This is a genomic window from Bartonella sp. HY761 (genome assembly GCF_026743145.1).
Lineage (GTDB): Bacteria > Pseudomonadota > Alphaproteobacteria > Rhizobiales > Rhizobiaceae > HY038.
Genome location: NZ_CP104887.1, coordinates 2920172 through 2977842, shown reverse-complemented (window position 1 = coordinate 2977842; position 57671 = coordinate 2920172). Strand labels below are relative to the sequence as shown.

The following is a 57671-nucleotide window of genomic DNA, read 5'->3' as shown; positions in this document are numbered from 1 at the left end:
ATGCCTTTATTAGATAAGTTCAAGTAAATTAAGCTTCGATTTTAATGCGATATTGAATGAAATCGCTTTTTTGTGCCTTTTGATCATAAAGGGCTTGGGCGGCTTTATTACTTTCTTTGGTTACCCAATAAAGTCGTTCGCCTCCATTATTTTGGGCAACACTATGGATAAAATCAATAAGCTTGCCGCCAATACCCAATTTCCGCGATTTTTCTGCGGTAAACAAATCTTCCATGTAAAAATAGGGTTTGCTTGTCCATGTTGAAGCATGAATGACAAAATGGGCAATACCGCTTAATTCATTATTGATAAAAGCACCAACTGCAAAGATGGGAAAATTATTGTCCATCATGCGTTGCCAAGCAATATCAAACTCGATTGTCTCAGGATCAACATCATAAAAAATTATATATTGGCGAAATAATTCTAACCATGCTTCGTGGTCTGCTTGTTGTAAATAACGAATATTAACGGCATTTTCCATCATTTTCCCCTATCAAAAATTTTAAATATTGCGCTGTTCAATGCGTAAGTTTGAGCCCTGATAAACCCCAACAATGCGCAATTCACTTGAAAAAAACTTTAACTCTTCAAGCGCTAAATGAACAAGGTGGCTTTCTGGGTGGCCTTCAATATCAATGTAAAATTGTGTTGCTTTAAATCGTCCTTCAAGCTGATAGCTTTCAAGCTTAGTAACATTAATACCGCAAGTGGCAAAACCACCCAATGCCTTATAAAGCGCGGCTGGTACGTTACGGACGCGAAAAACAATTGTTGTAACAATATTTTCGTCAGCTTCATCATATTGGGGGCGATGGGCATCGCGGGATAAAACCACAAAGCGTGTAACATTATCGGCTGAATCTTCAACATTTTCTTGCAAAATATCAAGGCCATAAAGTTCTGCCGCTAAAAATGGTGCAAGTGCTGCCATGCTGCGCTCGCCCTTTTCGGCAACCAGTTTGGCGGCACCGGCGGTGTCACCTGCAACCATCGGCTTCCAACCATTTTGCTTGATAATATTGCGGCATTGGCCAAGTGCATGAATATGGCTGTGAACGGTTTTAATTTCTTCACGTTTTACACCGGGTAAAACCATAAGTTGAAAATGGATAGGCAGGTAATATTCACCAATAATATTCAAAGGTGAGCGTGGCAATAAATGATGGATATCAGCAACACGACCAGCCAGCGTATTTTCAATTGGGATCATCGCAAGTTTTGCTTCGCCACTTTCAACGGCGCTAAATGCATCTTCAAAAGTTGCACAAGGCAAAGGCTCCATATTGGGAAACATATTGCGGCAAGCCGTATCGGAATTAGCACCATAATCCCCTTGAAAGGCAATTTTTGCTTTTGGTTGCGCTGGTTGTGTAGCCATTATTTTAAAGCCTTTCCATTTTCTAATTTTATGATTTCTTTGGCGCGTTCAAGGTCTTCTGGTGTATCAACACCAAGGGGAATACTATCAATAATTTCAACATCAATACGCATAAAAGCTTCTAATGCACGCAATTGTTCGAGCTTTTCGCGTTGCTCCAATGGGGAGGGTTTTAGGCTAACGAAGCGCTTTAGCGCTTCACGCCTATAGGCATATAGCCCGATATGATGATAGAGTGGGCCGGCGCCTGTTGGTGCGGTGGCGCGGGTAAAATAAAGGGCGCGCAAGCGTTGCGGTGCAATTTGTGAGCCAACCACTTTGACGACATTGGGGTTGTTTTTTTCCTCTTCACGGGTAATTTCAACGCAAAGGGTGGCTATATCAACATTTTTGTCATCAAGAGGTGCAAAGGCAGCACCAATTTCATCTGGACTAATGGTGGGCAAATCGCCCTGCACATTGATGATCGCATCATATTTGCCATCACTATCGACTTTTTGTAGCGCTTCAAAAATACGGTCAGAACCCGATTCATGGTCTTTGGCTGTCATTACTGCGTCAAAACCATGTTGAAGCACCACCGCTTTAATGGTTTCATCATCGGTTGCGACAACAACTGGGCCAATATTGGCAGCTCTCGCGCGTTCAGCCACATGGACGATCATTGGCTTGCCGCAAATATCGGCAAGTGGCTTGCCGGGTAAACGGGTAGAGGCCAAACGGGCTGGAATAATGATAAGGGCGGATTGGGTCATGAAATATCCTCAAAAACAGCATTGCCACATTAAATAATTGCCGATGGTAGGTTTGCTGCGACTTTATAGACGTTGCAGTCTTATTACAAAAGTTCTATTTTACCAAAGCTATTTTTAAAAGGTTTTTCTTTGTCTCATGTTTCGCATTTCAGTTGCTACCATTAATAATTTTATTCTTATCTGCCTGTTATGGTTTATTGTGCTTATCACACTTTATTATGTTAGTGAGACAATTTATAGCAATCCTGATCCAATAAAAAGTGAAAATAGTCTTGTGCAAGAGCCAAGCGCAAATAATATCGCTGATAAGACAACCACAACAACTAAGACTTTAGAAACCCGCCTTGCAACAGGTGATATAGAACATGGGCGAAAATTATTTGGTGAATGCGGTCTTTGTCACATACCCGCTGAGAATGGCCCAAATCGTCTAGGTCCTAATTTGTGGCAGATTGTCGGTCGTCCAGCAGGTACGGTTAATGGCTTTAATTATTCAAGTGCCATGCGCCAATTGGGGCAAAGCGGTGCAAAATGGAATTATCAAAGCTTGGATGCATTTTTAAGCGCGCCACAACGCACATTAAAAGGCACAATCATGACCTATAAGGGCATGAAAGATGCACAAGATCGCGCTGATCTGTTACTTTATTTGCGCTCTTTAAGTGATAATCCGCAGGACCTACCAAAGGTTGATAAAGCAATTGATAGTGAAGACCAGTAGTTTTGCACTATTTTGTTGGTGTAAAAGTCCATCTTATTCATTTATTAAAGATAATTAATTATGAAGAATTTGCCATAAGTTTGGCAAAAAGCACATGATAATAGCATTTAAACTATAGCTCATAGATGCTCGACAAATGAATTGATAGGCAAAGGTTCAATATGCAAAGAGTAGCGACATTTTTTAAAATCATACTTTTAACTGCTTTAATAATGCCTTTTAATGTCGCGCTTAACGCTTTTGCCGAGCCCGCCAATCACCAACAAGAGTTGGGTGTGCAATCTGATATAACGCAGCAAAGCTCACCTAAAGCTGAACCAATATGGCGAACAAGTTCAAGTCTTGGCGATGCACCCAAATATGATGCTAATTTTAAACATTATGATTATGTCAATCCTGCTGCGAAAAAGGGTGGAACTCTTAATATTATTGTAACTGGAACTTTTGATAATCTAAATGCTTTCATTCCTAATGGTAATGTTGATAGCAATATTATGTTGATTTATGATACTTTGATGGCACGTTCAACGGACCAAAATAGTGTAAACTATCCGCTTATCGCTACGGCCTTACAATATCCTGATGATTATTCTTGGGTGAAATATAAAATAACGGATAAGGCGACATTTCATGATGGTACACCGATTACGCCGGAAGATGTGGCTTGGTCATTTAATACATTAAAAAGTGTGTCGCCCATTTATAGCTCTTATTATAGTGGTGTAAAATTGGCGGAAGTCACCGGAAAAGACGAAGTCACATTTATTTTTGCTGAAGCAGGAAACCGCGAATTGCCTAATATTATCGGCCAATTGCCGATTTTGCCAAAACATTGGTGGGAGGCAAAGGACGCTAATGGTAAACCGCGTGATATTTCTAAGCCTTTGCGTGAAATACCGCTTGGCTCTGGCCCTTACCGTTTGGAAAACTATAACTTTGGCAAATCCTCTCTTTATAAACGGGTGGATAATTATTGGGGTAGGGATTTGCCGGTCAACATTGGCCGCAATAATTTTGATGCGGTTCGCAACACTTATTATTTGAATGAAAACGCCAGTTGGGAAGCCTTTAAAAAAGGCGGTATTGGTGATTATAGGCAAGAAACCCGTATTCAATCTTGGATGCAAAAATATGATTTTACTGCAGTTAAAAACGGTTTGGTTAAACGCGAAAGCTTTGAAATTCATAGCTCTGGTCGCATGCAGGGTTATTTTATAAATTTACGGCGTGAAAAATTTGATGATGTTAGAGTGCGTAAGGCTTTAACTTTAGCCTTTGATTTTGAACATATGAACCGAGCTTTGTTTTTTGATCAATATCAACGCATCACCAGCTATTTTTATGGGCTCGATTTTGTTACCGCGCAAGAGATGCCGCAAGGTAAAGAATTGCAATTATTGGAAAGCGTTAAGTCGGAAGTACCAATAGAAGTATTTGAAAAGCCTTTTACCTTGCCTGTTTATAAGAATTCAACAGAGCTGCGTAAAAATTTAAGCGAAGCCATGAAATTGTTGCAAGATGCTGGTTGGCAGTTGAAAAATAATCAATTGGTTAATGCGCAAGGCGCGCCTTTTAGAATTGAAATTTTGTTAGATAATTCAGCTTTCGAGCGGGTAACTGCCCTTTATATTGCCAATTTAAAGCGCTTGGGTATTGATGCAACAATGCGCACAATTGACACTGCCCAATATCAAAACCGTCTTTATAATTATGATTATGATGTTATTTCTAGCATCATCGGCCAATCAGATTCACCAGGTAATGAGCAGCTTTATTATTTTGGCTCAACCATGGCAAATAAAAATGGCGGTAAAAATTATGTCGGCATTAAAAATCCTGCAGTCGATAAGATGATTAATGCGATTATTTATGCCAAAAATCGTGATGATCTGGTCGCAGCGGCAAGGGCAATGGATCGAATTTTATTATGGAATTACTACGTGGTGCCGCAATGGACATCATCAAAGATTAATATTGCCTATTGGGATAAATTTGACATTCCGCGACCGCAGCCAGAGGCATCGGGGTTTGATATTTATTCTTGGTCAATTGATCCGCAAAAAGAACAAGCATTACAGCAAAAATCGTCAGGTCAATAATCTTATCGGTAATTATGGTTTTAAATCGCAGCATTTATTTTGCACTTTATTTACCATATTTGCTTAGAGTTACGTTTTATCATTATAACAAAATTAGGCGAATTTCGTTTTGTGACTGATTGGTAAAAATCAATTGCATATTGAAGAAAGAAAATGGCAATGAAATCAATGGCGCGGATAGAGCCGCTAGCAATAATGGGGAGATATTAATGGCCGCTTATATCCTACGCCGCTTATTGTTGATTATACCAACCATTATTGGCATTTTAACCATTACTTTTGTTATTTTGCAATTTACCCCTGGTGGGCCAATTGAAACCATTGCTGCACAATTGCAAGGTGGCGGAAATGGTCCATTAGACCGTATCTCTGGCGGTGGCGGTGATATGGGCATTAGCGCTGAAAATGTTGGCGCTCACACAAGTTCCAGCCAGTCAATCTATCGCGGTGCGCAAGGTATGGACCCAGCCTATATCAAAAAGCTTGAAGAAAAATTTGGTTTTGATAAACCAGCTTGGCAACGCTATCTCATTTTATTGCGCGATTATAGCACATTTAATTTCGGTAATTCTTTCATTTCAGACCAACCAATTATCGATATGATTAAAAAGACCTTGCCTGTTTCGGTGACACTTGGTCTTTGGTTAATGCTCATTTCCTATGCAATTTCCATTCCTCTTGGTATTCGCAAAGCGCTTAAAGACGGCTCTGCCTTTGATGTTTGGACAAGTGCGGTTATCATTATCGGCTATTCTATTCCGGGCTTTTTGTTTGGCGTTATGCTGATTGTATTTTTTGCCGGCGGTTCGTTCTTTGACTGGTTTCCACTTCGCGGATTAACCTCCGATAATTTTGATGAATTATCATGGGGTGGCAAGATTCTTGATTATTTATGGCATATCACTTTGCCTGTTGCTGCTATGGCAATTTCGGCTTTTGCTACAACAACATTGCTTACTAAAAACTGCTTTTTGGAAGAAATCCGTAAGCAATATGTGGTAACCGCCCGCGCCAAAGGGCTAAGTGATCGTAAAGTGCTTTATGGGCATGTTTTCCGCAATGCAATGTTGGTCGTTATTGCTGGCTTTCCTGCAGCATTTATTAATTCCTTTTTTACCGGCTCGCTGCTTATTGAAATGCTGTTTTCCTTAGAAGGCATGGGGCTCATGAGTTACACGGCAGTTGTGGATCGTGACTATCCAGTTGTACTTGGCACTTTGTTCATTTTTTCATTGCTTGGCCTCGTTGTCGCGCTTGTGTCAGATCTTGTTTATATGTTGGTTGATCCGCGTATTGATTTTGAAAAGAGGGATGTATAATGGCGAGTAATCCTTCAAATATTATGGCGGGTGAAAATACCGCTAATGGTTTAGCAAGCGAAATTGCGCAGGACGTTCATCGTTCAAGCGAACAAAAACAAAATAAACAAAAACATCGCCGTCCGTTTTTGTCGCCATTAAACCAACGGCGTTGGCGTAATTTTAAGAAAAATCGTCGTGGTTATTGGTCTCTTTGGTTATTCTTATTTTTATGCCTTTGTTCGTTTGGGGCTGCCTTTATTGCCAATGATCGACCGATTATTGCGTCCTATAAGGGTGAATTGCTGTTTCCAGCCTTTGTTGATTACCCTGATGAAAAATTTGGCGGCACTTTGGCTGCTGCCTATTTTCGTGATGGCTATATTCAAAAAGAAATAAATGAGCATGGTTGGGCAATTTGGCCACCTATTCATTATTCTTATGATACACCGAGCGAACAAACCCAAGCTTTATCTCCACCCTTTTGGATGCAAAGTAAGGATGAGCGTTGCAGATTTTATGATGGTGGTGCAGCAAATCCTGAATGTAAATTTGGCAATTGGAATATTCTAGGGACAGACGATCAAACGCGCGATATTTTTGCCCGCGCTCTTTATGGCTTCCGCGTATCGGTGGCCTTTACGGTTATTTTAACCGTATTTTCCACAATTATTGGCGTTGCGGCCGGTGCGGTGCAAGGTTATTTTGGTGGTTGGGTTGATCTTATTTTCCAGCGATTTATTGAGATTTGGTCGTCTATACCAACGCTTTATTTGTTAATTATTCTATCGGCTTTTTTTGCACAGGGCTTTTGGGTATTGCTGGCGATTATGCTGCTGTTCCAATGGGTAACATTAGTCGGCGTGGTGCGGGCCGAATTTTTACGAGCGCGTAATTTTGAATATGTTAATGCCGCACGTGCGCTGGGTGTTTCTAATATCACGATTATGATCCGTCATTTATTGCCAAATGCTATGGTTGCCACCATTACCTTTTTACCATTTTTGTTAACTGCTGGCATTTCAGCCCTTGCTTCACTTGACTTCCTTGGCTTTGGTTTGCCGCCCGGCTCCCCTTCGCTTGGTGAATTAATGCTGCAGGCAAAAAACAATATTAATGCGCCGTGGATTGGTATAACTGGCTTTATTACTCTTGCCGTGCTTTTATCCTTGCTTGCCTTTATTGGTGAAGCGGCGCGTGATGCATTTGACCCAAGAAAGACACTCCAATGACGCCATTGCTATCAGTTCGCGATCTTTCTGTTGCCTTTCGTCAAGATGGTGAAGAAAAACTATCGGTAAAAAATGTGTCCTTTGATATTCTGCCCGGTGAAACTGTTGCACTGGTGGGTGAATCAGGGTCAGGTAAATCAGTCACGGCTTTATCGGTATTAAAATTATTACCCTATCCTATGGCTAGTCATCCATCGGGCGAAATTTTATTTCGCCAAGATGATAGGGACAAGGATTTGATGAAATATAGCGAAAAGCAGCTGCAAAGCGTGCGCGGTAAAGATATTTCGATGATCTTTCAAGAACCAATGACTTCGCTTAATCCGCTTCATCGAGTGGAGCAGCAGATTGGTGAGATTTTACGTATCCACCAAGGTATGAGCACTAATGCTGCGCGTTTGCGTACGGTTGAACTTTTGGAGCAGGTGGGCATTAAAAATGCAGCAATGCGGCTACGCTCTTACCCGCATGAATTATCCGGTGGACAAAGACAACGGGTCATGATTGCTATGGCATTAGCCAATAATCCTCGGCTATTGATTGCTGATGAACCAACCACCGCCCTTGATGTAACTGTGCAAGCGCAAATTTTGGATCTTTTGGCTGATTTGAAAAAACAACATAAAATGTCCATGTTGTTTATCACCCATGATCTTGGCATTGTGCGAAAAATTGCCGACCGTGTTGCGGTCATGACCAAGGGTGAAATTGTTGAGATGGCACCGGTGGATGAAATATTTGCTAATCCCCAACATGAATATACCAAAAAGCTTTTAGCAGCAGAGCCAAAGGGTAGTCCGCCTGCGGTTGATCCAAATGCACCAATTATTATGCGCGGCGAAAATGTGCGGGTGTGGTTCCCGATAAAGACCGGGCTTTTTCGTAGAACAACCGATTATATCAAAGCGGTGAATGGCATTGATATTACCATAAAAGCAGGGCAAACTTTAGGTGTTGTTGGTGAGTCAGGCTCAGGAAAGACGACCTTAGGACTTGCTTTAATCCGCATGATTTCGTCAAAAGGCATTATCAAATTTGATGGTGAGAATATTAATGCTTTAAGCTTTAAGAAAATGCGGCCATTGCGCCGCGATATCCAAATTGTTTTCCAAGATCCTTTTGGCTCATTGTCGCCGCGCATGTCGGTGGGGGAAATTATTGCCGAGGGGCTTTCTATTCATGAGCCAAAGTTGTCCTATGAAGAGCGCGAGGATAGGGTGATTGCCGCGATGGAGGAGGTGCGCCTTGATCCGCAATCGCGCCATCGCTATCCCCATGAATTTTCTGGCGGGCAAAGGCAGCGTATCTCGATAGCGCGTGCCATGGTGTTAAATCCGCGTTTTGTTATGTTGGACGAGCCAACCTCTGCTCTTGATATGAGTGTGCAAGCCGAGGTAGTTGATTTGCTGCGCGAGTTGCAACGAAAACACAATCTTTCTTATCTTTTCATCAGTCATGATTTAAAGGTGGTTAAAGCCCTTGCCAATGAGGTGATGGTGATGCGTGATGGTAGAGTGGTTGAACGGGGGGCCGCAAAAGATATTTTTGCTAATCCGCGTGAAGACTATACCAAAACCCTTATGGCCGCTGCTTTTAATATGAATACGCGATTAAATAACGGGAAAGTTATGCCAAAACTATAAAACACCAAAAATGCGCTTTGGTGTTTAACAAATATTGTTCATAAAATTAACAACCTCTAATCGTAAAATTTATGACAATGCTTTCGCATATCATCTAGCGATATTAGTTGTTACTTAGACCATTAAATTCATACGAAAAGTGCTTTCCCATTTGGATGGGGAGGCTTTCCAACGCCTTAAATTTTAACGCATTGCTGACAAAAAACATATCAGAAGTCATTTTATCAAAATAAAAATACGAGTTTTAACACAGGATTTATGCTTAAATTTGAATATATTGGTCGTGAAAATTAAGAAAACATATGATCTGTTATGCTAAAATAGTTGATATTGATGATGTTATAAACGAAGAGATCACCATCTCTATCGGCGAATTTACTCTTGTCTGCTTTTGTGGCTATATGCCAAAGGCATTTGATAAAAATAAAATTTATCTTTGTGAAATTGACCTTGATTTTTTTGATAATGAAATTCTAGAAGAGGCCAAGGGTAATAATGTCAGGATCGAGCGTGATGGGGACGGTTTTAACTATACCCTTTATGGCTATTACAGCCATGGTTCGCTGTTTTTAAATGGGCTTTATTTTGATGATGAATTTTTATTAGACTATAGCTATCTTGATAATAAATTTGTCCAAATAAAAGTAAGCAGAATAAATCTTAATATTTTATCAAAATGAATTTATTCATGCCTTGACTTTTAAAAAAATCGTTGCAGCAACAAAATGCTACAACGATTAAAGATATATTAGAGCGCATTTCGATCTGATTGGATCAAATCCGCGCTCTAATACATTGTTTACACCGCGTTTTTTGTCCGAAAACCGCTTCACACTTTTCGAAAAACGCTCTAAAAGCAAATAGATAGATTTTTAAGCGCTATGGGAAAAAATATCACTTTCAGACCAACCCATAAGGTCGAGCTCTGCTCTTGATGGCAAAAACTCAAAACAGGCTTTTGCAACATTTGTGCGGCCTTCACGGGCAAGGCGTTCTACCAAAATTGCACGCAAGCGATGTAAGTAGAGGACGTCAGATGCCGCATATTCAATTTGCGCTGGCGTTAATTCAAAGGCTGCCCAGTCAGATGATTGCTGCTGCTTGGAAATTGTAACATCCAATAATTCAATGCAAATGTCGCGCAAACCATGGCGGTCGGTATAGGTACGGGTGAGTTTTGACGCAATTTTAGTGCAAAATACTGGCTTTACTTCCGTATCAAAAGCAAGGCTTAAAACGGCAATATCAAAGCGGCCAAAATGGAAGATTTTTTCAATTTCTTGATTTTTTAAAAGGCTCACCAAATTAGGTGCAGTTTTTTGCCCCTTAGCAATTTGAATAACGTCGGCAGTACCATCGCCAGGGGAAATTTGTACAACGCATAAACGGTCACGATGAGGTTGCAACCCCAAAGTTTCGGTGTCAATGGCAACTGCCTTAACATTTTTATAATGGTCGAGATTTGGCAAATCACCCCGATGAACACGAATATCAGTCATCAAATTTTTCCTAAAACATGGTTATTAAATATGCCGTGCAAAGCTGTTCTTTGCACGGCTTGAAATATTAAGCAAGTGCCGCCAAAATATGTGCCCAAGAACGTTGCCCCTTGTGAAAAGAGGTCAAATTATATTTTTCATTGGGTGAATGGATGCAGTCACTATCAAGAGCAAAGCCGACGAGCAGGGATTCCATTTTTAAGTAATCTTGAAAATCGCCAACAATTGGAATAGAGCCGCCCATGGCAACCAATTCTGCTTGCTTACCCCATTCTTGCGATAGGGCAATTTTAGCCTTGGAAACAATTGCTGAATCATAAGGCAATTGAATAGCAGGGGAAGCGCCATGCTCGATAAATTCAACCGAGCAATCAGCAGGGATGCGTTCTTTAACAAATTTGCGGAAAGCGTTGCGAATTTGGATCGGGTCTTGCTTATGGACAAGACGGAAAGAGATTTTAGCCGATGCTTGTGCAGCAATAACGGTTTTAAAGCCTTCCCCTTCATAGCCACCGCTAATGCCATTAAATTCGGCAGTAGGACGCGCCCAGATAAGTTCAAGCAGACTGCGATTGTTTTCACCGCTTGGGAAAGACAGGCCAACAGGATTTAAAAATTCTTTTGGCCCAAGACCAAGATTGTCCCATTGTGCTAAAATTTGGGTAGGGGTTTCTTCAACACCATCATAAAAGCCGGCAATAGTCACTGCGCCATTTTCATCATGCACATCGGCAAGAATTTTGCTTAAAATACGGATAGGGTTAGCGGCAGCCCCGCCATAATAGCCTGAATGAAGATCACGATTGGCAGCTTTTACAATAATTTCTTCGCCCACAAGACCGCGCAATCCAACTGAAATGGAAGGCGTTGTCTCATTCCACATCGATGTATCACAAACAAGGGCAAAATCAGCACGCAATTCATTGCGGTGGCTCTCTAAAAATGGCTTTAAGGAAGGGGAACCCGATTCCTCTTCACCTTCAAATAAAATGGTAACTGCAACAGGTAATTGCCCAGTTTCTGCTTTAAAAGCCCGCAAAGCTTCAACAAAGGTCATAAGCTGACCCTTATCATCAGATGAGCCACGACCAGTAATAACTTTTTGCCCATCGCGCTCTTTCACTTTTGGGTCAAACGGATCATCCTCCCAAAGGGCAAGCGGATCAACTGGCTGAACGTCGTAATGACCGTAAAACAATACGTGAGGGCAGTTTTCGCTTGGGCCTGCATGATGAGCAACCACCATTGGGTGGCCGGTCGTATCGCGGCGCGATGCTTCAAAACCAATGGATTTTAGATCTTCTACCAGCCAATCAGCAGCTTTTTTACAATCTTCCTTAAAGGCAGGGTCGGTGGAAATAGATTTAATTCTTAACAAATCAAATAGCCGTTCAAGGCTTTGATCAAGATTACCATCAAGGCGTTTAAGAACATTTTCCAGCATCATAAATCCACTTTCCAAAAATTGTTAAATAATTAAGCAGTATTAAAGCTAAAAAAAACACTTCAAGCAAGTGCGCAGTTAAAAATAAGCTTGGGCCTATCATCTTCGTGATCAAATAAATTGATCTTCAACCATTATCTTGGCAAGATGAACAATAAAAGGTTGAGCGACCCGATTGTACAATGCGTGAAATGATTGTGCCACAATTGGTGCATAGTTGGTTTTCACGACCATAAACAGCAAAATTATGTTGGAAATAGCCAAGTGAACCATCCGCATGGCGATAGTCACGCAAGGTCGAGCCACCAGCTTTAATTGCTTCAGCAATAACATCCTTAATGGCAATGGCTAATGCTTCACTTTTTTGCAACGCAAATTCACTACCATTGGCTAAATGTTCACCGCTTAATTGCGGCGATAGTCCCGCCCGCCATAAGGATTCGCACACATAAATATTGCCAAGGCCAGCAATGATGCTTTGATCCAATAATAAGGCTTTAAGGGGAGCTTTCTTATTCTTAAAGGCATCGCGCAGATAGTCGCCTGATAATACGTTGCCTAAGGGTTCAATGCCTAGTTTCTTAAATGCTGCATAGTCAGCAAAATTTGTGTCTAGCTCAAGGGTGAAGAAGCCAAAACGGCGCGGATCATTATAAACGGCTTCAAAAATTTTACCGTCTTTATTAAGCCCTAAAATGACATGGTCATGGGCGACTATTTTATCTTTTGGTGCATCATCACCGCTTTGACGCAGCCGCCATGACCCCGACATCCCTAAGTGACTAACAATAAAAAAGCCACCATCAAGATGGATAACAAGATATTTAGAACGCCGTGTTAAGGATCTGATTTTTTGCCCTTTAATGAGGTCTTTCATATTTTCTGCATAGGGCAAACGCAATTTTTTATCACTGGTTTTAATATAGTCGATATGTGCGCCTTCAAGATCTGGTGCAAGACCGCTACGGACCGTTTCAACCTCGGGTAGTTCTGGCATTTATAGTCTCTAATTCCTATTGTAGTGAGCGTATTTGGTTTTGTAAGAAAAATATTGTCACGAATAATTATAGACTGCTCGGCATATTATTCGTTAGTTTTATTCAATAGGTGGTCAATCTGTCATATGAATGCAATAAATCTATGCGAAAAATAAATCATCGGTGTTATTGTCATGGCTTTGACCACGGATGTACTGGCAAAGCTTGACAAAAGGTCGGGCACTCCATTTCCCGGCCTTTGCTTTTTTAGCGGATGATTTTTTCATCCGCTATTTTTTTTGCGTTATAGCGTTAAACGTTAAATGCCCATTCGCCTTGGCGGAAGACGGCAACACGGCTACCATCGGCCTTAATGCCATCAATATCCATATCTTTGCCGCCAATCATCCAATCAATATGGATAAAGCTGCGATTGCCGCCAAGCGCTGCAATTTGGTCAGCACTTAATGATGCGCCATCCTTAAAGCATTTGGAATAGCATTGACCAAGCGCAATATGACAAGCGGCATTTTCGTCAAACAAGGTATTATAGAATAATAAACCACTTGCAGAAATTGGTGAAGAATGAGGCACAAGGGCAACTTCACCTAAATGGCGGGCACCTTCATCGGTATCAAGTACCTTGTTTAAAACAGCTTCGCCTTTAGATGCTTTTGCTTCAACCACTTTGCCATTTTCAAAACGCATGAAAATATCATCAATCAAGCTGCCTTGGTGCGACAAGGGCTTGGTTGAGCGTACATAGCCATCAACACGGCTATGATGGGGTGTGGTAAATACTTCTTCTGTTGGAATATTTGGATTGCAAATAATACCATTTTTAGCCATGGATGCACCGCCATGCCATTCATGCTCATCGGCGAGGCCTACAGTTAAATCGGTAATTGCGCTTTTAAAATGCAGCGCAGAAAAATTTTGCCCATTGAGCCATGAACCGCGCAGACGTAAATTAGCATTATGGCGTTGCCAAGCTTCAACCGCACCATCATTATCAACACGGCTTGCTTTAAAAATAGCTTCCGCCAATTGATGGGTGGCTTCATCTTCACTCAACTGGGGAAAAACAACTTTTGCCCATGATGGATTGGGATAGGAAACAATATTCCAATTCACATCAAAACCGGCAATTTTTTCAAGCGCTGGTTGATAGGCAAGTGAGGTTGCTTTGTTAAGACGTGATACTTTTTCAGGATCTTCGTTGGAAAGTAAAAGTGGATTATCGCCAGCGATGGCAAGGCGAGCTGCGCCATTTTCAAAAGCTTTTGCCATGCCTTCATAAAGCCATGAAGCGGCGCGGTCAAAGCTTGCATCATGGCCGTTATGGAAACGTTCTAGGCTTAAAACCTCGTCACCAAAAAAAGGGGTTACAACGCCTGCACCGGCCTTATAGGCATGATGGGCAATGCGCCGCACCAAAGGCAATGCTGCAATCGGCGCAGTTAAGACAACATCTTGTCCTTCTTTTAAGCCAAGCCCAACTTTCACCGCAACTTCTGCTAAACGGTCAAGCTTTGTTTCATCAATAATTGTCTTATTTTCTTGCATGGATTTGACCTCTTTTTTATTGCAAATTATTGGCTAAAATTAATATCGCTGAAAGCCAATGAAATGCAATGCTTAAATATCAAATAACAATGTCTATTGCCGTATGGAAAAGCTTTTTCATCATTTTATTCTCCACCGCCAATTTTCTCATTTAGCAATGATAAATAAGCGCCTATCGATTAATCATGCCTTCATATTCCCATGAAAAATATTTTGAATAATATCTTTGACCTTTTGCCAGCTATATTTCTCAATTAAAATGATTTTATAAGGACGATCCAAGTGGTTGTGTTTTAATTGGGCAATGCCCTCTCTTGTTGCAATCATCACGCTATAAATATCACAGCCATCTTCATCCCTATAGCCAATATACATGTCAAGTGAATAAAAGACACAATTATCAAGTGGCTTCCATTTTTCAAGATTATCAATATCTGAACAATGGAAGTCTTTGATTTCAAGCTGTTTGCTTATCAATTTTGTGTATTTTTTGGGTATTTTAAAAACCTAAGATAAAATCAAAAGTTTCGCTTTCATCCTTAACTTAAACGCTTAAAACGGGCGACAAAAAAACCATCCATGCCACTAAGTTTTGGATTTTCATTGGGTAAATCGGCAGGCGTCGTGCGCAAATATCCTTCATCGGTTAAAATATTTGCATAAATATTTTTAGCCTCATCGGACGTATTATTAAAGCTTTGGCAAAGTTCTTCAACGGTGAAGGGAACAAGCGCAACATTAGTGCGGTTTTTCAAAAACTTAGTAACCAGTCTTTCGCCTTCTCTTTTGCTTAAAGAACAGTTGGAAAATAATATCATGCCGCCAATTTTAACCAGATCAATGCTTTTTTCTAAAAGTTGCAATTGTAAATCTGCAAGTCTGCCGATTTCATCAAGGGATTTTGTCCACAATACATCGGGATGGCGGCGAATAGTGCCAGTTGATGAGCAGGGCGCATCAAGCAATAGTGCATCAAAAGGCTGTTCTGGTTTAAAATCCTGCAATTCGCCATTATAAGTGGCAACATTTAAGTTTAAACGTTCCATATTGGCAATGAGCCGTTTCATGCGATTTGTCGAGGCGTCAACCGCAGTCACATTTGCCCCAGTACTGGCAAGCTGCGCGGTTTTACCACCAGGGGCCGCACATAAATCGGCAATATTTTGCCCTTTATCAGCTTTCATTAAGCGGGCAGGTAGGCTTGCTGCAACATCTTGCACCCACCATTTACCTTGGGCAAAGCCCGGTAATTCTGGAATAGAGCAATCAACCTCAGCAATTCGGATAGATAGGAAGGGTAGCACTTCGCCGCCAAGTTCTTGTGCTATTGCTTCAACATCACCACTTGCTGTGATGTCCAAAGGCGGCTCATAGGCTTGTGCCTTAATGATCTCTTGGGCTTTTTCTTTACCGTAATCGCGCTCAAGCATTTGCGCAAACCATAAAGGCACATTGGATAGAACATCATCTTGCTGTAAAATTGCATCTTTTTCGCGGGTAAAGCGGCGTAAAATAGCGTTTACTAGGCCAGAAAAACGGGTGAGGCGCGGATCGGATTTGGCAATGGTGACAGCAAGATTAATTGTCGCATGATCTGGTACATCAAGATAAAGAATTTGCGCGGCACTAATATGAATAAGATGTTTTAATGCGCTAGCATTTTGCGGTAATGGCCTATCGACAAATTGGTCAATCGCATTATCAATAGCACCGCGATTTCTTAAAGCTGCACCCAAAATTGCCCGTACCAAAGAGCGGTCTCGCATATCCAGTGCTAAATATTGAGGGTGGCCATGCTCATTATCGGTTAAGCCATCAAGCGAGGTTGCCTTGTCAATCACTGCGCCAAGCATACGCAAGGCTGCTTGGCGAACAGCGATGCCAGCCACTTTGGGCTGGCGATCTTGTTTGTTACTATCGCGTTTTGGCTTCTGATTATTGTTTTTTTGCGCTTTGGCGTTGTTCAAGACCATGGACCTCTTGGCTTATTATCTTTTTTAACTTTCATCCAGCTTGGCCGCTCAACAGTTTTGCGCATGGTTTGCCTTGGGCTATTGTTGCGCATGTCGAAGGTGCTGTTTGACTGTGTTCCCATCTCTTGAGCCATTTCACGCAATTTTGCAATACGATTCTCAGTATTGGGGTGGGTTGAGAAGAGATTATCTGTTCCACGACCTGATAATGGGTTGATAATAAACATATGGGCGGTTGCAGGATTATGTTCGGCTTCGTCATTAACCACTTCATGGGCGCCGCGAGCAATTTTGTTTAAAGCCGATGCAAGCCATAAAGGATTGCCGCAAATTTCTGCGCCGCGTCTGTCAGCAGCATATTCACGGGTACGACTAATTGCCATTTGTACGAGCATCGCAGCAAAAGGCGCAACAAACATGATAATCACCGTTCCAATTATCCCAAGTGGATTGGTAGAATTGCCATTGGAATCGCGATTGCCACCAAAAACAAAGGCAAGATTTGCCAGCATTGAAATAGCACCAGCAATCGTTGCGGTAATTGTCATGGTTAAAGTATCACGATTTTGCACATGGGCAAGCTCATGCGCCATAACGCCAGCAATTTCTTCCGGTGTTAGGCTGTTTAATAGCCCAGTTGTTGCTGCAACTGCCGCATTTTGTGGATTTCTACCCGTTGCAAAAGCATTGGGTTGCGGGTTTTCCATAATATAAACGCGTGGTTGTGGCAGGCCTGCTTTGCGGGCTAAATCGCTGACAATATTGTAATATTCAGAGTTAGAGCGTGCATCAACCTCACGGGCACCATACATGCGCAACACCATTTTATCTGAATTCCAGTAAGAAAACAGGTTAAGGCCAGCTGCAATCACAAAGGCGATCATCATGCCCGAAGGGCCACCGACAATATAACCTACACCCATGAAAAGGGCCGTCATGAATGCTAAAAGCATGGCGGTCCGAATAATGTTCATCTACAAAACTCCATTGTTAATTCGTTTCTGTTCGTATTTTGTAAATTTACTTACCCACTTATTATATTATAATGACCAAAAAATGCCTAATAAGGCAGTTTTGGTGATTATTTGAAGCATAGGAATATTCCTAAGCTTGTCTTTAAAAATAAGCTGGCAAGATTTACCAATTTTATATAAAATGTGGATTTGTAAGAATTTTTTCAATGGATTGGTGAAAAAATGACGGAAGAACAGCAAATAATCAATAAAGATGATGATGGGGCTGAGGAAAAGCTCATTGCACCGGCAGCAAAACGTGCTTTAGCCGAAGCACAAGAGCGCCGTGAGCAGGCAGCCCTTGCCGCTGAAAAGACGAAGCGAGAACTTGGTGGGCGCGGTGGTCATGATCCAGCACGCTATGGTGATTGGGAAATTAAAGGCCGTGCTATCGATTTTTGATTATGACGGGAGCGGCTGATTTAAATGCTTTAAAGGCTAAAAAGCAAGGGTATTGTTTGCCGGTTTAAGCTAACAATACCCTTGCTTATATATTTGTCTTACATAACTTAAATTAACGATTTTGGATATCTACCAATTTTTGGGCGATTTCCTGCATGATGATACCGGTATCGGGGCCAAAGCCAAGTAGCTTTAAACCATCCAACCGTAAGAGATCTTTATTCTTAACTGCCGGAGTATCTTGTAATGACGCTTGCTCTAGCAATGTTTCAACCGTTGGGAAGCCATCATTGCTCATAGATAAAATAAGGTCGGGTGCCATTTTAGTTACTTGTTCTTTATCTAAAGGCACATAGGATTCAAGATTGGCGGCGGCATTTTCTCCGCCTGAAAGAACAATAATGTCATTGGCGGGGGTGTTTTTACCTGCCATGAATATGGGTCCAACTTCCTTGTCGCCTGAAGGTACAGTCAACAGAAAAAGCACTTTTTTCTTAGTGGTAAGTTCAGCCTTTATGCTGTTTGCTTTATTAAAGTCGTTTTTTATCCGCGCAATTAACTCATTGACCTTATCTTCATGATTAAGTGCATGGCCAATAAAACTAATTTTTTCAATGACACCATCTTCACTGTGATCATCTGGAATAATAAGAACTGGAATCTTGTTGTTTTCAATAGAGGTTAAATTATCCTTATTTAAAGCGCCTTCTAAAGCCAAGACAGTTTGGCCATCAACTTTTTTAATTGCAGCAAGGTCAATAGTTGCGGCAGCGCCAATATTTGTAAGATCGCGTCCCTCCTTCATAAATGTGCTGCGCTTATCAACACCGACTAAGCGATCTTTATCACCAAGGGCGATAATTGTCTCGGTAACCGGCCAGCCGATCGATACTAATTTAGCATTATCACTAATCAAGATTTCGCTAGCTTGTATTAAAGACGGTTGACTATTGGTCGCCAGTGCAAATGCCGCAAGCATAAAAGTTTTAAAAATTCGGTTTTTGGTAACAGTCTTAAGTGTTTTTGTCATAACCTATCCTTTTCATTTTTGCGGCATGTGAAGCAGGACACTTTGTTTATCGCTGTGTCTTGCAGGTTTGTTAATTGTTCAAAACTTTGCCCTTTGTTACGTTATTGGCTAAAATTCTTGCACAAATGAGATTTTAAAATTGCGCCCCGGCTCGCTATAATAAGCTTTTTTATAATTGGCGCTTGATGGTAGATCGAGTGCATTCCAATAGGTTTTATTAAATATGTTATAAATACCTGCTTGTAGTTTTGGCCCTTTTTCACCAAGCGGACGCCACCAACCACTAATATCAAAAACGGCATAGCCGGGTGCTTTGGCGTAATCTGACTTGTTTTCTACACGGTTGCGTTTTGACGCCGCCGTCATTCTTATGTCCGCGCCCCATATTTCTTGGGCATAGCCAAGACCAAGCGTTCCTTTAAAGGGTGGAATAGAGTTTAAATATTCGTCCGTTTCGCGATCCTTGCCTTCCATATAAGCAAGGCTGAAATCTGTGCGCCAATTGGAAGTTATTTGCCAATAGGCTTTTGCTTCTACGCCGGAAATACGAACCTTAGCGCGGTTTATATAAACAGCCTCACCGCTGGGAAACATAAGCGATGGTCCAAGTTCTTTGCGGCCGATAAAATTTTTATAATAATTGCTAAATAGTCCAAGCGAACCACCCCAGTTGTGACTTGTATATTTTGCACCAATATCAAAGCCATTGCCAATTTCAGGCTTCAAGTTAGGATTGCCATAAAGGTGATAAATGCCAGGATTGGCGAACTCTAAGTAAAGTTCCGATGAACTGGGCGCCCTAAAACTTTGTGCCCACTGCGCATAAAGCATGATATTATCGGTTGCATCCCATTCGCCACGTAATTTGGGTGAAAAGTGCGAATCGCTAACCTCTGCTGCATAGCCGTGGAAAAATACGTTGGATTCAAAGCCTTTGGTGGCTGAGGGCTTATGTTTAAACCAGTCAAACCGACCGCCAGGGGTAATTCTAAGGCGATTGTTCAAAAATGCCATTTCATCTTCAATACTTATGCCCCAACTTGTTGAACGGGTAGTTGGTATTTCAGATTGGTCGCTAAGTAAAAATTTGCACATCATATAGGGTGGACGATAGGGTGGCGGTGGGCAAGTATCATGACCCGTTGTATATTGCTCAAAGCGCGAAGACGAGCCATTACCTGCAATGCGCAAAGTATGGGTTACGTGCTCAAAATTTAATACCTTCATTGCATCAAATGTTAAGCCGTAATCTCGATTTTGCGTATTGGAAATTCGATAAAAATCCCCTTTGGGTGTGGTTAATCGAATTTGTTCGGTTCCAGAACTTGCACTATTTTCTTGCCAATAGCCAATGATGCGGGCACGATCTAACCAACCATCACCATTGCCATAATAATCATATGAAGCTGAATAACGCTCACGCTTGCGATTTTGTTCTTGATAGGTGCTCGCTGGTTTATATTGAGCGCTTGCTTGGTTTAGCACCCATGTGTCACGGTCATTGTCAAAACGCTCTGCGGTAAAGCCCAAGCGGTGTTGATCGTTAATATATTGATGAATCTTAAATAAGTAATTTTTGCTAGTGAAGTCTTCAGGGTTTTGCATGCTGCGCAATACGCCATAACCGCCATCATCGCCATTATTTGCGCGTTGCTTGCCGCCAATATAACCGCCTTGAAACAGCATATAAGTTTGATTAAATTTAACTGCGAAAGCTTCGTTAATGTGCCAACTGCGATTGGCTGAATCGTAACTGCCTTTGGTAATTGATCCCCAATTTTTATTGTCTTTAATAAGATCTTCAGGGTCTAAGGTACGCATTAACACAATGCCGCCTAGCGAGCCAGAACCGTAAATACTTGAATCTGCTCCTTTGCCAATATCAATTGCTGATAAACTACCAAAATCAAAGGCTGACGCCCCACCCCTTACACCACGTGTAATATCATCAAGCCAAGGAATAGGTATGCCGTCAATCATGGTGGTGACACGATTGCCATCAAGACCGCGAATATTAAAACTGTCATTTTGACGATTATAATTGATTGCTGGATCAAGCCGAGAAATATCGTTGACATTATCAACTTGCTTATTTTCAATGTCTTTGGATGTAACCGTATCGGTTAAAACACCTTTATTTTTTATATTTTGGTTTTTTTCAGCTTCCACAACAACGGTGTCAAGTTCAGTTTCTTGTGCCGCTATTGCTGGAAATGTAGCAATTTCATAAAATATTGATAATGTCAAAAATGTGGTTAATAGAAGTTTTGTTTTTAATTTTGGTTTGATTTTTATCATTTTACTATCACCAATAAATCAAGTTAAGTAAATATAGTTATTAATTAGATTTTTAACGGGCTATATAAACGATCATAACTTAAATATGACTAGGTAATACAAACTCTTATTTTTCGACAACTATCGAGATAAACTTTTATCTAGCCTATATTTATTTTTATTTTGGCTATCAAACATGATAAAGTTAGTCAAGATATAAATTAAAAAGCACTTTTTTATTTTAGAAATAAAGTTATAAAAAGCGCAGATTTTTGGGTTTATTTTGTTACGTCTGCGCCAAAAAGTCGCGTGCGCACAGAGCGGCATTTTACCTTTTAATAAGATCAATCTATGTTGATCATTTTTATCGCCCTGATTTTTTATTGTGCTGAATTGCTTACTTGGAAGTGCAATTCTCTTGTGCTTCAAAAATAGTTTGGATTTATGAAGTTTATCATTGGTAAGATTAACGCATTTATTGATTAAACAATGAAATTAAAATTTACGGACATCATTTGGACGATAAAAAAATGGATCGTCTAGAAAACTGTGAGGCACTAGCTCCTTTTCGTTGTGATATAAGGGCGTAAGCTTTTCTTCGGCTATACCTATTTTAATCTTCATCGTCTTTGTTTTCAAATCACTAAGATCAAGTGCAGCTACATTGCTTAGGTCAATATTGGTTAGCCTCCCCATTTTGTTAAGAATGGATAGCTTATTAAAGGAAGTATTTGCCAATAATAATGTCTCAAGTTTAGTTAAATTTTCTAGGTTTTTAAAATCTTTTATTTTGGTGAATGAAAGATCAAGCGCTTCAAGCTTTGAAACATTTTCAAGACCAACAAGGCTAGTTAAAGGTGTATGGCGTAAACTTAAGACTTTAAGGCTGGTAAAATTGCTAATAAGAACTAAATCCTTTATTTCACTCTCGTCAAGAATAAGAAATTGAATTTTTTCTTGGTGATTAAATGGCTTATCTTTGGTGATTTTCGTGCGGTTAAGATCTAGCACAACTAGGTTATGAATGGTTGGTAATTCACTAGGATCAAAATTTGGAAAATTAATAAGTTGCAATTTTTTGAGATTTTTGAATTCTGTTAATTTTGCAAGCTCTGCTTTGGTTAATAATTGGTCTGTTTGTAAAGGCTTGTCGGCGTAGTTTTTATTATGGCAAAAGTGACTAAGTGGATATTCTAATTTGTCGGGCTTATAGCAAACCGTAATATCTTCATGGTCTACCCAAAAATCTCCGCCCATAAATTGTATTTTTTTATCGCCGCGTTTTTGGTGAACAAAATCATCTGTTTGTTCTGAAGGTATGAAATATTCGTCGTCGATGATAGCTTCGGGATTATAAATAAAATTGGTTTCACGATTATTGCTCGGTGCTTTACCATGTAGAATATTAGGCAATTTGGTCGCAATATAATAATAATGCAAGCGTGTACTAGCTAAGCTGGCATCATCAAAACCCCGTAGGTCAAGATATTTAGAGACTGGTATTTGGGAAAGATCTTTAATTTTGCTATTGGATAATAGCAGCCAATCTAGCCAATTGATTTTTTTAAGGGGTGATGCATCTTCTACAAGAGTGCCGCGCAAATCTAAATGATTAAGCGTGTAATAAGAATAGGGAAGTTTATTTAAATTGCTTATTTTTGTATCATTAAGGAGGAGGGTTTTTAAATTTTTTTGTTTAAAATAACTCAAATCGTCAATTTTTGTTCCCGTAAGAATTAAGGTTGTAAGATCAGGTAAATCGGCTATTGGAGCATAATCGTCCACTATAACGTCCGTTAAGTTGAGATAATTTAAACGTGGAAATCGTTTTAAAAAATTCAGATCTTCAACTTTCACCTCACTCATACTCAAATAGGTGAGGGCTGTGTTCTTGAATGACGGAAGGTTTTGTTTGCTAAGTTCTAAGCCGTTTAGCCAAAGAAATTGTAAATTTTTAAAATGTTCTAGTAATCTTATGTTACGAACATTTGTTCTTGAAAGATCTAATATGGCAATATCAGCATTTGCACTAATCAAGCGCGGAGAAGAAAAATTACTATCAGCAAGATTTAGATAATTGAGATGATACAGACTTGTTAAAAAACTAAAATCATCAAGCATGGTATAATTAATTGTAAGATTTTGTAAGCTTGTTAACTCGCTCCAACCGGATATTGTACGGCTTTTAATATGCCTTAAGCTCAAGCTTTTCAAATTACGGGCATTTTTTAAAGGGCTAATGTCTTCTAGACGTGTTTCTTCAATTTTTAGCTCAACCAGATTAGGCAATATTGGAAAATTGGCTAAGGATTTTAAACCTTTGCCTTTTATATTAAGTGTATGCAATTGTATTAGTTTTGCAAGATTTTGCCAATCCTGGTGCGTGTAACCCGACACAGGGGGAGTTAAATATACAAAGCTACTGTTCAAGGCGATGGTTTGATCGCCAATTAAAACGGTTCCTACTTGGTCATTAGTGGATTTCGCATCTTGACCATGAGAAAAATTGGGAATGAGCAATAAACAAAGGATAAAAACAATTTTATTCTTGAAAAAAACTTTCATTGCCACCTCTAATTTGACTATATAAATAAAAATATAGAATTAATACATTTGCTATTAATCGGATTAGATTGTGACTTTTTAACGATATAGTATTGAAAGGTAGATTTTAAAATAAAAATATGCAATTGCAATCAAAAAAGCAACACGATTATTCATCATGTTGCTTGATTATCTAAATGTATATTATGGCGTTTTATAACTTAAAATTTTTCGCATTTAATATCAGTTTGGCTTTCTAGCAATTGGGTAATTTCGTGCCAAGTTGGAGCAGCTTCGGAAGCGCCTTTTTTGGTGGTTGCTAAAGCACCAGCTGCACCTGCAATGCGGATAGCTTCATCAATAGCAAGACCATTAGCAAGGCCGGTTGCAAGGCCAGCATTAAAGCTGTCCCCTGCTGCCACACTATCAATCGCAGTCACTTTAAAGGGCGGTAAAAATCCACGTTCTTGCTTGGTGAAGTAGCAAACCCCTTCGCTTCCTAGTTTGATAATAGCAATATCAAGGCCACGGCTTAAAAAAACATCTGCCGCTAGTTGCGCCGATGCGCGGTCATGTGGGCGAATACCGGTGAGCTTTTCTGTTTCCGTTTCATTGGGGGTCATGACATGGGCAAGCTGATAAAGTTCATCGGGCAGGCTTTGCGGCGCAGGTGCTGGATCCATAATAATGATACCACCAGCATTTTTAACAATTTGTGCCGCTTTTAAAACCGTATCCATTGGTACTTCAAGCTGCATCATCAATACTTTGGCGCTTTCAATCACTGGCTTGATAGTATCGACATCATCGATGCTAAGTGCCATATTGCTGCCGCCTGCAACAACAATGGTATTTTCGCCGTTTTCGTTGATATTGATTGAGGCAATGCCGGTTATTTCAGTTGGGTGGACATTTAATCCGGCAAGATTGAGACTTGTTGCCTCTAGGTGAGCGCGCGCGTAGTTCCCCAAAGCGTCATCACCAATCCAACCCGCAAGGCGCACTTCAATACCGCTATCTTGTGTAATGCGGCTTGCTGCGACCGCTTGGTTAGCACCTTTACCACCAAGGCCCATGGCAAAGCTTTGCGCATGAATGGTTTCGCCCGCCTGTGGCAGTGCACTAACTCGGTTGGTCATATCAATGTTAATGCTGCCAAAAACCGCGATAGATGCTTTGGACATGGGCAATTCTCCTTGATGTGTCTAATGACTAGATCGATAAACGATTTTCTTTGTCTATATCTGTAAGGGCTTATTTTGTCTTGCTAAAAAATAAAGCTTTAAGTGGTTTTTCGCTTATAAGAAATGGTATCAAAACGTGCATTAAGCCCATCATAAAGCAGTAATCGCCCAATTAATGGCTGGCCAGCACCAGTGATAAGCTTAATCACTTCCATAGCTTGCAGCGACCCAATAACGCCCGGTAGCGCCCCAACTACGCCTGCTTGGGCGCAGCTTGGCACTGTTCCTTCTGGCGGTTCTACGGGGAATAGATCACGGTAACGCGGATTATTATCCTTATAGGGCATTAATACTGTAACCGAGCCATCAAAGCGACCAATTGCGCCACTGACCAAAGGGCGACTTATATCTTCGCAAAGGTCTGCAAGAAGGTAACGGGTTGAAAAATTATCACAACCATCAACGATGATATCGTAATTTTCAAGCAATTGACGACCATTTTCGTTGGTAAGTCGCACATTTATCGCATGTATAGTGCTATGGGGATTGATTCTTGCAAGAGCGGCTTTTGCGCTTGTTACCTTGTCCTCACCAATTTTATCGCTGTCATGAATAATTTGGCGCTGCAAATTGGATAATGATACATGATCATCATCAATAATGCCGATAGTGCCAATGCCTGCGGCAGCAAGATATTGCAATACTGGGCTACCAAGACCGCCGGCGCCAATAACCATGACTTTGGCAGCTTTTAGTCTTTGTTGGCCAAGGCCACCAATTTCGGGTAAAACAATATGACGGGCATAACGTGATATTTCATCATTGCTTAATTGAATTTCATTTTGTTGCGTCATAATCTACCCTTGAAATATTATATACGTCATACATTTTAAAAATGAATTTGCGGAGTATATATATTTTTACTATGGTTCGTCTTTTCTACTTGATTTTTGTAAAAATCAAGTGCGCTCACTATATTCAGCAACAATAGCATAATATAAGAAATTAGACCATTATTTTAGAAAATGGGTCATAAAAGGTAGGTTTCAATGAAAATTGCTGTCCAGATGGATCATATAGCTTCCATAAATATAGCAGGTGATACGACTTTTGCTTTATGTCTTGAAGCGCAAAAACGCGGACATAGTCTTTTCCATTATACACCCGATCGCCTCTCCTTACGCGATGGTGAGGTGAGTGCGCGGGTTGAAGCGTTGAGCGTGCGTGATATTGTTGGCGACCATTTCACCCTTGGTGAAGCGCAGCGGACAAATTTGGCAGAAATGGATGTGGTTTTGCTTCGTCAAGACCCGCCTTTTGATATGAATTATATTACCACAACCCATATTTTAGAGCGAATCCATCCTAAAACTTTAGTTGTTAATGACCCTGCTTGGGTGCGGAATTCGCCAGAAAAAATATTTGTGACCGAATTTCCTGATTTGATGCCGCAAACATTAATTACTAAAGATCCTTTGGAAGTTGCGGCTTTTAGAGAAGAATTTGGTGATATTATTGTAAAGCCGCTTTATGGTAATGGTGGCGCTGGTGTATTCCATCTTAAAAAAGATGATCGTAATTTAAGCTCGCTTTTGGAAATGTTTGCACAAATGTTTCCGGAGCCCTTTATTGTTCAGCGCTATTTAAATGAAGTGCGCGGCGGCGATAAGCGCATTATTTTGATTGATGGCGAACCGGTTGGCGCAATTAATCGCGTGCCGTCTGAAAGCGATTCGCGCTCTAATATGCATGTTGGCGGCAGAGCTGAAAAGACTGAACTTACCAAGCGCGAGCAAGAAATTTGCGCGCGTATCGGTCCATCCTTGCGTGAACGTGGTTTTATTTTGGTTGGTATTGATGTTATAGGCGATTATATGACCGAAATCAATGTGACCTCACCTACCGGTGTACGTGAAGTTGCCAAATTTGGCGGCGCTGATATTGCAGCCTTGTTTTGGGATTGTGTGGAAAACAAGAAACGAGCATAAAAGCTTGTGAACTATTTTTAGTTCTTTTGGATAAAATATGACATTATTAATAGCGATATTATGCTAGGCGTAATATCGCTATTTTTGCCTTTGACGCTATTAATGCGGTTAATATTGTCTTTTTATCTAATTTAAATAGTTGGATTATTACAATTGTTTCAGTTGGTTGGATCTTTTTGAGCTTTTTGAAAATCCTAGCGGCATTAAAAATTGGTTAACTATGAAGCGCCGTTTATCTTGTCATAAATAAATTCTATATGTGTACGGATTTCATTAGTTGTTTACGAGCAAGTTATTGTTTCATATTGTTATTTTGATAATTTTTTTAAAATGCTACATACATTCTTAGTAAAATCAATTGTCATAAAACTGTAATAAACCTGTCATAGAACGGTAACAGCATCTTTTTAAATGGAACTACAACCTGATTAAAATGACTGTCAGGACATTTTCAGTCCATATGCAAGGAGTTCATGGATGAACAGATTGTTATCAACTGCTGCCGCTTTGGCATTTGCCGTTACTTTTGCTGCTGGTGCAGCGCAAGCCCGCGATCAAGTTCAAGTGGCTGGTTCTTCAACTGTTTTGCCTTATGCAAAAATCGTTGCTGAAACTTTTGGCGAAACATTCCCTAATTTCAAAACTCCTGTTATTGAATCAGGTGGTTCTGGTGCTGGCATTAAAGAATTTTGCCGTGGCGTTGGTGAAAACACCATTGATATTGCCAATGCGTCACGTGCTATGAAAACTAGCGAATTGGAATCTTGTATTGCTGCTGGCGTTACCGATGTGCAGGAAGTGCGTATTGGTTATGATGGTATTGTTTTTGCAACCGATATTGCTGGTCCAGATTGGAAATTGAAGCCAGTTGATGTTTATAAAGCCCTTGCAGCACAAGTTATTGTTGATGGCAAATTGGTTGATAATAAGGCCACCAAATGGAATGAAGTAAATGCCGATCTTCCAGCTTGGGATATTGCTGCTTATATTCCTGGCGAAAAACACGGTACACGTGAAGTTTTTGAAGAAAAGCTTATGACCGAAGGTTGTAAGGAAAGCGGCGCATTGGATGCGATGAAGGCTGCTGGTATTGATGAAAAGGCTGCAAAGTCAGCTTGTATTGCTGTGCGTAAAGACGGTAAAGCCGTTGATATTGATGGTGACTATTCAGAAACTCTAGCACGTATTTCTGCTAATAAAACTGGTGTTGGCGTATTTGGTCTTGCTTTTTATGAAAACAATGCGGATCGCTTGAAAGTTGCAACAATTGATGGCATTTCACCATCGGTTGAAACCATTGCAAGTGGCGAATATCCAGTATCACGTCCATTGTTCTTCTATGTTAAGAAAGCACATTTGGGTGTTATTCCTGGTCTTAAGGAATATGTAGAATTCTTCCTTGATGACCAAATGGTTGGCCCTGATGGTCCTTTGGCTGCTTATGGTCTTGTTGCAGCGCCTGAAAGCGAGCGTGAAGCACAACGTAAAGCATTTGAAGATGGTACAGTAATGGCTGTTAAGAAGTAATTTAAGTGATGAGTAGCCGGCGCGAAGATGTTTTCGCGCCGGATTTTTTTGGGAAAGGCGAGTGATGACTATTTCTTGGGTCATAATTGTTATTTTGGGTGTAGGCCTCTTAGGATATATTCTTAGTCGTTCGCGCTCCCTTGCCATTGAACGGAGCGGCGGTAAGCTTCATTCGCGGCCAAATTACTATGCGTGGTGGACGCTACTATTGGCTATTGTTCCATCGCTAATTTTATTAACCGTTTGGGATCTTGGCGTAAATGTGACGCTTAAACAAAGTGTTTCTTCGCAAATATCTAAAGTTATTGAACAAGCAGGTAATACTGGCACAGAGGTTGGGAATGTCGAAAACCTTAGCCTTTTGAAGGGGATGGTTACCAATCTTGCAGGAGGAATTGCCAAAGTAGGCGGCGATCTTGATGCCTATAAATCCCGCTCCTATAATGATATTAGTAAAGATTTCGCAGAAAAAGGAATCTTTCTTTCCGGCCAAGGGCAAGATTATATGGTGCCTATGGCCGTTGATTGGGTACAAAAAGCAACAAACCTTATTATGATTGGCGATCTGTTGGCTATATTAATAACCCTTGGTGGTTTTTTTTATGGTTTAAGTGGTGTAAAAGCCAAAGTGCGTGCCCGTAATAAAGTAGAAAAAATGGTATTGGTTGGTTTAATCATTGCCTCGGTTATTGCTATTTTTACGACGATCGGCATTGTTTGCTCAATGCTATTTCAAACGATTTCATTCTTTAAATCTGTGCCGTTAAGTAATTTTTTCCTCGGCACAGTTTGGGATCCGCGCTTTTCAGCTGCAGGATCTGATGCTGTTGGGCAGTTTGGATTTTTGCCATTGCTCGCCGGTACTTTTTATATCGCCTTTGTTGCAATGCTTTTTGCTGTTCCCATTGGTCTTTTTGCTGCTATTTATATGTCAGAATATGCCTCGCCAAAGGTACGCAGCGTTGTTAAGCCACTTTTGGAAATTTTGGCAGGTATTCCCACAATTGTTTATGGTTTGTTTGCGCTTTTAACGGTTGGACCATTTTTGCGTGATATTTCAGCAGCACTTGCTGGTGGTCACGCCTTTATCATGTCGCAAAGTGTGCTAACCGCCGGTCTTGTGATGGGAATTATGCTTATTCCTTTTGTGTCGTCCCTATCCGATGATATTATTAACGCTGTTCCGCAAGCAATGCGTGATGGTTCTTATGGTTTAGGCGCTACCCAATCTGAAACAATCAAACGTGTGACATTACCTGCCGCCTTGCCTGGTATTGTCGGTGCGCTACTTTTAACTGCTTCACGTGCGATTGGTGAAACGATGATTGTTGTTTTGGCGGCTGGTGTTGCTGCTAATATTACGATTAATCCTTTTGAACCCATGACCACAATTACCGTTAAAATTGTCAACCAGCTAACGGGTGATCTTGAGTTTAATTCGCCGCAAACGCTCGTTGCTTTTGCTCTAGGCATTACGCTGTTTTTTATCACCCTTGTTATTAATATTTTTGCCCTTTACATTGTGCGCAAATATCGGGAGCAATATGAATGAGTGAGATCTCAATGAGTGCCGCCCCAAAACCTCGTCGTGATATTGGTTTAAAAAAGCGCTATCGTGCCGAACGTCGTTTCAAGGCCTATGGCATATCAGCAATTGCAATTGGCATATTATTTCTCGTAATTTTGATGACCTCGATCCTATCAAATGGCTATACGGTTTTTGGGCAAACGACCATGATCCTATCTGTCAAACTTGATAAGGCGATTATTGATCCGAAAGATCAACGGGCGACCAATCCAAATGTTTTGCTGACAGCTAATTATCCGTTATTGGTTAGAAACTCATTGGCTCAACAGTTGCAGGTTTCCTTGGATGACCGCGCTAAATTGCGCCAGATTAATGCGATGTTTTCTGATGGTGTCCGTGTGCAATTGCGTGAAATGGTGACTAAAGATCCAAGCATTATCGGTTCAACCCAAACGGTAAAAGTATTAGCGTCAAGTGATATCGACCAAGCCTATAAAGGCCATATTGATCTTTCAGCTCCTGAAACAAACCGAAAAGTAAGTGATCAGCAAGTAGCTTGGATGAATGAACTTGCTAAGGATGGCGCGCTATATAAAGCTTTTAATACTGGCTTCTTTATTAATCCACCATCAAGCCGTCCTGAAATGGCTGGGCTTGGTGTCGCTTTCATTGGTTCGCTTTACATGATGTTAATCGTGTTAATACTGGCATTACCAATTGGTGTTGCGGCTGCAATTTATTTGGAAGAATATGCCAAGAAAAACAAGTTCAACGATCTAATTGAGGTTAATATTAATAATCTTGCAGCTGTTCCCTCGATTGTTTTTGGTTTGCTTGGTCTTGCGATTTTTATCAATTTCTTTGGTCAATATTTTGATATTAAGCGCTCTTCCTCATTGGTTGGTGGGCTTGTTTTAACCTTGATGACCTTGCCAACCATTATTATTGCGACGCGTTCTGCCTTACGTGCTGTTCCACCATCTATTCGCACAGCGGCTCTTGGTGTGGGTGCATCAAAAACCCAAATGGTTTTCCATCATGTGTTACCATTGGCAGCACCTGGAGTACTAACGGGTACAATTATCGGCATGGCACGCGCTTTAGGTGAAACCGCACCATTATTGCTTATTGGTATGGTGGCGTTTGTTGCCAATTATCCGGTAACGCCGAATGATCCTGCAACCGCATTGCCGGTACAAATCTTCATGTGGATTTCTGAAGCTGAACGTGGTTTTCAAGAGCGCGCATGGGGTGGTATTATTGTTTTGCTTGCCTTTATGACTTTGATGAACATAACAGCCGTTATTTTGCGCCGCAGATTTGAGCGCCGTTGGTAGTGAGCGGTTGGAACAAAACCAAATTTTAAGGTATTAAAGTGAATTTTTGACGTTAATTTTAGCCAGTTCGGGATAAACTAAAATTATATGGCAAATAGACTTTTAAAGGAAATGGCTGATGGAGCCCAAGATGAATATCAAAATGCGTGGACAAGATGTGCGGGTCTTTTATGGCGACAAGGAAGCGTTACACGGCGTAAATCTTGATGTGCCTGAAAACATGGTAACGGCCTTGATTGGGCCATCAGGTTGCGGTAAATCGACATTTCTTCGTTGCCTTAATCGTATGAATGATACCATTGACGGTGCACGCGTAACCGGTCTTTTGACCCTTGATAATGAGGATATTTATGATCCTAGTATTGACGTTGTCGAGCTACGCGCAAGGGTTGGTATGGTGTTCCAAAAACCAAATCCTTTTCCAAAATCTATTTATGAAAATGTGGCCTATGGTCCGCGTATTCATGGTTTGGCTAAAAATGCAGCCGCGCTTGATGAAATCGTTGAAAAAAGTCTTATTAAAGCTGGTCTTTTTGAAGAGGTTAAAGATCGCTTGAAAGAGCCTGGAACGGGTCTTTCTGGTGGCCAACAGCAGCGTCTTTGCATTGCGCGTGCTATTGCTGTTAGCCCCGAAGTCATTTTGATGGATGAGCCATGCTCGGCGCTTGATCCGATTGCGACCGCCCGTATTGAAGAACTCATCGACGATTTACGCCAAAATTATACAATTGTTATTGTGACGCACTCGATGCAGCAAGCGGCGCGTGTTTCGCAATTTACTGCAATGTTCCATTTGGGTGATTTGGTCGAGGTTGGTGAAACTGAGATGATGTTTACATCGCCTAAGGAACAACGGACTCAAGATTATATTACGGGCCGTTTTGGCTGATTTATAAGGGATAAAGCTCATGCCTACGCATATTGTTCGCTCTTTCGATGAAGAATTGCAGTATTTAACCCAACGAATTGGCGAGATGGGTGGCTATGCGGAACGCATGGTGGAACGCTCGGTCGATGCTATTATTCGTGACGATTTAATGCTTGCTGATGAGGTTGTAGCAGAAGATCGTATTCTTGATGAAGCTGAACGCGAAATTGACGAACGTGCAGTGACAATCATTGCTAAGCGCCAACCAATGGCGATTGATTTGCGTGAAGTTGTTGGCGCTATTCGCATTGCTGCCGACTTGGAGCGCGTTGGTGACATGGCGAAGAATATTGGCAAGCGTGCTGCAGCGATTTCTGAAAATCGTCAACCAACTTCGTTTTATCGTGGCTTGGAAAATTTCGCGTCTCTTGCTGTAAACCAGTTGAAAGAGGTCCTTGATGCCTATTCCATGCGCTCGCTTGAGCGCATTGATATTGTGCGCAAGAAAGATGAGGAACTAGATGCTATCTATACATCGCTGTTCCGTGAATTGTTGACCTATATGATGGAAGATCCGCGCAATATTACGGCTTGTACGCATTTATTATTTTGCGCCAAAAATATTGAGCGCATTGGCGATCATGCGACCAATATTGCTGAGACGGTTCATTATATCATCAGTGGTAATTATCCGACCAATGAACGACACCGCGAAGATTTAACTCATACTTTGGTGACGGAAGAATTGGAACAAAAATAAGACTTTGGTTTCATATTGGGGGAGTGGACTTTCCCATATAAGGATTAAGGGTAACAATAGAATATATCAGCTCGTTAAAAATGTTGGAGTGAATATTTATTCTTAATAGGCCTAAAATATTAGATTTTTAGACGTGATATCCATGAGGGGGATCACGAACAATATTGTTATGGCATGTCACAGCATAAATACCTGTGAAAAATTATATTGAGCCATAGAATTATTGTATGTTTGATTAACCACTCATGGTTTTTTGTGAGGGACGTGGAAAATATGGCGCGAGTACCAGAAGTTGCGGTTGTTGAAGATGAAGATGCACTAACAATCTTATTGCGCTACAATCTTGAAGCTGAGGGCTATAAGGTGCGAGTCATTATGCGGGGGGATGACGCCGAGTTCGAGTTGGAGGAAAACCGACCTGACCTTGTTTTGCTGGATTGGATGTTACCTGGACTATCCGGCATAGAATTATGCCGCCGCTTGCGCCAGCGTGATTCAACCGCTCATTTACCGATTATTATGCTAACTGCGCGCGGCGAAGAAAATGAGCGTGTACGCGGATTGTCGGTGGGCGCTGATGATTATGTGACTAAGCCATTTTCAATACCAGAATTAATGGCACGCGTTAAAGCATTATTGCGGCGGGTTAATCCAAGTACTTTGGCGCATGTTTTGTCCAATAATGATTTAACTCTTGATCGGCAACAGCACCGCGTTTTTTTCAAAGATGTTGAAGTAAAACTAGGGCCGACAGAATTTCGCTTGCTTGAGTTTTTTATGATGGCACCTGGTCGCGTCTTTACGCGAACGCAATTATTAGATGCAGTGTGGGGCAATGATAATTTTGTTGATGACCGTACGGTCGATGTTCATATTCGCCGGTTGCGTAAAGCGATTAATATTGGTGAAAAAGATCTTATTCGCACAGTGCGTGGCACTGGCTATTCATTCGGATAAGTGCTTGGGCGCCAGATCTATGCTACGTTAAAATTGCATAATTTGTTTTAGAATTGGATTAAATATGTGGATGTTAACTCTTTCTTAAACATAAGAACATGTTTTAGCATTGGTTTTGTAGCGCAGTGCTGTCATTAACTTTTATTTAGGAACATAACGCCAAAATTGAGTATAAAGCGATTATATTGCGTTGATTTGGTGTTTTTTATGACAAAATTGCCATTTTGCCTTTTTTTCGCCATATATATTACGATTGTGTAATCCGGCACTATGCCTTGGATAAATTAAAGAGTGAGAAGTCTATTGCGGTTTTCAATTAAAGCGAAATGGATGGCACTGGTGGGAGTATTGCTTGCTCCGCTTGTTGTTACAGGTTGTTCCAATAGTGGGAAGAGCATTGCAAGCCTTGGTGGTGAAAAGACTTATTCTTACCCATTAAGTGAGCGCACTTGTTTAGAGCGCGCAATGTTTTTTGAGTCTAACCGTTCTAGCCGTGAAGGCATGATTGCTGTTGGTACTGTGGTTATGAACCGCGTAAATTCAAGTCATTATCCAAAGACCATTTGTGCCGTAGTTGGTCAGCCTAAGCAATTTGCGCCAGGCGTATTGACCCGTCCAATGAATTCTAAAGCTATGCCTGATGTTCAAGCTGCTGCTGATGCCGTATTGCGCGGTGAACGCCACCAAAAATTGAAGAATGCTATGTTCTTCCATACTGCTGGTCTTAAATTCCCTTATCGCAATATGCATTATACTTTGGTTGCCGGTGGCAATGCGTTTTATGAAAAACGTGGCCGCGATGGCAATTTGCAGCTTGCAGTTAATGATCAGCCTTATAATGTTGCTTTAGCCTTTGCTCAGGAAAAGAACGGCGCAGCGCCGAAATTTGATCGCGTTATCCGTCAAGAAGCTGAAACTCGTAGCGAAGCCATTGCAGTTGCCCAAAACATTGAAACAGCTAAGCCTGTTGCAATGCAGCAAGTTGCTATGCGTGAAGCTGCACCAATCGCTAGTCAATCACAAACTCATGCAGTGCGACAGGATGCGGTTGCAGCAATTATCGAGCATGTCCCCGTGCCAATGCCATCGCCGCGTGCCGAGCATGAAGAGACTGTTGCCCTTGGTTATGCAATTCCTGAAGCCCGTCATGCTGATGTCATCGGTGCCATGTTATTGCGACAGCAAAACCAATAATATTAAGATTTAATGGTTATCGTTTTTTAAAGGGCGCTTTAAGCGCCCTTTAATTTATTAAAAACATTTTCATAATGGATAAAATGAATAAACTATTGCCCGCCTATTAATTTTACATCTCATTTGATAGTTGTAATATTAATTTAACAACTCAACGACTTTTGCTAAGGTTTAAGCGAAATTATAATGCATGAATTCGCTTTTTGATAAATTGCAAAGTGATAGCTGTGCCAATATGTGGTGCGCTCAATATCCCATAGTAGAACTGTATATGCGTGCTGAAAATGCGTTTATTGCAATATATAGTTAGAAAAATAATGATAATTATGAGCGAATCTAACGGCGATTTAGAAATATAGGACGAGGATGTAAGCATGCAAAATAAGATGGTTCGCAGACTTGTTTTAAAAGGTAGTGCCGCTTTAACGCTATTATCTTTGACACCTAGTTTCGGTATTTCAACTACTAACAAGGCTGGCTCTTTTGGCTGTTCTGCGCCAGAAAAATTAAATGAAGAAGATTTATCAAACTCGAAATCTTTGAAAGATAAAGAGCCTAAGCGAGCCATGGTCTATTGGCTTTATACAAAAGATGGTAGTAGCGTGGCGCAAGCTGATATTCACCAAGAAATTTATCGCAAACGTTTAATAGGATCAACGGCTGTCAGCCATAAAATCGCAGTTTAAGCTCGTATATAATAACGTTTGTTTTTAACCATTCTTAAACTTGTTGACTCATGGATTTAATGCAGTGGATTGCTAATTGTCTTCGGCTAAATATATAACCTAACAAAAGCCTTTGATCAAAAACGCCCTATTTTCATATGGTGTTTTGAATGCAATCTATACGTTATTGTGCGTAAATTCCAAATGGTAGAAACTTTGTAGCAAAAAAATGCCCTGAATTTTCATTCAGGGCATTTTAATAAATAAAGATAATGTTTAATTAGACCTGACGCTCGACCATTAATTTCTTAATTTCGGCAATTGCCTTGGCAGGATTAAGGCCTTTAGGGCAGGTTTGCGTACAGTTCATAATGGTATGGCAGCGATAAAGCCGGAAGGGATCTTCAAGCTTATCAAGGCGGTCACCAGTTGCTTCATCGCGTGAATCTGCAATCCAACGATAGGCCTGCAATAGAACTGAGGGCCCCAGATAACGGTCACCATTCCACCAATAGCTTGGGCAAGATGTTTGGCAGCAAGCACATAAAATGCACTCATAAAGCCCATCAAGTTTCAATCGGTCATCATGGCTTTGTAGCCATTCTTTTTCAGGGGTTGGCGATACGGTTTGTAACCAAGGCTCGATCAAACGATGCTGGGCATAGAAACGATTAAGATCTGGTACCAGATCCTTGACCACTGGCATTGAAGGCAATGGATAGACCTTAATTGGGTGCTTAACTTCATCCATGCCGGTAATACAAGCAAGGGTGTTAGAGCCATCAATATTCATGGCGCATGAACCGCAAATACCTTCACGGCAAGAACGGCGTAGCGTTAAAGTCGGGTCAACATGATTTTTGATGTATAAAAGACCATCCAAAATCATTGGCCCGCATGAATCGCGATCCACATAAAAAGTGTCAAGGCGTGGATTTTCGCCATCATCTGGCGACCAACGATAAATGCGAAATTCCGTTAAGTTCTGGTTTTGCTCTGGCTTTGGCCAGACCTTGCCTTTCTTAACCGTAGAATTTTTGGGAAGGGTCATTTGAACCATAATTTTGCTCCCCTAGTAAACGCGCTTCTTAGGCGCGATTTTCTTTGGATCAATACCACCATCTTCATAGCGGGTAAGTGGATCCACATGCACAGCACGATAGGAAAGACTAACTTCGCCTTCCGGTGAAAGATGAGATAGTGTATGCTTACGCCAGTTGACATCATCGCGATCTGGGAAGTCTTCACGGGCATGAGCGCCCCGGCTTTCCTTACGTGCAACAGCCGAGTAAACGGTACAAATTGCATTGGCCATCAGATTATCAAGTTCCAATGTTTCCATCAAATCTGAATTCCAGATCATCGAGCGGTCTGTCACTTTCACATCTGGTAATTCTTTCCAGATAGCAGAAATACGTTCGCAACCACTTACTAGCGAATCTTCTTGACGGAAAACAGCCGCATCTTCCTGCATGGCGCGTTGCATCTTGTCACGTAGCTCGGCTGTCGGGATTGAGCCATTGGCAAAACGAATGCGGTCAAAGCGTTCCATGATTTTGTCACAAGCTTCAATATTAAGCTCAGGAATTGGACCATCGCGGTCAATTACTTTTGAAGCCCGCAAAGCGGCAGCACGACCAAAAACCACCAAATCGATAAGCGAGTTAGAGCCAAGACGATTGGCACCATGAACTGAAGCGCAACCTGCTTCACCCACTGCCATTAGGCCTGGTTGAACGCGATCATTATCTTCTTCAGTTGGATTTAACACTTCGCCCCAATAATTGGTTGGAATACCGCCCATATTATAGTGAACGGTTGGCAATACTGGAATTGGGTCTTTGGTAAGATCAACACCAGCGAAAATACGGGCTGATTCAGAAATACCAGGTAAGCGTTCATGAAGAATAGCTGGATCAATGTGGCTAAGAACGAGAAAAATATGGTCTTTCTTTGGACCAACGCCACGTCCTTCGCGAATTTCAATGGTCATGCAGCGTGATACAACGTCACGCGATGCGAGATCCTTGAAAGATGGCGCATAACGCTCCATAAAGCGCTCACCCTCAGAGTTGATGAGATACCCGCCTTCACCGCGTGCGCCTTCAGTAATCAAACAGCCAGAGCCGTAAATACCCGTTGGGTGGAATTGTACAAATTCCATATCCTGCAAAGGAAGACCTGCACGTGCAACCATGCCGCCGCCATCACCAGTACAGGTATGGGCAGAAGTTGCTGAGAAGTAAGCGCGGCCATAACCACCAGTTGCTAACACAACCATCTTGGCAGAAAAACGGTGAATTGTACCGTCATCAAGGTTCCAAGCCACAACGCCAGTACAAACACCGTCGGTCATGATGAGATCAAGTGCGAAATATTCAATGAAAAATTGCGCATTATGTTTTAGGCTTTGGCCATAAAGCGTATGTAAAATAGCGTGGCCAGTACGGTCGGCAGCCGCGCAAGTACGCTGCACGGGTGGGCCTTCACCAAATTCAGTGGTATGGCCACCAAAGGGGCGTTGATAAATCTTGCCTTCTTCGGTACGCGAGAATGGCACGCCATAATGTTCAAGCTCATAAACCGCAGCAGGTGCTTGACGGGTGAGATATTCCATCGCATCCATGTCGCCAAGCCAGTCAGAGCCCTTGATGGTGTCATACATGTGCCATTGCCAGTTATCAGGTCCCATATTGGATAGGGATGCTGCAATGCCGCCCTGTGCGGCTACTGTATGCGAGCGGGTTGGGAACACCTTGGTAATACAAGCGGTTTTAAAACCTTGCTCGGCCATGCCCAAGGTTGCACGCAAACCAGAGCCACCAGCGCCAACAACAATAACATCGAACTCGTGGTCGATATATTGATAGGATTTTTTATCCTGCGCTGCCGAAGCATTTGAATTATTACTTGCCATGGAATTTAACCTCCCAAAGCGATTTTTACGAGTGCAAAAAGGCAGGCTGCACCCATAATGAAACAAAAGAAAATATTAAGCGATAGGATAAAAACGCGGAGATAATGATTAGGGAAATAATCCTCAATAATTACCTGCATGCCTAATTTCATATGATAAATGCCAGCAATAACCATTACTGCCATAACAACTGCAATAATCGGGTTTGATAAATAGCTGATAACGGTTGCATAATCTTTACCAACCAACATGATGAGCAAGATGATAAAGAAAATAAATAGCGGCACATTTGCAAAGGCTGTCAAACGTTGGCGCCAAAAATGGTCAGTACCATGTTTAGCGGAGCCAAGACCAATGCTTTTATTAAGCGGTGTTCTAAAATCTTTCATCACACCCTCCTAGCGCACAATATAGCCGACAATCCAAATAAGGAGTGTCAGAACAATTGAAACTACAATGGTTGACCAAGCCGTTTTGGTGGCTAAGTTTTTCTCTAAAAGAGCAGGGTTGGTATCCCAGAATAAATGGCGCACACCACCAACGAGATGGTGAACAAGTGCCAAAGTATAAAGGAATAGTACCGTGCGCCCTAAAAATGAGCCAAAGAGCCAATTAACTTTTTCAAAAGCAACTTCACCCATTGATGCTGAAATAATCCAAGCAGCAAATAAAAATGTGCCGAAATAAAGCGCGCCACCTGTCGCGCGATGGGCAATAGACATTGCCATCGTAATCGGCCAACGGTAAATCTGAACGTGGGGTGAAAGAGGCCGTCCAGAAGGTGTCGTATCTGTCATGAGCGTTCCTGACCTGACATGTGATCGTGATATTGCAAAAAACAATATCGGCAAAATAATGAATCCGTTTCCATTCTCTAAAGAATCAAAACAGCTTTTTCTGCCGTGTAAGAAAAAATTCTCACACATTCGACCGACTGCCTGATGAAGCGGATTAAAGGTCACGTTCACGGGCGTACGGCTTGGCAACGGCGCAAAACGCCGCTCAGCTTGCTTTGCTTCTAATGCGGAATTTGATTCACGTCAAAGCAAGAAAGCATTTTTTCGATCAAAAGATTGAGAAAATAGAAAAAAATGTGTAAAAATATAGTTTTAATCGTTTGAAAAACTTGATTAAAATTTGAAGGTTTTTTAGTTTTTTATTAAAAAACGACTCAATTCGATTCTCTTATATTTTCCTATTATTCAAAAAATGGTTTTCCATCTTTTACCCAACCTCCAATGATGAGAATATAAAGGTCATTTCGTGGTGTATAATTTTTGGCTTTCATTTCAAATTGGGTAGATCCAATTTTTTTGACATTTTTACCGCAAAAGGTAACAATGGAATCGGGATCGCCTTTGTCCACGACCAAGCGAAAATCACCAATGGTTCCACCTGCCCAATTGCCTCCAGTTTTTAAAATATAGCCAATGTCGTCATATAAGGCATCTAGACCCTGTTTTTGTTTTTTTGCCATTGCATTGAAAAATCCGCGATCGGGGCAATACTCGCTCGTCGCCATTTCGGTTAAATTTTGTACTGGATTTAATACAGCGCTACCAGTAATTGGCCTGTATTCATGGCGGACTTTAATTTTTTTATTTGCTGGAAAATTTTGATGCCAGTAATAGGTTATTTGAAAAACTTCCTGATCTGCATATTCACCAAAGCCTATTGTTTCTTGCTTATTATAGTTGGTGTTGACCCGTTTGCCTTCAACAAAGGTTTTAAAGTCAACGAAGTTATCACCAATTGCATCAGGCGTTGCTGTTACTCCGGCGCCCGTATCACTTTCCGGTTCGACGGGGTGGGGCGGTAAGGGAAAGGCAACAATGGTATTAATATCGCGGTTAGATTTGTTTTCAAAAACATAGTTGACGATAATTTTGTCTGCAGAAATATAAAGATCTTCGGAGATCATGGCGATGTTTTCAAGTTTTTGCAAGACAAGACCACCACCAACCAGTTTAGCCCCGCTATCATTAGCCTCTGTCATTGTTGGAAAATAAACCAAGCTTGCTGTAAATGTTAAAATCTTAAATAGAGTATATATTGGTTTCATAAAATCACTTTTAAAATGCGATTATTCATCATCACATTGTTTTTCTAAATTCATTTACAAAAAATATAACCGTAGCCGTTGGTTTGGTGGAGACAATATTAATAAAACCGACCCAATGATTGATGAGGTGTCAATTGTTAGTTTGACCATATGTTATTGAGAAGTGATTTCAATCAATAGCCCATCAAGACTGCAAAGTGATTCACATAAATTTTATTAAAAAATACGCAAGATAAAATGGTTTTTGCGCAAATTTGGATGCGGAAAAGCAAAAATATGAAAAAATATATATGCATTTTTTACATTAAACCGATTTAAAAGTGCTTTGAATAAAATTTAAATTTGACACGAGTAAAAATTTACCCTTACACTCAGCATCGTGAGAAGCAGAGGAGTTGGCGGATTTTATTAAAGGCGTTTTTTCGCCTATCAAATTAAGTTATTGGATGTTTTAGCAAGCTATTTTAGCGAAATTCTGCAATTACAATTCTTTAATTACAATGGTTTGGCATATAAAAAGCTTTTTAAAAAATCGGACTCATATTTAAGCTGTTCTGATGCTTTGGTTGTCCAAATGTTTGGGATTATCCAAATGTCTGGATGTCTTTAATGATCGCAAATGCGTTTCGTGCAAATATTATGGAGATTTACATGGGTATTAAAAAGACAATCTTTACATTGATGTTAAGTGCAGCAGCTTGCTTTACGTCAAATGCTTTTGCAGATGGTATTGGTGCTTCACTCCTTACCCAGCAGCATCCATTTTATATTGAACTTGCAGATGCTATGAAAGCTGAAGCCAAGGAAAAAAATGTTGCATTGGAAGTAAGCATTGCAAACCAAGATCTTAATAAGCAATTATCCGATGTTGAAGATTTTATTACCAAAGGCGTTGACGTTATCATAATTTCACCGGTTGACAGTAAAGGCGTTTATGCGGCAATTGCAAAAGCCAATGCCGCTGGCATCAAGGTAATTACGGTAGATGTTCCTGCCGCGGAAGGTGATGTTATTTCTCATATTGGTACCGATAATTATACTGGCGGCGTTAAAGCTGGTGAATTGATGGCCAAGATCCTTGATGGCAAGGGTGAAGTTGCAATCATCGATTATCCAACCGTGCAGTCGGTTGTAAACCGTATCGAAGGCTTTAAAAAAGCGCTTGAAAGCTATCCTGATATCAAAATTGTTGCTCAACAAGCAGGCATCACTCGTGCCGATGCTTTGTCTGTGGCGCAAAACATCCTTCAAGCCAATAATAATATTACTGGTATTTTCGGCTTTGGTGATGATGCTGCCCTAGCCGCAGCTGTTGCCGTTAAAGCTGCGAATATGAGTGATAAGGTTGCTGTTATCGGCTTTGATGGCATGAAAGAAGCGCGCGATGCAGTTGATAGTGATCCAGTAATGGTGGGCGTCATTCAACAGTTCCCTGATCAAATGGGTAAACTTGCCGTTGATACGGCTGTAAAAGTCATTGCTGGCGAAGAAGTACCTGCTGAGCAGCCAATCGTTCCTGGTGTTTATACAAAGCAGAAATAGGTTAAATGATGGACCGGACAGATAAAATCATCCTTTCCTTGAAGGATATTCAAAAGTACTTTGGCCCAGTAAAAGCTATTAAAAATATGCAACTTACTGTGCGCCAAGGAACTGTGCATACTTTATTGGGTGAAAACGGTGCCGGTAAATCCACCTTAATGAAAATTCTTGCGGGCGTTTATCCGCAAACGGCAGGGCAAATCATATTTGATGGTGAGCCATATAGCCCCAAAAATCCGCGTGAAGCGGTTGCTAAAGGCTTATCGATTGTTTTTCAAGAGTTAAGCCTTTGCAATAATATGAGTGTTGCTGAAAATATTTTTGCAACCCATGAGCCACAACGTTTTGGCTTTATTAATGACAGGCAATTACGCAAAGAAGCTGATGAGTTGATCGCCTATTTAGAGCTACCAATCCGTGCTAAAGACAAAGTTAATGACCTTTCAATTGCCCAGCGCCAATTGGTCGAAATTGCCAAAGGTTTGAGTAAACCAGCTAAAGTTCTTATTCTTGATGAGCCGACCTCATCACTATCCGATTCAGAAGCCGAAATCTTATTTTCACTGATCGACCGTTTAAAAGAACGTGGAACAGCTATCATTTATATTTCCCACCGCATGGAAGAAATCATGCGTTTATCGGATGATATAACGGTTGTACGTGATGGCGAATATATCGACACAAAACGTCGTCAGGATACCAATATTGATGAATTAATTGCGATGATGGTCGGGCGAAAAATGGATGAAATCTATCCCCCCGCTCTTTCTAGCCCTAATTTTGAAAAAATATCTCCAATTTTAGAAGTAGAAAAACTATCGTATAAAGATGAATTTCAAGATGTTTCTTTTGCCATTCGTCCGGGTGAAATATTAGGCTTTTTTGGTCTGGTTGGTTCTGGTCGCTCTGAAGTGATGAATGCCATATTCGGCATGAAAAAGGCAAGTGGGACCATACGCCTTGAGGGTAAGGCCGTTAATTTTAAGAGTGCTGCGGAATCTATCGCTGCCGGTATTGGCTTTGTAACAGAAAACCGCAAAGAGGAAGGTTTGATCCTAAATGCGAATGTTATGCATAATATTTCTATGGCATCGCTTAAAGGATTTACCAATAAATTAGGCTTCATGAACTTTGGCGCAGAGAAAAAAGTTGCGCTTCAAGAAGCAGAGCGCCTGTCGGTAAAAGCTAGTGGTTTAGACACAGTGGTGAATACTCTATCGGGCGGAAACCAACAAAAAATCGTTTTTGCTAAATGGCTTCTAACCCATCCTAAGGTTCTCATTTTAGATGAGCCAACGCGCGGTGTTGATGTTGGCGCCAAATTTGAAATCTATAAAATTATTAGACAATTAGCTGATGAGGGAACAGCAATACTTCTCGTTTCCTCAGAACTGCCCGAGGTTTTGGGCCTTGCTGATCGTCTCATCGTTATGACTGAAGGGTGCATTACCGCCACGCTTAATGGTGCAGATATGACACCACAAAATGTTATGGCTTTTGCCACCGGAACGGTTGCCACAGGAATAGTTAAATGAAACAGTCCGCACAACTCCTAAAATCACCAAATAATGAATTAAAAAATTCTATCCAGCGCTATGGTGGCATTTTAATGGCTCTGGTCATTCTTTGCGTCATTTTTAGCTTATATACCAAAGGTAGCTTTGCAACTTTTGGCAATATTTCTAATATCTTACAGCAGGTTGCTGTGGTTGCTATTGCAGCATTTGGTATGACTTGGGTAATTTTGCTTGGTGAAATAGATCTGTCTATCGGCTCAATTATTGCGGTCGCTGGCATGGTTGGTGCGCAAATACTGGCTCTTGGTTATGGATTTGTGCCTGCAATTATTATTACCTTACTTGCTGGGGCATTAATGGGCTTTATCAATGGTGCATTGACCGCGAAATTACTATTGCCGTCCTTTATTGTTACCGTTGCTACAATGGGGATTTATCGCGGTCTTGTTAATTTGCCAACCAACGGCTCACCAGAAATGATTAGAGATCCTTCTTGGATTGCTATTGGTTCTGGCAATTTTTTAAATTTGCCGATTATCATCTGGATTGTTGTTGCAATGTTTTTGTTTAATCATATTCTTTTATCAAAAACAACTTTTGGACGACGTACTTATCTAACTGGTGGTAATAAGGAAGCTGCTTTATATTCAGGAATTAAGGTTGACCGCCTAAAAATCCAAATTTTTATTTTATCAGGCGTTATGGCTGCCATTGCTGGTATATTATTATCATCACGCCTTTATTCGGCGCAAACCAATGCGGGCGTAAATAATGAACTTGATGCCATTGCTGCCGCTGTACTTGGCGGTGCTAGTCTATCTGGCGGTGTTGGTACCATGGTTGGGACTTTGTTTGGTGCACTTATCATTGGTGTGTTGAACAATGGCATGAATATGATGTCTGTTCCCTTTTTTTTCCAGCTTATTGTTAAAGGTTTGGTTATCTTAATCGCTGTTTGGTTTGATGTAAGAGCCAAAAGAAAAAGAGGTTAATCATGGGTAAAGTTTTAACCATCGGCGAAATTTTGGTAGAGATTGTTGCAACGACTAAAGGTGATGGTTTTTTAAGTGCGCAGCCGCTTATTGGACCGTTTCCATCGGGTGCACCAGCTATTTTTATCGATCAAGTTGGCAAATTGGATACACCATGCGCGATTATTTCTCGCGTTGGAAATGATGATTTTGGCCGCGTCAATATCGATCGATTAAAAGCTGATGGCGTTGATGTTTCAGCTATTGAGATTGCCCAAGGTGAGTCAACCGGCAGTGCTTTTGTGCGCTATCGCGAGGATGGCAGCCGCGCTTTTGTTTATAATATCCGCTATAGTGCATGTGGCACTTTAAACACCACTCAAAGCGCTAAGGATATGATTAAGGATTGCGATCATCTTCATGTTATGGGGTCGGCTTTTTCAGCGCCTGAACTTGGCGCCATGGTTATTGAAGCTGCAAAGGCAATAAAACATAAGGGTGGCACAATTTCCTTCGATCCCAATTTGCGCCCTGAATTATTGAATACCCCTGGTCTTAAACAATCTTGCGAATTTATTCTATCTATCACTGATCTTTTTATGCCGTCTGGTGAAGAAGTTTTCTTATTTGAAAAAGCTGGCAATGAAGAAGAAGCGGTCAATCATCTATTGGCGCGTGGTATTAAAACCATTGTGGTGAAGCGTGGGGAAAAAGGTGCGAGCCTTTATGAAAATGGCAAGCGGTTTGACGCGCAAGCTTTTAAAGTTGAGGAAAAAGATCCAACTGGCGCAGGTGATTGTTTTGGCGGAGCATTTTTGAGTTTTTGGCTCAAAAATACCGATCCGCAACAAGCGCTTGATTTTGCCAATGCTGCAGGTGCGCGTGCGGTTAGCGAAATTGGCCCTATGGAGGGAACGTCAACCCTTGCCGATCTCGAGCGCTTTATTGCGCAAAAAGCACTTTGATCATTTGGACAAAAATTTGTTAAACCTGCACTCGTAAAAGGATATTCCATGACTAAAAATCCTCTGCAATCCATTTCAAATTGGCGTCAACAATCGGGGCCATCTGGCATACCGTCTATTTGCACAGCGCACCCCATGGTTATTGAGGCGGCAATGCGTGCAACCATGCCAACGCCATTGCCACTATTGATTGAAGCAACCTGCAATCAAGTTAATCAAGATGGTGGCTATACTGGCATGACACCACAAGATTATAAAAATTTTGTGCTAGATATTGCCCAAAACTGTAACTTTCCAGTTGAACGTTTAATCTTTGGTGGTGATCACCTTGGACCTAATCCGTGGAAAAATTTAGCCGCAGAAGAAGCTATGGATAAAGCCGAAGTCATGATCCGTGCCTATTCGGCTGCCGGTTTTACCAAGTTGCATTTAGATTGTTCCATGGGCTGTCTTAATGAACCTTTGGCACTTGATGATAATATTATTGCGCTGCGTGCTGCCCGACTTGCCAAGGCTGCAGAAGAAGCAAGAGCACAAGGGGCAATCGCCCCTGTTTACATTATTGGAACTGAAGTACCAGTGCCTGGTGGTGCTTTGGAGGAAATCGAGGGACTTGAGGTAACGAACAAAGATGCCGCCCTTACAACTTATGATATTCATAAGAAGGCATTTATAGCACAAGGCTTAGGTGATGCTTTTTCACGAGTTATTGGCCTTGTTGTGCAGCCAGGTGTTGAGTTTGGCAATCATAATGTCATTGATTATGATCCGCAAGCTGCAGTCACTCTCTGTTCTGCATTGCCGCTTATGTCGAATATTGTATTTGAGGCGCATTCCACCGATTATCAAACCCGCGCCGCTTTAACGGCTTTGGTTAATGATGGATTTGGTATTTTAAAAGTTGGCCCCGGCCTTACCTTTGTTATGCGTGAAACCTTATATGGTCTTGATATGATTGCAGAAGAGCTTTTTGCAGGGCGACGTCAGAAGACTTTGCGCCAAACCATGGAAGAGGTCATGCTCAGCTCTCCTGCTAATTGGGATCGCTATTATCACGGTGATCAACATGAATTGGCCTTGCAGCGCCATTTTTCTTATAGCGACCGTATCCGCTATTATTGGCCTGATGAAAAAGCTAATCGTGCGGTTGAAGAACTCTTGGGGTTATTTGACAATGTCACATTGCCAGAAACTCTTATCGGGCAATATCTTGGCGGCCTTTATCATGATGTGCGTAGCCAACGCCTGCCAGCTAATGCCAAGGATTTGGTGTTCGCAAGCATTGAAAAAGCAATCAATGATTATATTGCTGCTTGTTGGCAAGCTTAAATTGCAAAATTAAGGACATTGTCTGGCTTTGGTTGAAACGATAGTGAAAGCCAGACATGTTTTTTAGATTAAAACGCCTGAAGGTATTTGTATAAAAATAAAAGATAACACTTTTTGTTGGGTAAAAGATTAAAAATGAAAAAAATAAATTCGATACCTGAAATTCGTACCCCGGAAATTCGTACAATGGAAGAGTTTGCTAGCCATATCGGATTATCACGCCCAACAGTATCCAAATATTTTAATGATCCAACATCGATTAGAAATTCAACACGCTTACTCATTGAAAACGCTTTAGCTGAGTTTGATTTTCGCCCTAATCTATTTGCGGTTAATTTAAAGCGCCGGCGTACTAAAATTTTGGGCGTTATTATTCCAGATACGCTTGATCCATTTTATATGGAGCTTACCCGCAAAATTGAAGAAATTGCCGAAAAAAATGGCTATTTTGCTGTTGTCTTGAGCTCGCAAGGGCAAGTATCAAGACAATCTGATGCGATTGAACGATTGCAATCCATGCATATTGCTGGTGCAATCATTGCACCAATTGCCCATTCGGCAAGCCAAGATAAATTAAATTCTTTAGCTGATCGCATTCCCCTTGTTTATGTCGATAGTAAGGAAGAAAGTGATGTACCCTTTGTTGGCACTGATAACCGCCAAAGCCTTGGCCTTATCATTGATTATTTATGCCGATCAGGAGAACCGCCGTGCTTTTTGGGTATGCCGGGGGTGAATGCCAATTCAACATCACGCCGCCACGCTTATGAAGAAGCGATGATACGCAACGGTTTTAAACCTCTTATATTGCCAGTTGATAGCTCAAATAGCTGGGAATTCGAAAAATTTGGCTATGAGCAAACAATAAAAAACGTTAAAAGCGGTCTGCCAACCAATACAATATTATGTGCTAATGATCGCATTGCTTTTGGCGCTTTGCATGCTGCATGGGAAATGGGCATTAAAGTGGGGCATGGTTTACCAAGCAGCGAACTACGCATCGCTGGCCATGATGACCATCCGCTTGCGCGTTATACATCACCACCCCTTACAACCGTTGCACAAGATTATGCGCTGATTGCACAAATTGCCATGCAAAAACTAATGGATTTGTTTGATAATGAAGATCGGCAAGAACCATCTAAGCTAAAAGAACATGTAGAGAGTAAAGATCAATTAAAGCAAAAAGACCAGACATTGCTTAAAGCAAGCCTAATGCTAAGACGATCAGCTTAAACGGTTGTCTAGCCAATTTGAATTATAAACTAAATTTTTCTTTGATGAAAGTATAGTAATAACAGGTAACAATGGTCATATTTGTTAGACTATTTAAATAAATAGAATATGGCTATTTTAGGAAATTACTTAATGCTATCATACGCTTATTGGGGACATATCAAGAGTAATTATCATTTTAGCGATTTTAATGCGCAATCTTTTGCTATTATGAACTGTTTTAATCGACAGTTCACCCAGTTTGATTATAACTCCCCTTTTTTTCAAAGTTATGGATATAGAAGTTACGGAAGGCTTATTAAACGAGCTTTAGAATATAATGATGCCTTGAGTAAAGTTTTTCATATCTCACTTGAAGTGACCGATAAATCAGATTGTTATATCGAGAGTTTTAATTTAAGCATTGCCTTTCGCAATCCACTTTATCAATGTGAAGATAAAGCACCAATAAGACAAAATTGTCAGCTCATTGCATTTAATTTTAAAAAGAATTTTACTTTAGACGAAAATTTTAGCCAAGCTGTTGGTCTTTTCGATGCTCTGGCGACGCGCGCTTTAGATTTAAAGCAATTTGCGATACTTGAGAGCAATGAGTTTTTAAATATTGAATATTATCACGCCGGTGTCAATAATATTGCCTTAGTACCATCATTGGGCGTTGTGGTGCTACAAAAGAAAAATTTTTAAAATTAATATTATTGTTTTTTATCAATAGCTTATAATAAAAGTAAAAAAATAATGAATTTTTCTCAAAAAACTTTGGAACTTTTTCGTGATCGAACCGTTAACGGTGCAACAAGGCTAACAAAAGGTAAATAAGCCGAGAAACTTAAACAATTAATCAGATAACTTAGAAGAATCTAATAAACGGAAGCAAATTGGTTTCCCGTTAACGATCTAACCTTGCCTAAATTTAAAGTGATTTAACGCAAAACCAGCTTTTGCGAACGAGAAAGCTTTGTTTAAACACGGTTGGGCGGTTCTTCCAAAACAAATTTAAGGATAAAGATCATGAACCGTTTTGCAAAATCAATCATCGCTGCTTCAACTCTAGCAATAGCTGTAATCGCTAGCGCACTTACTGCACAAGCAACCACACTTTCAGCTCCTGCCTTATCATTGCATAATGCACCTGCAACAAGTGCGGCCGTAACCAGCAATATTGCTAAGGGTACTCAAGTTAATGTTGGCGTTTGCAATTCAGCTTGGTGCTATGTAACTGCAGGCAACCAAAAAGGTTGGGTTGAAACCAATAAGCTTTCAACGCAATTAGCTGCTGCAAATAGCCGTGCTCGCACAATGGCAGTTAGCGGTGGTGCAGGCGGCTCTGCTGCAACTGGTGGCCGTACAGCATCTGCTGGCTTAAATATTTCAATCACCATTGTTCCTGAAAAGTCAGAAGCAAAGGCTGCAAACCACAATCGCATTAATGTTGCTAAAATTGCACCACAAAACTTGCGTTAAGAATTTCACAAATCCCCGTTAGCTAAAATCAAGCTAACCAATTGGCCTATCTGATTTCATGATCGATCAGATAGGTCTTTTTTATTGTTTTAAATGTTGTTCACCACGTGTAAGCGTTGTTTGCGGGGTAAAAACGGGTGAAAATATCCGCCGTGAATTACGCTTTAACAGTGGGATGCCTTGACTGATATGCTTGGTTGCTTCAAGAACGAGAGCGCCACCAAAATAAGGAAAAAAACGCTTTTGCATTTTTTCAAAAAGCGTGGAAAAGCGCCGGATATTTAAATTTCTTTGCGGTAAAAAATGCAGCGTTTCGCTAAGTGATTGACATGTAAAACCAGCATTGGTCACAATTTGGTTTAGTTGGCCACGGCTATAGGGTTCGCCGGAGCCAAAGGGAGTTGCATCAGAACCTGCCCAAAAGCCACGTCGGTTTGGTGCAATAATAATGAGTTTGCCATTAGGAGCTAAAACCCGCCATAATTCACGCAGGGTTTCGCTCGCGTTTTCAGTTTGTTCTAAGGCATGCACAAGGATGATCTTGTCAAGACAACCGTCGGCGAGGGGCAAATCTTCTTCAAAGACCAAGGCAGTTGCAACATTTTGGCTATCTGGCCAAGTTGAAGCGCCTTGCCGCGCCGGCATAAAAGCAAAACAACAATCACATTTTAGGCGAAATGGTTCAAGATAAGGAACGCAATAACCAAGTCCCATAATCCTTTCATCATTGCGGATTGGAATATGTGGCTGAAGTGCGTTATTTAAATTTTGCTGCACCTTTTTACCTAAAGGCGATTGATAAAACTTTTGCAAAGAGTGAATATCAAGATACATTGCGTGCCTACCCTTTGCGCTAAGATGAAATTTGAATGCGTTTTAAAATGTCGTTATTGCCAACAACCTATTTGACGACCTCGCAAATTATGAGCATCAAGATCGACAAGGAGACGCTGGTCTTTTTCCAGTAAATAATAACGCGTGCTATTCTTAATCTCAAGCTTTTGCCAACCAGCGCATTGGGTTGGCATAGATGGTTGCGAAAATGCGATTTTTTCGCTCCACGCTGTTGCTTTGGCAGTGCAACCACATAAAAATGGTAGCCCGATTATCGGTAGTGCTGCTAAAGCACGTCTATTTTGGGTTAAGTTTTGAAGAACAGTTTTTGAAAAAGACGACATAAATCCCCCGCAAATTGCCAAATCTCATTTAAATAACGATAGTGTTATTGGTAAGTTATTTTATAATGATTAGATATTACTCGCTGTATGGCTTAAAGCATAGCAAAAAAATATGCGTCTATCCATATATATGTTTTTGATATAAATGAGTGAATTGATTTATCATAAATATTTGCTAGGCTTTTGATGCAGCGTCTGTCTTAGTTTAAATGGTTTTTGCCAGATAATAACAAAAATCATATGCAATTTCCTATAAGCTTGTTAAACAAATTTTATGTAAGGAACAAATTATGGAATACCGTGCATTAGGAAAAACTGGGTTTAACATTGCGCCTTTAGTTTTTGGTGCCAATGTTTTTGGCTGGACTGTTGATGAAAAACGCTCATTTAATTTACTTGATGCTTTTGTTGATGCAGGCTTAAATGCAATCGATACAGCCGATGCTTATTCAACTTGGGCGCCGGGCAATAAGGGTGGAGAATCTGAAACCATCATTGGCAATTGGCTAAAGCAAAATCCAACGAAGCGCGAAAAGGTCGTTATTATTACTAAAGTTGGCTCGGATATGTTGGAGCCTGGTAAAAAAGGGCTATCGGCGCGTTGGATAAAACAAGCGGCTGAAGATTCTTTAAGACGCTTACAAAGTGAAGCTATTGATGTTTATTTATCCCACTGGCCTGACCCAGAAACCAGCCATGAAGAAACATTGCGTGCTTATGAAGACCTTATAAATTCCGGTAAAGTGCGTGCAATTGGTTGCTCTAACTATGATGCAAAACTTTTAAAGAGCGCGCTTGATACATCAAAATCCTTGAATTTGCCAAGCTATCAAGTGCTTGAGCCTGAATATAATCTTTATGATCGCAGCGGTTTTGAAGGCGAACTTGCCGATCTTTGCTGCCAAGAAGGTTTGGGTGTCATCACCTATTTCAGTCTTGCATCTGGTTTTCTTTCGGGAAAATATCGCAGCCAAAAAGATGTTGAGGGCAAAGCGCGCCAACGCATGGTTGAAAAATATGTCAATGAACGTGGCCTGCATATTCTTGATGTGCTTGATGGCATATCAAAGGCACATAATGCAACCAATGCTGAAGTGGCGCTTGCTTGGATTATTGCACAAAAGGCAGTGACCGCACCTATTGCTAGTGCTACAAGTCTTGAACAATTGGCAAGCCTTGTTAAAGCAACGACCCTTAAACTAAGCAATGACGATATAACACATTTGACTAATGCCAGCGCTTTTTAAACAAGCTAGGGATTAAATTCCATATTGTTAAAATATAAAATTGTGAGCAAATCCATTTCAAAATGAAACGGATTTGCTTTTAGATTTGAGCAAGCTTTATTTTAAGGTCTTGCCGAAATTGGATTTAGCCACTAAATCTAGCGATCAGAATATTTTCGCAAAAATATGAGGCGTTGTCGCCAAAATACGTAAAAGCAAAAAACTAGAGCATTTTAGTGACTTTAATTAAAGTGCTTTAGCCCAGGAGAGATAGATGTATGCTTTTTTTTCGACTATAAGTCTTATATTAGACTTTATTAGGATACTTATTGTAGGCAGAATAATTATTTCTTGGCTTTATGCGATGAATATTGTTAATCCGCGCAGTCAGCTCTTCGGTATGATTGGTAATTTCCTTTATACAGCAACTGAACCTATGCTAGCACCAATAAGGCGTATATTGCCAGATCTTGGCCCGATCGATATTTCGCCTATTATTATCTTTTTTGGGATTTATTTTTTGCAAATGTTGATTGCAACATCGCTCATGCCTGCATTTGTGTAAGTAAAGTAAACTGCGCCAAAGGATGGAATAAGATTTAAAAATAATGAGCCGTTTTAGTTTTGAAAACTAAAACGGCTTTTTTATTTACATTGAATATTTAACAAATTGGATATTTAACAAAGCGGCGCTTTGTGACCATGCTTTTAAAAATTGGCAATTTTTTTCAATTGTTCATAATTATGGGGCGTAGCAGCAAGAACAGGATGCCCTTTTTTAAGATTTTCACGATCGGTGGGGAATGGCATAATTTTGCCGCCTGCTTCCTGCACAAGGCAAAAACCAGCTGCACAATCCCATAAATGCATATAGGGTTCAACATAGCCGACGAGGCGACCTGCCGCGACATAAGCAATCATCAATGCGCCTGACGCATTACGATAAAAATTGCTGCCCGCAGCCAAAAGATTTTGTAAAACATCAATTTTGCGCTCTGTTGAAATATGATGATTGCAGCCAAAGCCAGTAAGTCCATTGGCAATGGTATTTTTCTTCGTTACTTCAATTGGCTTATCATTTAAAAATGCACCATCATTAGTCATGGCGCGATAAAACTCGTTATTATATGGTGCATAGATCACGCCAATTGCAGGTTTGCCCTGATATAAAACGGCGATCGAAACACACCAATCACCAATTCCTGCTAAAAAAGGCGCCGTGCCGTCAATAGGGTCGATTACCCATAGGAAATCTGATTGATGGTTGCTAATACCACTTTCTTCGCCTAAAAATGCATCATCAGGAAAATGGCGATAAATTGCTTCTTGAATGTGCTTTTCAACATTGCGATCAGCCATTGAAACCAAATCTTGCGGATCTTGTTTGGTTTCAATAATTAATTTATCGCGGTTATTAAAATAGTCTAAGGCAAGGTTGCCCGCACTTTTTGCCAATTGCTGCGCAAGAGCATAGCGTGTTTGTAACAATTTTTCGATATTTTGAAGTTCATTTTCGATATTTAGCGAGGTCATGACAGTTCCGTTTTAAAGTGAATAGCAACGCTTTATGTAATTTACTATTATAACACATCCGTGTCGCTTAATCATGAGGGCGTGCGGTATATGCATAAAAAATCAAGCCTATGTTTTAAGTATAGCCTTGATTGTAAATTTTTATGATTTTTTACCCAAAACGGTTTGCAAAACTTAGCAAAATCCCGCTTGTTTAAGTTGGTTATAAGCTTGCAAAACTGCGCGAAAACGCTCCTCAGAACTGCGATCGCCGCCATTTGCATCAGGATGGTGCCGTTTGATTAAAATCTTATATTGCGATTTGATTTCTTCGCTGCTTGCCATCTCTTTTAGTTCTAAAGTAGCAAAAGCTCTTGCTTCCAGCACTTTCAATTTACGTTTAGGTGCAGCTTCAACGCGCTTTTCATTAATCAGCCCATAAGGGTTGCGTAAGCGCTTTTGCGAAACGGCAGAACCAGAGCGAATGCTGGAAAATTCCTGCGAGGTTTTGGTGGCTGTGGTGCGGTTAGAGCCTATTTTCCTTGTTGGGCGGTGGCCGGTTGCAGCATCCTTTTGGAACTTAGCAATTTCCGCATCGCTAAGGTCGGAAAAATAATTAAAATTTTTATTATATTCACGCACATGGTCAATACAAAAATGTAAAAATTGCCCTTCTCGGCCACGACCAGCAGGTGCACGATGGGGACCAGGCTTTTCACAGCCCTCCCATTGGCATTTCATTGTTTCAGGTTCGGCCTTCGCCTTTTTGCCTGAACTAATGCGTATAGAGTCAAAGAATTTTGAATTAATTGCCATGATATTTAGGTCATTCCGAATGGATTATAGTGTAATAATGTTTGACAATTGAATGAAATCGCACCAAACTTTATACAAGGCAAACTAATGCCCTTTCAAGAAAACACGATCAAACAATGATTTTGTCCTTTTTAATAAAAGATACTACGCTATATATGGGGTTTAAATTAAACTTTTAAACTTAATTAAACTGAAAGCGTTGCAGTTTCATATTTGGATTGGCGATTTTAACCAATTATAAAAAAACTGCAAGAGCTACGATATGGTTTGGGAAAATAATTATGTCCAGCACGATTAAAGAAATAATGGAAAAAAAATTGCGCGCTGCTTTTTCGCCCCTACATTTAGAAGTTATCAATGAAAGTGCATTACATGCCGGTCATAGTCATGACGACGGTAGCTCTTTTGATGGTGAAGGTGAAACACATTTTAGAATAAAAATTACTTCAAATGAATTTATCGGCATGAAACGGGTAGAGCAGCATCGTGCCATTAACGATGTATTAAAAGACGAGCTTGCTGATAAGGTTCATGCTCTTGCAATTGAGGCGCAGGCAACACCATAAATGGTACTCAACAGTGAAATTTTTACGCACTTTACATCACAACTGTTTTGTTCCTTAGCGAAATATGCAAAACTTCATTTTAAATAATGAGTTTTGTCCCTAAGCTATGGAACTTCGATGCATATTCATGCGTTATCATCGCTTAAGTGAATGCGAAATTAATATCTAATATCAAAGTGGTTAGTAATAAAGCTTTCTTTGTAATTCTTTAATTTGAATTGTTGTAATTTTTGCTATAAATGAATTATATTTGATCGCAATTGCTTAAATGAGATAGTTATTCATTAATATGTTGGAATATATATATGGAACGCGCAGCTAGAACCCAATGGCGTGATAGGCTTATTCTTGAAAATGCTTTAGATTATGCCATATTAACCACTGATATGAATGGAGTTATTGATAGTTGGAGCGCGGGCGCGCATAATTTATTTGGTTGGCGCGAAGAAGAAATTATAGGAAAATCATTAGACACGCTTTTCACATATGAAGATCAAGCGGATGGATTGCCAGCAAAGCGACGCGAAATGGCCCGTCAACACCGGTTGGATCCGGTTGAGCGCTGGCATTTACGCAAAGATGGCAGTAAGTTTTGGGCATCGGGTGATTTGCAATTATTTCAAGATGAAAATGGCGCACCTTGGGGTTTTTTGAAGATTGTCCGGGATAGGACCAGCGAGCGACAACATCAAGAGGCACTCCGATTAAGTGAGGAACGCGCCCATCTCGCGCAAGAGGCCGGTGGCATTGGGTCTTTTTCCATTGATGTGGATCGAGGTATTATTCTTGCTACACCCAAATTTATGGAACTATTAGGACTTGAAATTAAGCCAGAACTTGCAATTGAAGAATTTTTAGATGTAATCGTTACCAATGTGTCTTATATTGCCAGTCAGATGCTTAATCCACCAGATGATAAATTAGTATCGCTAGAAATTCAAATTCAACGCAGTGACAATAATGAAAGACGTTGGATTGCTTTTCGCGCAGAAAAAGCACCAATTGATATTGGTGAAATGCAAGGGCATCGCCCGATTCTTGGAGTTATTCAAGATGTAACTGCAAGGCGGCTTGCTCAAGATAAAAGAGAAATGTTAGCGCAAGAATTAGCCCATCGGGTTAAAAATACCTTAGCTATGGTGCAAAGTATTTGCAATCAAAGCTTAAATAATGCCGCGAACATTGAAGAAGCGCGCCGCATTTTAACCGCACGCATAAAAGCCCTTGCTGATGCACAAGATATATTAACGCACGGAGCCTCCTCCAGTATTAATTTGCATGAGATCATCGTCAATTGCCTTGAGGGCAATATTGGCCTAACCAATCGCTTTACCTGTAATGGCCCAAAAGCTGCGCTTGATAGTGAGGCGGCGCTTTCCATGTCTCTGGCATTGCATGAATTTGCAACCAATGCAGTAAAATATGGCGCTTTATCGAATGAACAAGGGCGGGTGGACATTACATGGGATTTTGATGATGGAAAATTCCATTTTGCATGGCATGAAATTGGTGGGCCTGAAATTACTAAACAACCAACCCGCAAGGGTTTTGGGGCAAAATTGGTGGAACGCTTATTGCCTGCAAGCTTGAACGGTGAAGCAAAACTTGATTATGCACCAAATGGTTTTAGCTATCACCTAACTGCACCAATTAGTGATTTGATTAAACCACATTAAGTCAATCCATGCGTTATTTGAAGATTGTATCATTTTGACTATTATTTTAGATTTTATCTTAACAAAAGATGCTATGTCTTGTTATAATTTATAGTGATTTATAGATTCCATTTGAACATATTGCATCTTATCCTTTTGCAGTTTCCTGATTGTAATAGGTTTAAAATCACATAGAATTTGTTGGGATATTGGAAAACAACATTGACGACACTAAATATTGTTGGCACAAACAGCAAATAGCAAAAATATGTGGCAAAAAATGCGGCATATGCTATTAAATGTTTAAGTTTTTACTAAACTATCCATTGTCACTAGCACTAGTCACCATTAAGTGTCACCACCAGTGTCATTGCAAAGTTTAGGATTGAATTGCAAATATTATCTTTCTAGAGGGGTTTCCCGTGCACCGTCATTCTTATCTTTTTACTAGTGAATCCGTTTCAGAAGGTCATCCCGATAAGGTTTGTGACCGTATTTCTGATGAAATTGTTGACATGATTTATAAGGAAGCGCGAAAAACCAGTACTGATCCATGGAGTGTGCGTATTGCATGTGAAACAATGGCAACCACAAATCGTGTTATCATTGCTGGGGAAGTTCGTGTACCTGATACATTCTTGAAAAAAGATAAGCAGGGCAATTTGGTTGTTGACGAGCAGGGCAATCCGCAAATTAATCCATCGCGTTTTCGTGCGGCAGCCCGTCGTGCCATTAAAGAAATTGGCTATGAACAAGAGGGTTTCCATTGGAAAACCTGCCGTATTGATGTGCTGCTTCATTCACAATCAGCCGATATTGCCCAAGGTGTTGACAATGCTGCTGACCGCCAAGG

53 protein-coding genes (1 of these 53 cut by a window edge) are annotated in these 57671 nt (G+C 40.7%); 29 read left to right on the top strand and 24 right to left on the bottom strand.

The annotated features are described in order from the left end of the window. Positions 1–28: 28 nt before the first annotated feature. From N6A79_RS12905 to N6A79_RS12895, 3 genes are read right to left on the bottom strand one after another with little or no spacing between them, the layout of a single operon-like run. Complete coding sequence (locus N6A79_RS12905; protein WP_268546255.1) at positions 29–487, bottom strand: GNAT family N-acetyltransferase; 459 nt, start codon at positions 485–487, stop codon at positions 29–31. A gap of 18 nt (positions 488–505) precedes the next feature. Next, a complete protein-coding gene (locus N6A79_RS12900; protein WP_268546254.1) occupies positions 506–1381 on the bottom strand; it encodes a prephenate dehydratase in 876 nt (291 codons plus the stop codon). Further along, positions 1381–2136 (bottom strand): 3-deoxy-manno-octulosonate cytidylyltransferase, encoded by a 756-nt coding sequence (locus tag N6A79_RS12895; protein ID WP_268546252.1) that lies wholly within the window; start codon positions 2134–2136, stop codon positions 1381–1383. Before N6A79_RS12895 ends, N6A79_RS12900 begins: the two co-directional genes overlap by 1 nt. A 136-nt stretch (positions 2137–2272) precedes the next feature. Between N6A79_RS12895 and N6A79_RS12890 the strand changes: the two genes are divergently transcribed. The 6 genes from N6A79_RS12890 to N6A79_RS12865 all read left to right on the top strand — a co-directional run bounded on the left by N6A79_RS12890 (position 2273) and on the right by N6A79_RS12865 (position 9809). Next, the gene (locus N6A79_RS12890) at positions 2273–2857 is read left to right on the top strand and encodes a c-type cytochrome (RefSeq protein WP_268546251.1); all 585 of its coding nucleotides are present in this window, start codon (positions 2273–2275) and stop codon (positions 2855–2857) included. A 161-nt stretch (positions 2858–3018) separates the two neighbouring features. After that, positions 3019–4956: an extracellular solute-binding protein gene (locus N6A79_RS12885; RefSeq protein ID WP_268546249.1), complete on the top strand. Its 1938-nt coding sequence runs from the start codon at positions 3019–3021 to the stop codon at positions 4954–4956. Between the two features lie 209 nt (positions 4957–5165). Further along, a complete protein-coding gene (locus N6A79_RS12880) occupies positions 5166–6275 on the top strand; it encodes a microcin C ABC transporter permease YejB (protein ID WP_182418019.1) in 1110 nt (369 codons plus the stop codon). Next, the gene (locus N6A79_RS12875) at positions 6275–7486 is read left to right on the top strand and encodes an ABC transporter permease (protein WP_246708079.1); all 1212 of its coding nucleotides are present in this window, start codon (positions 6275–6277) and stop codon (positions 7484–7486) included. The genes N6A79_RS12880 and N6A79_RS12875 overlap by 1 nt, the downstream gene beginning before the upstream one ends. Continuing rightward, positions 7483–9129, top strand: a complete 1647-nt coding sequence (locus N6A79_RS12870; RefSeq protein ID WP_268546248.1) for an ABC transporter ATP-binding protein — start codon at positions 7483–7485, stop codon at positions 9127–9129. The genes N6A79_RS12875 and N6A79_RS12870 overlap by 4 nt, the downstream gene beginning before the upstream one ends. 302 nt (positions 9130–9431) lie before the next feature. After that, positions 9432–9809, top strand: coding sequence for a hypothetical protein (locus N6A79_RS12865; RefSeq protein WP_268546247.1), 378 nt, complete (start codon positions 9432–9434; stop codon positions 9807–9809). A gap of 192 nt (positions 9810–10001) precedes the next feature. Here N6A79_RS12865 and N6A79_RS12860 read toward each other — a convergent pair whose 3' ends face one another. The 7 genes from N6A79_RS12860 to htpX all read right to left on the bottom strand — a co-directional run bounded on the left by N6A79_RS12860 (position 10002) and on the right by htpX (position 17562). Further along, positions 10002–10628, bottom strand: a complete 627-nt coding sequence (locus N6A79_RS12860) for a ribonuclease D (RefSeq protein ID WP_182418016.1) — start codon at positions 10626–10628, stop codon at positions 10002–10004. A gap of 67 nt (positions 10629–10695) precedes the next feature. Next, a complete protein-coding gene (locus N6A79_RS12855; RefSeq protein WP_442784236.1) occupies positions 10696–12075 on the bottom strand; it encodes a M20/M25/M40 family metallo-hydrolase in 1380 nt (459 codons plus the stop codon). A 124-nt stretch (positions 12076–12199) separates the two neighbouring features. Further along, positions 12200–13069, bottom strand: coding sequence for a bifunctional DNA-formamidopyrimidine glycosylase/DNA-(apurinic or apyrimidinic site) lyase (gene mutM / locus N6A79_RS12850; RefSeq protein WP_268546245.1), 870 nt, complete (start codon positions 13067–13069; stop codon positions 12200–12202). 292 nt (positions 13070–13361) lie between these two features. Then, positions 13362–14615, bottom strand: a complete 1254-nt coding sequence (locus N6A79_RS12845) for an aminopeptidase (RefSeq protein ID WP_268546244.1) — start codon at positions 14613–14615, stop codon at positions 13362–13364. Between the two features lie 183 nt (positions 14616–14798). After that, positions 14799–15092 carry an Imm8 family immunity protein gene (locus tag N6A79_RS12840; RefSeq protein WP_268546243.1) on the bottom strand — a complete coding sequence of 98 codons (294 nt, stop codon included), beginning with the start codon at positions 15090–15092 and terminating at the stop codon, positions 14799–14801. Positions 15093–15154: 62 nt separating this feature from the next. Then, a complete protein-coding gene (locus tag N6A79_RS12835; protein WP_268546242.1) occupies positions 15155–16582 on the bottom strand; it encodes an RsmB/NOP family class I SAM-dependent RNA methyltransferase in 1428 nt (475 codons plus the stop codon). Continuing rightward, positions 16579–17562, bottom strand: coding sequence for a zinc metalloprotease HtpX (gene htpX / locus N6A79_RS12830; RefSeq protein WP_268546241.1), 984 nt, complete (start codon positions 17560–17562; stop codon positions 16579–16581). Before htpX ends, N6A79_RS12835 begins: the two co-directional genes overlap by 4 nt. A gap of 222 nt (positions 17563–17784) precedes the next feature. On the opposite strand from htpX, the gene N6A79_RS12825 reads away from it, so the two are divergent. Continuing rightward, positions 17785–18003 (top strand): DUF1674 domain-containing protein, encoded by a 219-nt coding sequence (locus N6A79_RS12825; protein WP_268546240.1) that lies wholly within the window; start codon positions 17785–17787, stop codon positions 18001–18003. Positions 18004–18115: 112 nt separating this feature from the next. Here the strand turns inward: N6A79_RS12825 and N6A79_RS12820 are convergent, their stop codons facing one another. From N6A79_RS12820 to N6A79_RS12800, 5 genes are all read right to left on the bottom strand, one after another. After that, on the bottom strand, positions 18116–19033 hold the full coding sequence (locus tag N6A79_RS12820; protein WP_268546239.1) for a heme/hemin ABC transporter substrate-binding protein: 918 nt from the start codon (positions 19031–19033) through the stop codon (positions 18116–18118). Positions 19034–19141: 108 nt separating this feature from the next. After that, complete coding sequence (locus N6A79_RS12815) at positions 19142–21331, bottom strand: TonB-dependent hemoglobin/transferrin/lactoferrin family receptor (protein WP_268546238.1); 2190 nt, start codon at positions 21329–21331, stop codon at positions 19142–19144. Positions 21332–21805: 474 nt separating this feature from the next. Then, a complete protein-coding gene (locus N6A79_RS12810) occupies positions 21806–23431 on the bottom strand; it encodes a leucine-rich repeat domain-containing protein (RefSeq protein ID WP_268546237.1) in 1626 nt (541 codons plus the stop codon). 644 nt (positions 23432–24075) lie between these two features. Next, positions 24076–25038 carry a ribokinase gene (rbsK, locus tag N6A79_RS12805; protein ID WP_268546236.1) on the bottom strand — a complete coding sequence of 321 codons (963 nt, stop codon included), beginning with the start codon at positions 25036–25038 and terminating at the stop codon, positions 24076–24078. A 98-nt stretch (positions 25039–25136) separates the two neighbouring features. Next, positions 25137–25892 (bottom strand): molybdopterin-synthase adenylyltransferase MoeB, encoded by a 756-nt coding sequence (locus tag N6A79_RS12800; protein ID WP_182418004.1) that lies wholly within the window; start codon positions 25890–25892, stop codon positions 25137–25139. Between the two features lie 195 nt (positions 25893–26087). On the opposite strand from N6A79_RS12800, the gene gshB reads away from it, so the two are divergent. The 9 genes from gshB (at position 26088) to N6A79_RS12755 (ending at position 35883) form a co-directional block, all read left to right on the top strand. Beyond that, entirely contained in the window at positions 26088–27026 is a 939-nt protein-coding gene (gshB, locus tag N6A79_RS12795; RefSeq protein WP_268546235.1) for a glutathione synthase, read from the top strand. A 477-nt stretch (positions 27027–27503) separates the two neighbouring features. After that, positions 27504–28553, top strand: a complete 1050-nt coding sequence (locus N6A79_RS12790; protein ID WP_268546234.1) for a substrate-binding domain-containing protein — start codon at positions 27504–27506, stop codon at positions 28551–28553. Positions 28554–28617: 64 nt separating this feature from the next. Then, entirely contained in the window at positions 28618–30105 is a 1488-nt protein-coding gene (pstC, locus tag N6A79_RS12785; protein ID WP_268546233.1) for a phosphate ABC transporter permease subunit PstC, read from the top strand. Further along, positions 30102–31418 (top strand): phosphate ABC transporter permease PstA, encoded by a 1317-nt coding sequence (gene pstA, locus N6A79_RS12780; protein WP_268546232.1) that lies wholly within the window; start codon positions 30102–30104, stop codon positions 31416–31418. The genes pstC and pstA overlap by 4 nt, the downstream gene beginning before the upstream one ends. Positions 31419–31548: 130 nt before the next feature. Beyond that, on the top strand, positions 31549–32307 hold the full coding sequence (gene pstB, locus N6A79_RS12775; RefSeq protein WP_182417999.1) for a phosphate ABC transporter ATP-binding protein PstB: 759 nt from the start codon (positions 31549–31551) through the stop codon (positions 32305–32307). A gap of 19 nt (positions 32308–32326) precedes the next feature. Next, positions 32327–33046 (top strand): phosphate signaling complex protein PhoU, encoded by a 720-nt coding sequence (phoU, locus tag N6A79_RS12770; protein WP_182417998.1) that lies wholly within the window; start codon positions 32327–32329, stop codon positions 33044–33046. Between the two features lie 273 nt (positions 33047–33319). Then, positions 33320–34003 carry a phosphate regulon transcriptional regulator PhoB gene (gene phoB, locus N6A79_RS12765; protein ID WP_182417997.1) on the top strand — a complete coding sequence of 228 codons (684 nt, stop codon included), beginning with the start codon at positions 33320–33322 and terminating at the stop codon, positions 34001–34003. 330 nt (positions 34004–34333) lie between these two features. After that, on the top strand, positions 34334–35197 hold the full coding sequence (locus tag N6A79_RS12760; protein WP_268546230.1) for a cell wall hydrolase: 864 nt from the start codon (positions 34334–34336) through the stop codon (positions 35195–35197). Positions 35198–35571: 374 nt separating this feature from the next. Beyond that, positions 35572–35883: a hypothetical protein gene (locus tag N6A79_RS12755; protein WP_262078954.1), complete on the top strand. Its 312-nt coding sequence runs from the start codon at positions 35572–35574 to the stop codon at positions 35881–35883. 259 nt (positions 35884–36142) lie between these two features. Here the strand turns inward: N6A79_RS12755 and N6A79_RS12750 are convergent, their stop codons facing one another. The 5 genes from N6A79_RS12750 to N6A79_RS12730 form a co-directional block, all read right to left on the bottom strand. Continuing rightward, the gene (locus N6A79_RS12750; protein WP_262078953.1) at positions 36143–36922 is read right to left on the bottom strand and encodes a succinate dehydrogenase iron-sulfur subunit; all 780 of its coding nucleotides are present in this window, start codon (positions 36920–36922) and stop codon (positions 36143–36145) included. 12 nt (positions 36923–36934) lie between these two features. Further along, positions 36935–38779, bottom strand: a complete 1845-nt coding sequence (gene sdhA / locus N6A79_RS12745; RefSeq protein WP_268546229.1) for a succinate dehydrogenase flavoprotein subunit — start codon at positions 38777–38779, stop codon at positions 36935–36937. A 5-nt stretch (positions 38780–38784) separates the two neighbouring features. Beyond that, positions 38785–39168 carry a succinate dehydrogenase, hydrophobic membrane anchor protein gene (sdhD, locus tag N6A79_RS12740; protein ID WP_182417992.1) on the bottom strand — a complete coding sequence of 128 codons (384 nt, stop codon included), beginning with the start codon at positions 39166–39168 and terminating at the stop codon, positions 38785–38787. A 9-nt stretch (positions 39169–39177) separates the two neighbouring features. After that, a complete protein-coding gene (sdhC, locus tag N6A79_RS12735) occupies positions 39178–39576 on the bottom strand; it encodes a succinate dehydrogenase, cytochrome b556 subunit (protein ID WP_262078950.1) in 399 nt (132 codons plus the stop codon). A 401-nt stretch (positions 39577–39977) separates the two neighbouring features. Continuing rightward, complete coding sequence (locus tag N6A79_RS12730) at positions 39978–40841, bottom strand: DUF4424 family protein (RefSeq protein WP_268546228.1); 864 nt, start codon at positions 40839–40841, stop codon at positions 39978–39980. 681 nt (positions 40842–41522) lie between these two features. Between N6A79_RS12730 and N6A79_RS12725 the strand changes: the two genes are divergently transcribed. The 8 genes from N6A79_RS12725 (at position 41523) to N6A79_RS12690 (ending at position 49865) form a co-directional block, all read left to right on the top strand. Continuing rightward, on the top strand, positions 41523–42383 hold the full coding sequence (locus tag N6A79_RS12725; RefSeq protein WP_442784284.1) for a substrate-binding domain-containing protein: 861 nt from the start codon (positions 41523–41525) through the stop codon (positions 42381–42383). Between the two features lie 5 nt (positions 42384–42388). Next, positions 42389–43918 carry a sugar ABC transporter ATP-binding protein gene (locus N6A79_RS12720; RefSeq protein WP_262078948.1) on the top strand — a complete coding sequence of 510 codons (1530 nt, stop codon included), beginning with the start codon at positions 42389–42391 and terminating at the stop codon, positions 43916–43918. Then, positions 43915–44892, top strand: a complete 978-nt coding sequence (locus N6A79_RS12715; RefSeq protein WP_262078947.1) for an ABC transporter permease — start codon at positions 43915–43917, stop codon at positions 44890–44892. The genes N6A79_RS12720 and N6A79_RS12715 overlap by 4 nt, the downstream gene beginning before the upstream one ends. Positions 44893–44894: 2 nt before the next feature. After that, on the top strand, positions 44895–45836 hold the full coding sequence (locus N6A79_RS12710; protein WP_268546225.1) for a tagatose kinase: 942 nt from the start codon (positions 44895–44897) through the stop codon (positions 45834–45836). Between the two features lie 48 nt (positions 45837–45884). Beyond that, positions 45885–47165, top strand: coding sequence for a D-tagatose-bisphosphate aldolase, class II, non-catalytic subunit (locus N6A79_RS12705; RefSeq protein ID WP_268546224.1), 1281 nt, complete (start codon positions 45885–45887; stop codon positions 47163–47165). Positions 47166–47351: 186 nt separating this feature from the next. Beyond that, positions 47352–48401 (top strand): LacI family DNA-binding transcriptional regulator, encoded by a 1050-nt coding sequence (locus N6A79_RS12700; protein WP_268547594.1) that lies wholly within the window; start codon positions 47352–47354, stop codon positions 48399–48401. Positions 48402–48509: 108 nt separating this feature from the next. Further along, positions 48510–49088, top strand: a complete 579-nt coding sequence (locus tag N6A79_RS12695) for a hypothetical protein (RefSeq protein WP_268546223.1) — start codon at positions 48510–48512, stop codon at positions 49086–49088. Between the two features lie 324 nt (positions 49089–49412). After that, the gene (locus N6A79_RS12690; RefSeq protein WP_268546222.1) at positions 49413–49865 is read left to right on the top strand and encodes an SH3 domain-containing protein; all 453 of its coding nucleotides are present in this window, start codon (positions 49413–49415) and stop codon (positions 49863–49865) included. An 81-nt stretch (positions 49866–49946) separates the two neighbouring features. On the opposite strand, the gene N6A79_RS12685 is transcribed toward N6A79_RS12690, so the two are convergent. Both N6A79_RS12685 and N6A79_RS12680 read right to left on the bottom strand, forming a co-directional pair. After that, positions 49947–50699 carry a class I SAM-dependent methyltransferase gene (locus N6A79_RS12685; RefSeq protein WP_262078940.1) on the bottom strand — a complete coding sequence of 251 codons (753 nt, stop codon included), beginning with the start codon at positions 50697–50699 and terminating at the stop codon, positions 49947–49949. Between the two features lie 53 nt (positions 50700–50752). After that, positions 50753–51043 carry a hypothetical protein gene (locus tag N6A79_RS12680; RefSeq protein ID WP_246708078.1) on the bottom strand — a complete coding sequence of 97 codons (291 nt, stop codon included), beginning with the start codon at positions 51041–51043 and terminating at the stop codon, positions 50753–50755. Between the two features lie 290 nt (positions 51044–51333). Here N6A79_RS12680 and N6A79_RS12675 point away from each other — a divergent pair, with 290 nt between their 5' ends. Together N6A79_RS12675 and N6A79_RS12670 are read left to right on the top strand one after the other, a co-directional pair. Beyond that, complete coding sequence (locus tag N6A79_RS12675; protein WP_182417981.1) at positions 51334–52290, top strand: aldo/keto reductase; 957 nt, start codon at positions 51334–51336, stop codon at positions 52288–52290. Positions 52291–52543: 253 nt separating this feature from the next. After that, complete coding sequence (locus N6A79_RS12670; RefSeq protein ID WP_182417980.1) at positions 52544–52834, top strand: YggT family protein; 291 nt, start codon at positions 52544–52546, stop codon at positions 52832–52834. Positions 52835–52977: 143 nt separating this feature from the next. Here N6A79_RS12670 and N6A79_RS12665 read toward each other — a convergent pair whose 3' ends face one another. Both N6A79_RS12665 and N6A79_RS12660 read right to left on the bottom strand, forming a co-directional pair. Continuing rightward, positions 52978–53802, bottom strand: a complete 825-nt coding sequence (locus tag N6A79_RS12665; protein ID WP_268546221.1) for an inositol monophosphatase family protein — start codon at positions 53800–53802, stop codon at positions 52978–52980. A 174-nt stretch (positions 53803–53976) separates the two neighbouring features. Beyond that, entirely contained in the window at positions 53977–54597 is a 621-nt protein-coding gene (locus tag N6A79_RS12660) for a J domain-containing protein (protein WP_182417978.1), read from the bottom strand. 281 nt (positions 54598–54878) lie between these two features. Between N6A79_RS12660 and N6A79_RS12655 the strand changes: the two genes are divergently transcribed. The 3 genes from N6A79_RS12655 to metK all read left to right on the top strand — a co-directional run. Then, positions 54879–55163, top strand: coding sequence for a BolA family protein (locus N6A79_RS12655; protein WP_262078936.1), 285 nt, complete (start codon positions 54879–54881; stop codon positions 55161–55163). Between the two features lie 305 nt (positions 55164–55468). Further along, the gene (locus tag N6A79_RS12650) at positions 55469–56839 is read left to right on the top strand and encodes a sensor histidine kinase (RefSeq protein ID WP_268546219.1); all 1371 of its coding nucleotides are present in this window, start codon (positions 55469–55471) and stop codon (positions 56837–56839) included. Positions 56840–57240: 401 nt separating this feature from the next. Further along, positions 57241–57671, top strand: partial view of a methionine adenosyltransferase gene (metK, locus tag N6A79_RS12645; protein ID WP_268546217.1) — the 5' end (the start) only. The gene runs 832 nt beyond the window's last position; only the first 431 of its 1263 coding nucleotides appear in the window; the start codon lies at positions 57241–57243; its stop codon lies off the right edge, out of view.

Bases quoted from the DNA above. Each gene is read 5' to 3' on its own strand.
- N6A79_RS12880 (WP_182418019.1), top strand. From the start codon at position 5,166: ATGGCCGCTTATATCCTACGCCGCTTATTGTTGATTATACCAACCATT.
- N6A79_RS12665 (WP_268546221.1), bottom strand. From the start codon at position 53,802: ATGACCTCGCTAAATATCGAAAATGAACTTCAAAATATCGAAAAATTG.
- pstB (WP_182417999.1), top strand. From the start codon at position 31,549: ATGAATATCAAAATGCGTGGACAAGATGTGCGGGTCTTTTATGGCGAC.
- N6A79_RS12650 (WP_268546219.1), top strand. From the start codon at position 55,469: ATGGAACGCGCAGCTAGAACCCAATGGCGTGATAGGCTTATTCTTGAA.
- N6A79_RS12865 (WP_268546247.1), top strand. From the start codon at position 9,432: ATGATCTGTTATGCTAAAATAGTTGATATTGATGATGTTATAAACGAA.
- N6A79_RS12855 (WP_442784236.1), bottom strand. From the start codon at position 12,075: ATGATGCTGGAAAATGTTCTTAAACGCCTTGATGGTAATCTTGATCAA.
- N6A79_RS12860 (WP_182418016.1), bottom strand. From the start codon at position 10,628: ATGACTGATATTCGTGTTCATCGGGGTGATTTGCCAAATCTCGACCAT.
- N6A79_RS12690 (WP_268546222.1), top strand. From the start codon at position 49,413: ATGAACCGTTTTGCAAAATCAATCATCGCTGCTTCAACTCTAGCAATA.
- N6A79_RS12730 (WP_268546228.1), bottom strand. From the start codon at position 40,841: ATGAAACCAATATATACTCTATTTAAGATTTTAACATTTACAGCAAGC.
- N6A79_RS12695 (WP_268546223.1), top strand. From the start codon at position 48,510: ATGGCTATTTTAGGAAATTACTTAATGCTATCATACGCTTATTGGGGA.
- N6A79_RS12655 (WP_262078936.1), top strand. From the start codon at position 54,879: ATGTCCAGCACGATTAAAGAAATAATGGAAAAAAAATTGCGCGCTGCT.
- htpX (WP_268546241.1), bottom strand. From the start codon at position 17,562: ATGAACATTATTCGGACCGCCATGCTTTTAGCATTCATGACGGCCCTT.
- phoB (WP_182417997.1), top strand. From the start codon at position 33,320: ATGGCGCGAGTACCAGAAGTTGCGGTTGTTGAAGATGAAGATGCACTA.
- N6A79_RS12705 (WP_268546224.1), top strand. From the start codon at position 45,885: ATGACTAAAAATCCTCTGCAATCCATTTCAAATTGGCGTCAACAATCG.
- N6A79_RS12885 (WP_268546249.1), top strand. From the start codon at position 3,019: ATGCAAAGAGTAGCGACATTTTTTAAAATCATACTTTTAACTGCTTTA.
- N6A79_RS12790 (WP_268546234.1), top strand. From the start codon at position 27,504: ATGAACAGATTGTTATCAACTGCTGCCGCTTTGGCATTTGCCGTTACT.
- N6A79_RS12810 (WP_268546237.1), bottom strand. From the start codon at position 23,431: ATGCTTGATGATTTTAGTTTTTTAACAAGTCTGTATCATCTCAATTAT.
- N6A79_RS12905 (WP_268546255.1), bottom strand. From the start codon at position 487: ATGATGGAAAATGCCGTTAATATTCGTTATTTACAACAAGCAGACCAC.
- N6A79_RS12900 (WP_268546254.1), bottom strand. From the start codon at position 1,381: ATGGCTACACAACCAGCGCAACCAAAAGCAAAAATTGCCTTTCAAGGG.
- N6A79_RS12675 (WP_182417981.1), top strand. From the start codon at position 51,334: ATGGAATACCGTGCATTAGGAAAAACTGGGTTTAACATTGCGCCTTTA.
- N6A79_RS12700 (WP_268547594.1), top strand. From the start codon at position 47,352: ATGGAAGAGTTTGCTAGCCATATCGGATTATCACGCCCAACAGTATCC.
- phoU (WP_182417998.1), top strand. From the start codon at position 32,327: ATGCCTACGCATATTGTTCGCTCTTTCGATGAAGAATTGCAGTATTTA.
- N6A79_RS12800 (WP_182418004.1), bottom strand. From the start codon at position 25,892: ATGACGCAACAAAATGAAATTCAATTAAGCAATGATGAAATATCACGT.
- rbsK (WP_268546236.1), bottom strand. From the start codon at position 25,038: ATGTCCAAAGCATCTATCGCGGTTTTTGGCAGCATTAACATTGATATG.
- N6A79_RS12685 (WP_262078940.1), bottom strand. From the start codon at position 50,699: ATGTATCTTGATATTCACTCTTTGCAAAAGTTTTATCAATCGCCTTTA.
- N6A79_RS12760 (WP_268546230.1), top strand. From the start codon at position 34,334: ATGGCACTGGTGGGAGTATTGCTTGCTCCGCTTGTTGTTACAGGTTGT.
- N6A79_RS12875 (WP_246708079.1), top strand. From the start codon at position 6,275: ATGGCGAGTAATCCTTCAAATATTATGGCGGGTGAAAATACCGCTAAT.
- N6A79_RS12845 (WP_268546244.1), bottom strand. From the start codon at position 14,615: ATGCAAGAAAATAAGACAATTATTGATGAAACAAAGCTTGACCGTTTA.
- sdhA (WP_268546229.1), bottom strand. From the start codon at position 38,779: ATGGCAAGTAATAATTCAAATGCTTCGGCAGCGCAGGATAAAAAATCC.
- N6A79_RS12755 (WP_262078954.1), top strand. From the start codon at position 35,572: ATGCAAAATAAGATGGTTCGCAGACTTGTTTTAAAAGGTAGTGCCGCT.
- N6A79_RS12815 (WP_268546238.1), bottom strand. From the start codon at position 21,331: ATGATAAAAATCAAACCAAAATTAAAAACAAAACTTCTATTAACCACA.
- pstA (WP_268546232.1), top strand. From the start codon at position 30,102: ATGAGTGAGATCTCAATGAGTGCCGCCCCAAAACCTCGTCGTGATATT.
- N6A79_RS12680 (WP_246708078.1), bottom strand. From the start codon at position 51,043: ATGTCGTCTTTTTCAAAAACTGTTCTTCAAAACTTAACCCAAAATAGA.
- N6A79_RS12750 (WP_262078953.1), bottom strand. From the start codon at position 36,922: ATGGTTCAAATGACCCTTCCCAAAAATTCTACGGTTAAGAAAGGCAAG.
- gshB (WP_268546235.1), top strand. From the start codon at position 26,088: ATGAAAATTGCTGTCCAGATGGATCATATAGCTTCCATAAATATAGCA.
- N6A79_RS12670 (WP_182417980.1), top strand. From the start codon at position 52,544: ATGTATGCTTTTTTTTCGACTATAAGTCTTATATTAGACTTTATTAGG.
- N6A79_RS12660 (WP_182417978.1), bottom strand. From the start codon at position 54,597: ATGGCAATTAATTCAAAATTCTTTGACTCTATACGCATTAGTTCAGGC.
- N6A79_RS12725 (WP_442784284.1), top strand. From the start codon at position 41,523: ATGTTAAGTGCAGCAGCTTGCTTTACGTCAAATGCTTTTGCAGATGGT.
- N6A79_RS12895 (WP_268546252.1), bottom strand. From the start codon at position 2,136: ATGACCCAATCCGCCCTTATCATTATTCCAGCCCGTTTGGCCTCTACC.
- N6A79_RS12715 (WP_262078947.1), top strand. From the start codon at position 43,915: ATGAAACAGTCCGCACAACTCCTAAAATCACCAAATAATGAATTAAAA.
- sdhC (WP_262078950.1), bottom strand. From the start codon at position 39,576: ATGACAGATACGACACCTTCTGGACGGCCTCTTTCACCCCACGTTCAG.
- N6A79_RS12825 (WP_268546240.1), top strand. From the start codon at position 17,785: ATGACGGAAGAACAGCAAATAATCAATAAAGATGATGATGGGGCTGAG.
- N6A79_RS12870 (WP_268546248.1), top strand. From the start codon at position 7,483: ATGACGCCATTGCTATCAGTTCGCGATCTTTCTGTTGCCTTTCGTCAA.
- sdhD (WP_182417992.1), bottom strand. From the start codon at position 39,168: ATGAAAGATTTTAGAACACCGCTTAATAAAAGCATTGGTCTTGGCTCC.
- N6A79_RS12890 (WP_268546251.1), top strand. From the start codon at position 2,273: ATGTTTCGCATTTCAGTTGCTACCATTAATAATTTTATTCTTATCTGC.
- N6A79_RS12710 (WP_268546225.1), top strand. From the start codon at position 44,895: ATGGGTAAAGTTTTAACCATCGGCGAAATTTTGGTAGAGATTGTTGCA.
- N6A79_RS12820 (WP_268546239.1), bottom strand. From the start codon at position 19,033: ATGACAAAAACACTTAAGACTGTTACCAAAAACCGAATTTTTAAAACT.
- N6A79_RS12720 (WP_262078948.1), top strand. From the start codon at position 42,389: ATGATGGACCGGACAGATAAAATCATCCTTTCCTTGAAGGATATTCAA.
- pstC (WP_268546233.1), top strand. From the start codon at position 28,618: ATGACTATTTCTTGGGTCATAATTGTTATTTTGGGTGTAGGCCTCTTA.
- mutM (WP_268546245.1), bottom strand. From the start codon at position 13,069: ATGCCAGAACTACCCGAGGTTGAAACGGTCCGTAGCGGTCTTGCACCA.